50 protein-coding genes and 2 pseudogenes (2 of these 52 running past the window's edge) are annotated in these 55,936 nt (G+C 70.8%); 30 read left to right on the forward strand and 22 right to left on the reverse strand.

Translation table 11 applies throughout. The features are described from left to right. Positions 1-1,042, forward strand: the 3' portion of a protein-coding gene (locus tag OH768_RS02560; protein WP_406449548.1) for an FAD-dependent oxidoreductase. The gene continues 323 nt to the left of window position 1, outside the view; only the last 1,042 of its 1,365 coding nucleotides appear in the window; its start codon lies beyond the left edge, outside the window; its stop codon occupies positions 1,040-1,042. Between the two features lie 57 nt (positions 1,043-1,099). Here the strand turns inward: OH768_RS02560 and OH768_RS02565 are convergent, their stop codons facing one another. Together OH768_RS02565 and OH768_RS02570 are read right to left on the reverse strand one after the other, a co-directional pair. Next, positions 1,100-1,657 (reverse strand): dihydrofolate reductase family protein, encoded by a 558-nt coding sequence (locus tag OH768_RS02565; protein WP_406449550.1) that lies wholly within the window; start codon positions 1,655-1,657, stop codon positions 1,100-1,102. 56 nt (positions 1,658-1,713) lie between these two features. Then, positions 1,714-2,661: pseudogene (locus OH768_RS02570) on the reverse strand (sigma-70 family RNA polymerase sigma factor); the annotation flags it as partial. Positions 2,662-2,837: 176 nt separating this feature from the next. On the opposite strand from OH768_RS02570, the pseudogene OH768_RS02575 reads away from it, so the two are divergent. After that, positions 2,838-3,245: pseudogene (locus OH768_RS02575) on the forward strand (hypothetical protein); the annotation flags it as partial. 18 nt (positions 3,246-3,263) lie between these two features. Here the strand turns inward: OH768_RS02575 and OH768_RS02580 are convergent. Continuing rightward, positions 3,264-5,342: a SpoIIE family protein phosphatase gene (locus OH768_RS02580; RefSeq protein ID WP_406449552.1), complete on the reverse strand. Its 2,079-nt coding sequence runs from the start codon at positions 5,340-5,342 to the stop codon at positions 3,264-3,266. Between the two features lie 295 nt (positions 5,343-5,637). On the opposite strand from OH768_RS02580, the gene OH768_RS02585 reads away from it, so the two are divergent. Beyond that, positions 5,638-6,057 carry a hypothetical protein gene (locus OH768_RS02585; RefSeq protein ID WP_406449554.1) on the forward strand — a complete coding sequence of 140 codons (420 nt, stop codon included), beginning with the start codon at positions 5,638-5,640 and terminating at the stop codon, positions 6,055-6,057. Between the two features lie 264 nt (positions 6,058-6,321). Continuing rightward, positions 6,322-7,539: a hypothetical protein gene (locus tag OH768_RS02590; RefSeq protein WP_406449556.1), complete on the forward strand. Its 1,218-nt coding sequence runs from the start codon at positions 6,322-6,324 to the stop codon at positions 7,537-7,539. On the opposite strand, the gene OH768_RS02595 is transcribed toward OH768_RS02590, so the two are convergent. After that, positions 7,522-8,220, reverse strand: coding sequence for a maleylpyruvate isomerase N-terminal domain-containing protein (locus tag OH768_RS02595; protein ID WP_406449558.1), 699 nt, complete (start codon positions 8,218-8,220; stop codon positions 7,522-7,524). The two genes, OH768_RS02590 and OH768_RS02595, sit on opposite strands and share 18 nt — an antisense overlap. 97 nt (positions 8,221-8,317) lie before the next feature. Here OH768_RS02595 and OH768_RS02600 point away from each other — a divergent pair, with 97 nt between their 5' ends. After that, positions 8,318-9,589 (forward strand): alpha-L-fucosidase, encoded by a 1,272-nt coding sequence (locus OH768_RS02600; protein ID WP_406449560.1) that lies wholly within the window; start codon positions 8,318-8,320, stop codon positions 9,587-9,589. Between the two features lie 70 nt (positions 9,590-9,659). Here OH768_RS02600 and OH768_RS02605 read toward each other — a convergent pair whose 3' ends face one another. Further along, entirely contained in the window at positions 9,660-10,463 is an 804-nt protein-coding gene (locus OH768_RS02605; RefSeq protein WP_406449562.1) for a helix-turn-helix domain-containing protein, read from the reverse strand. Between the two features lie 155 nt (positions 10,464-10,618). Here OH768_RS02605 and OH768_RS02610 point away from each other — a divergent pair, with 155 nt between their 5' ends. The 3 genes from OH768_RS02610 to tgmB all read left to right on the forward strand — a co-directional run bounded on the left by OH768_RS02610 (position 10,619) and on the right by tgmB (position 12,274). Then, the gene (locus OH768_RS02610; protein ID WP_019070093.1) at positions 10,619-10,915 is read left to right on the forward strand and encodes a YkvA family protein; all 297 of its coding nucleotides are present in this window, start codon (positions 10,619-10,621) and stop codon (positions 10,913-10,915) included. 164 nt (positions 10,916-11,079) lie between these two features. Then, on the forward strand, positions 11,080-11,271 hold the full coding sequence (gene tgmA, locus OH768_RS02615) for a putative ATP-grasp-modified RiPP (RefSeq protein ID WP_019070092.1): 192 nt from the start codon (positions 11,080-11,082) through the stop codon (positions 11,269-11,271). A 16-nt stretch (positions 11,272-11,287) separates the two neighbouring features. Next, entirely contained in the window at positions 11,288-12,274 is a 987-nt protein-coding gene (gene tgmB / locus OH768_RS02620) for an ATP-grasp ribosomal peptide maturase (RefSeq protein ID WP_406449565.1), read from the forward strand. Positions 12,275-12,298: 24 nt separating this feature from the next. Here tgmB and OH768_RS02625 read toward each other — a convergent pair whose 3' ends face one another. Next, positions 12,299-12,850 carry a toll/interleukin-1 receptor domain-containing protein gene (locus OH768_RS02625; protein ID WP_406449567.1) on the reverse strand — a complete coding sequence of 184 codons (552 nt, stop codon included), beginning with the start codon at positions 12,848-12,850 and terminating at the stop codon, positions 12,299-12,301. A 46-nt stretch (positions 12,851-12,896) separates the two neighbouring features. Further along, entirely contained in the window at positions 12,897-14,042 is a 1,146-nt protein-coding gene (locus tag OH768_RS02630; RefSeq protein ID WP_406449569.1) for a serine hydrolase domain-containing protein, read from the reverse strand. A 203-nt stretch (positions 14,043-14,245) separates the two neighbouring features. On the opposite strand from OH768_RS02630, the gene OH768_RS02635 reads away from it, so the two are divergent. Next, entirely contained in the window at positions 14,246-16,282 is a 2,037-nt protein-coding gene (locus OH768_RS02635; RefSeq protein WP_406449571.1) for a SpoIIE family protein phosphatase, read from the forward strand. Positions 16,283-16,286: 4 nt separating this feature from the next. Here OH768_RS02635 and OH768_RS02640 read toward each other — a convergent pair whose 3' ends face one another. Then, positions 16,287-16,754 carry a hypothetical protein gene (locus OH768_RS02640; protein ID WP_406449573.1) on the reverse strand — a complete coding sequence of 156 codons (468 nt, stop codon included), beginning with the start codon at positions 16,752-16,754 and terminating at the stop codon, positions 16,287-16,289. Positions 16,755-16,898: 144 nt separating this feature from the next. On the opposite strand from OH768_RS02640, the gene OH768_RS02645 reads away from it, so the two are divergent. After that, positions 16,899-17,867, forward strand: a complete 969-nt coding sequence (locus OH768_RS02645) for a GlxA family transcriptional regulator (protein WP_406449575.1) — start codon at positions 16,899-16,901, stop codon at positions 17,865-17,867. A 5-nt stretch (positions 17,868-17,872) separates the two neighbouring features. On the opposite strand, the gene OH768_RS02650 is transcribed toward OH768_RS02645, so the two are convergent. The 3 genes from OH768_RS02650 to OH768_RS02660 form a co-directional block, all read right to left on the reverse strand. Beyond that, positions 17,873-18,103, reverse strand: a complete 231-nt coding sequence (locus OH768_RS02650) for a DUF5133 domain-containing protein (protein WP_406449577.1) — start codon at positions 18,101-18,103, stop codon at positions 17,873-17,875. Positions 18,104-18,177: 74 nt separating this feature from the next. Then, on the reverse strand, positions 18,178-19,950 hold the full coding sequence (locus OH768_RS02655) for an ABC transporter ATP-binding protein (RefSeq protein WP_406449579.1): 1,773 nt from the start codon (positions 19,948-19,950) through the stop codon (positions 18,178-18,180). 89 nt (positions 19,951-20,039) lie between these two features. Then, positions 20,040-20,897: an aldo/keto reductase gene (locus OH768_RS02660; protein ID WP_406449581.1), complete on the reverse strand. Its 858-nt coding sequence runs from the start codon at positions 20,895-20,897 to the stop codon at positions 20,040-20,042. Positions 20,898-21,311: 414 nt separating this feature from the next. Here OH768_RS02660 and OH768_RS02665 point away from each other — a divergent pair, with 414 nt between their 5' ends. Both OH768_RS02665 and OH768_RS02670 read left to right on the forward strand, forming a co-directional pair. Beyond that, positions 21,312-21,974, forward strand: a complete 663-nt coding sequence (locus OH768_RS02665; protein WP_406449583.1) for a hypothetical protein — start codon at positions 21,312-21,314, stop codon at positions 21,972-21,974. Positions 21,975-22,111: 137 nt separating this feature from the next. Then, positions 22,112-22,999 carry a Gfo/Idh/MocA family protein gene (locus OH768_RS02670; RefSeq protein ID WP_406449585.1) on the forward strand — a complete coding sequence of 296 codons (888 nt, stop codon included), beginning with the start codon at positions 22,112-22,114 and terminating at the stop codon, positions 22,997-22,999. Here OH768_RS02670 and OH768_RS02675 read toward each other — a convergent pair whose 3' ends face one another. Both OH768_RS02675 and OH768_RS02680 read right to left on the reverse strand, forming a co-directional pair. Then, a complete protein-coding gene (locus OH768_RS02675) occupies positions 23,000-23,356 on the reverse strand; it encodes a hypothetical protein (RefSeq protein WP_406449587.1) in 357 nt (118 codons plus the stop codon). Positions 23,357-23,490: 134 nt separating this feature from the next. Beyond that, complete coding sequence (locus OH768_RS02680; RefSeq protein ID WP_406449589.1) at positions 23,491-24,381, reverse strand: GNAT family N-acetyltransferase; 891 nt, start codon at positions 24,379-24,381, stop codon at positions 23,491-23,493. A 357-nt stretch (positions 24,382-24,738) separates the two neighbouring features. Here OH768_RS02680 and OH768_RS02685 point away from each other — a divergent pair, with 357 nt between their 5' ends. Genes OH768_RS02685 through OH768_RS02700 form a run of 4 tightly spaced genes read left to right on the forward strand, consistent with a single transcriptional unit; the run spans position 24,739 to position 27,719 of the window. Continuing rightward, positions 24,739-26,085: a GH25 family lysozyme gene (locus tag OH768_RS02685; protein ID WP_406449591.1), complete on the forward strand. Its 1,347-nt coding sequence runs from the start codon at positions 24,739-24,741 to the stop codon at positions 26,083-26,085. 38 nt (positions 26,086-26,123) lie between these two features. Further along, on the forward strand, positions 26,124-26,504 hold the full coding sequence (locus OH768_RS02690; RefSeq protein WP_406449593.1) for a hypothetical protein: 381 nt from the start codon (positions 26,124-26,126) through the stop codon (positions 26,502-26,504). A gap of 26 nt (positions 26,505-26,530) precedes the next feature. Then, positions 26,531-26,950 carry a hypothetical protein gene (locus OH768_RS02695; protein ID WP_406449595.1) on the forward strand — a complete coding sequence of 140 codons (420 nt, stop codon included), beginning with the start codon at positions 26,531-26,533 and terminating at the stop codon, positions 26,948-26,950. A 19-nt stretch (positions 26,951-26,969) separates the two neighbouring features. Beyond that, positions 26,970-27,719 (forward strand): D-Ala-D-Ala carboxypeptidase family metallohydrolase, encoded by a 750-nt coding sequence (locus tag OH768_RS02700; protein ID WP_406449597.1) that lies wholly within the window; start codon positions 26,970-26,972, stop codon positions 27,717-27,719. Positions 27,720-27,784: 65 nt separating this feature from the next. Here the strand turns inward: OH768_RS02700 and OH768_RS02705 are convergent, their stop codons facing one another. The 3 genes from OH768_RS02705 to OH768_RS02715 form a co-directional block, all read right to left on the reverse strand. Next, the gene (locus tag OH768_RS02705; RefSeq protein ID WP_406449599.1) at positions 27,785-28,843 is read right to left on the reverse strand and encodes a helix-turn-helix domain-containing protein; all 1,059 of its coding nucleotides are present in this window, start codon (positions 28,841-28,843) and stop codon (positions 27,785-27,787) included. A 170-nt stretch (positions 28,844-29,013) separates the two neighbouring features. Continuing rightward, on the reverse strand, positions 29,014-29,322 hold the full coding sequence (locus OH768_RS02710) for a hypothetical protein (RefSeq protein WP_406449601.1): 309 nt from the start codon (positions 29,320-29,322) through the stop codon (positions 29,014-29,016). A gap of 74 nt (positions 29,323-29,396) precedes the next feature. Continuing rightward, the gene (locus OH768_RS02715; protein ID WP_406449603.1) at positions 29,397-31,817 is read right to left on the reverse strand and encodes a GH92 family glycosyl hydrolase; all 2,421 of its coding nucleotides are present in this window, start codon (positions 31,815-31,817) and stop codon (positions 29,397-29,399) included. Between the two features lie 360 nt (positions 31,818-32,177). On the opposite strand from OH768_RS02715, the gene OH768_RS02720 reads away from it, so the two are divergent. Continuing rightward, complete coding sequence (locus tag OH768_RS02720; RefSeq protein ID WP_406449605.1) at positions 32,178-33,389, forward strand: glycoside hydrolase family 64 protein; 1,212 nt, start codon at positions 32,178-32,180, stop codon at positions 33,387-33,389. Between the two features lie 50 nt (positions 33,390-33,439). Here OH768_RS02720 and OH768_RS02725 read toward each other — a convergent pair whose 3' ends face one another. Further along, the gene (locus tag OH768_RS02725) at positions 33,440-34,975 is read right to left on the reverse strand and encodes a DUF4331 family protein (protein ID WP_406449607.1); all 1,536 of its coding nucleotides are present in this window, start codon (positions 34,973-34,975) and stop codon (positions 33,440-33,442) included. 159 nt (positions 34,976-35,134) lie between these two features. On the opposite strand from OH768_RS02725, the gene OH768_RS02730 reads away from it, so the two are divergent. Next, positions 35,135-36,238: a PP2C family protein-serine/threonine phosphatase gene (locus OH768_RS02730; protein ID WP_406449609.1), complete on the forward strand. Its 1,104-nt coding sequence runs from the start codon at positions 35,135-35,137 to the stop codon at positions 36,236-36,238. Position 36,239: 1 nt separating this feature from the next. Here the strand turns inward: OH768_RS02730 and OH768_RS02735 are convergent, their stop codons facing one another. The 3 genes from OH768_RS02735 to OH768_RS02745 form a co-directional block, all read right to left on the reverse strand. Next, on the reverse strand, positions 36,240-38,486 hold the full coding sequence (locus tag OH768_RS02735) for an MMPL family transporter (protein WP_406449611.1): 2,247 nt from the start codon (positions 38,484-38,486) through the stop codon (positions 36,240-36,242). A gap of 82 nt (positions 38,487-38,568) precedes the next feature. Beyond that, entirely contained in the window at positions 38,569-39,009 is a 441-nt protein-coding gene (locus tag OH768_RS02740; protein ID WP_406449613.1) for an Lrp/AsnC family transcriptional regulator, read from the reverse strand. A 24-nt stretch (positions 39,010-39,033) separates the two neighbouring features. Continuing rightward, positions 39,034-40,383 carry a transaminase gene (locus tag OH768_RS02745; RefSeq protein ID WP_406449615.1) on the reverse strand — a complete coding sequence of 450 codons (1,350 nt, stop codon included), beginning with the start codon at positions 40,381-40,383 and terminating at the stop codon, positions 39,034-39,036. A gap of 421 nt (positions 40,384-40,804) precedes the next feature. On the opposite strand from OH768_RS02745, the gene OH768_RS02750 reads away from it, so the two are divergent. The 9 genes from OH768_RS02750 (at position 40,805) to OH768_RS02790 (ending at position 49,146) form a co-directional block, all read left to right on the forward strand. After that, positions 40,805-42,274: an ATP-binding protein gene (locus OH768_RS02750; RefSeq protein WP_406449617.1), complete on the forward strand. Its 1,470-nt coding sequence runs from the start codon at positions 40,805-40,807 to the stop codon at positions 42,272-42,274. Continuing rightward, positions 42,271-42,693, forward strand: coding sequence for a roadblock/LC7 domain-containing protein (locus OH768_RS02755; protein WP_406449619.1), 423 nt, complete (start codon positions 42,271-42,273; stop codon positions 42,691-42,693). Before OH768_RS02750 ends, OH768_RS02755 begins: the two co-directional genes overlap by 4 nt. After that, entirely contained in the window at positions 42,690-43,052 is a 363-nt protein-coding gene (locus tag OH768_RS02760) for a DUF742 domain-containing protein (protein WP_406449621.1), read from the forward strand. The genes OH768_RS02755 and OH768_RS02760 overlap by 4 nt, the downstream gene beginning before the upstream one ends. Next, entirely contained in the window at positions 43,024-43,632 is a 609-nt protein-coding gene (locus tag OH768_RS02765) for a GTP-binding protein (protein ID WP_406449623.1), read from the forward strand. The genes OH768_RS02760 and OH768_RS02765 overlap by 29 nt, the downstream gene beginning before the upstream one ends. Further along, positions 43,629-44,846, forward strand: a complete 1,218-nt coding sequence (locus OH768_RS02770; protein WP_406449625.1) for a cytochrome P450 — start codon at positions 43,629-43,631, stop codon at positions 44,844-44,846. Before OH768_RS02765 ends, OH768_RS02770 begins: the two co-directional genes overlap by 4 nt. After that, a complete protein-coding gene (locus OH768_RS02775) occupies positions 44,843-46,069 on the forward strand; it encodes a cytochrome P450 (protein ID WP_406449627.1) in 1,227 nt (408 codons plus the stop codon). Before OH768_RS02770 ends, OH768_RS02775 begins: the two co-directional genes overlap by 4 nt. A 239-nt stretch (positions 46,070-46,308) precedes the next feature. After that, entirely contained in the window at positions 46,309-46,929 is a 621-nt protein-coding gene (locus OH768_RS02780; RefSeq protein WP_406449629.1) for an L-threonylcarbamoyladenylate synthase, read from the forward strand. A 102-nt stretch (positions 46,930-47,031) separates the two neighbouring features. Beyond that, a complete protein-coding gene (locus OH768_RS02785; protein WP_406449631.1) occupies positions 47,032-47,793 on the forward strand; it encodes a dienelactone hydrolase family protein in 762 nt (253 codons plus the stop codon). Positions 47,794-47,958: 165 nt separating this feature from the next. Then, complete coding sequence (locus OH768_RS02790) at positions 47,959-49,146, forward strand: glycoside hydrolase family 64 protein (protein WP_406449633.1); 1,188 nt, start codon at positions 47,959-47,961, stop codon at positions 49,144-49,146. A 61-nt stretch (positions 49,147-49,207) separates the two neighbouring features. Here the strand turns inward: OH768_RS02790 and OH768_RS02795 are convergent, their stop codons facing one another. After that, entirely contained in the window at positions 49,208-51,607 is a 2,400-nt protein-coding gene (locus tag OH768_RS02795; protein WP_406449635.1) for a M4 family metallopeptidase, read from the reverse strand. A 284-nt stretch (positions 51,608-51,891) separates the two neighbouring features. Between OH768_RS02795 and OH768_RS02800 the strand changes: the two genes are divergently transcribed. The 3 genes from OH768_RS02800 (at position 51,892) to OH768_RS02810 (ending at position 54,477) form a co-directional block, all read left to right on the forward strand. After that, positions 51,892-53,136 carry an MFS transporter gene (locus OH768_RS02800; protein WP_406449637.1) on the forward strand — a complete coding sequence of 415 codons (1,245 nt, stop codon included), beginning with the start codon at positions 51,892-51,894 and terminating at the stop codon, positions 53,134-53,136. Between the two features lie 97 nt (positions 53,137-53,233). Beyond that, positions 53,234-53,416, forward strand: a complete 183-nt coding sequence (locus OH768_RS02805) for an antitoxin (protein ID WP_406449639.1) — start codon at positions 53,234-53,236, stop codon at positions 53,414-53,416. Positions 53,417-53,577: 161 nt separating this feature from the next. After that, positions 53,578-54,477 (forward strand): MHYT domain-containing protein, encoded by a 900-nt coding sequence (locus OH768_RS02810; protein WP_406449641.1) that lies wholly within the window; start codon positions 53,578-53,580, stop codon positions 54,475-54,477. Between the two features lie 17 nt (positions 54,478-54,494). Here the strand turns inward: OH768_RS02810 and OH768_RS02815 are convergent, their stop codons facing one another. Then, a protein-coding gene (locus OH768_RS02815; protein ID WP_406449643.1) for a zinc-dependent metalloprotease crosses the window boundary here: on the reverse strand, positions 54,495-55,936 show its 3' portion. The gene runs 847 nt beyond the window's last position; 1,442 of the gene's 2,289 nt are visible here — the last part of the coding sequence; its start codon lies beyond the right edge, outside the window — the gene reads right to left on this strand; it ends in the stop codon at positions 54,495-54,497.

A 55,936-nucleotide genomic window follows, 5' to 3' on the forward strand; every position in this document is an offset into this window, starting at 1 on the left:
CGACCGCAACATGTCCATACCCGGCATCGACCTCGACGGCTCCTACGGCGCCGCCGACTTCGTCTCCTGGTACGACGGCCACCCGGACGTCCCGCGCACCTGGCCGCTGGAGGCCGAGAAGGTCGCCGTCCTCGGTGTCGGCAACGTGGCCCTCGACGTGGCCCGCGTTCTCGCCAAGACGGGCGACGAGCTGCTGCCGACCGAGATCCCGCCGAACGTCCACGAGGGCCTCAAGGCCAACAAGGCCCTGGAGGTCCACGTCTTCGGCCGCCGCGGCCCGGCGCAGGCGAAGTTCTCTCCGATGGAGCTGCGCGAGCTGGACCACTCCCCCAACATCGAGGTCATCGTCGACCCCGAGGACATCGACTACGACGAGGGCTCGATCACCACCCGTCGTGGCAACAAGCAGGCCGACATGGTCGCCAAGACGCTGGAGAACTGGGCGATCCGCGATGTCGGCGACCGCCCCCACAAGCTGTTCCTGCACTTCTTCGAGTCGCCGTCCGAGATCCTCGGCGAGGACGGCAAGGTCGTCGGCCTGCGCACCGAGCGCACCGCCCTCGACGGCACCGGCAACGCCAAGGGCACCGGCGAGTTCAAGGACTGGGACGTCACCGCGGTCTACCGCGCGGTCGGCTACCTCTCCGACAAGCTCCCCAAGCTGCCCTGGGACATCGACTCGGGCACGGTCCCGGACGAGGGCGGCCGGGTCATCCAGGAGACCGGCGAGCACCTCCAGTCGACGTACGTCACCGGCTGGATCCGGCGCGGTCCGGTCGGGCTGATCGGCCACACCAAGGGCGATGCCAACGAGACGGTCGCGAACCTGCTCGACGACCACGCCAACGGCCGTTTGCACACACCTGTTTCGCCCGACCCGGAGGCCGTGGAGGCGTTCCTCGCCGAGCGGAACGTCCGCTTCACCACCTGGGACGGCTGGTACAGGCTGGACGCGGCCGAGAAGGCGCTGGGCGAGCCGCAGGGCCGCGAGCGCGTGAAGATCGTCGAGCGCGAGGACATGCTCCGGGCGAGCGGCGCGTAAGCCTCGGCCGGTTGACGTCGAAGGGCCCGGCGGCCGTATCGCCGGGCCCTTCGCACATCAGCGCACGGCCCTCCCGTACCGGGCGAACACGGTGGACCCCGTCTTCTCCACCGCCAGGCACTCCAGGTACGCGGACGGACCGTCCGCGCAGAAGAGCCGCTCGCCGGCGCCGACGACGGTGGGGAAGGTGATGAGCCGGTACTCGTCGACCAGATCCTCAGCCATCAGCGTGTGGACGACGCTCAGGCTGCCCATGACGACCACCTCCCGCTCCTCGCGCTTCACGGCGTCCACGAGATCGCCGTCGAGGACGGTCGAGTTCGCCCACGCCGACACGTCGGTCAGGGTGCGGGAGGCGACCAGTTTCGACGCGGCGTTCATGCGGGCGGCGAACGGGTCGTCGCGGCCCGGCCACAGCCGCGCGAACGCCTCCCACGTGCCACGGCCGAGCAGCACCACCCCGGCGTCCAGGGTGTCGGCCAGCCGGAACCTGTCGCCCTCGATCTCCTCGCGGCCGTAGCGGAAGAGCCAGCCGCCGTGCGGGGTGCCGTCGGACCCGTCGGGGTCGGAGACGACCCCGTCCAGGGTGGTGAACTGAATGACGGTGACGCTCATGATCCATGTCCTTTCGGTCGATGCTCACCGGTACGTACCGGCGGCAGCGACCGAACTCATCGCGGCGGGTGCGGTCGATCCGAGGAAATCCGCTTCGGCAGGCCGAAGGCGGCCAGCACCTGCGGCTCGGTGAACACGACGTTGTGGGTGACACGGCCGCCGGTGACCGTGAACACCTGGACGCTGTGCAGCCACCGGCCTCCGTCGGGGTCCGTCGCGTACGCGGCGAGCGCGGGCTGCGAGTTGGCCGTGATCGGCCTCAACGCCCAGTCCGTACCCCGGAGTTCGAAGACCCTGCGCATGAACGCGCCGTAGTGCTCGGTACCCCGGAACCAGAGCGGGACCGGCGGCATCTCCAGGACGACCTCGGCGGCCAGGAGCCGTACGAGGGCGGGGACGTCCGCCGCCTCGAAGGCCCGCAGGTAGCGGTCGATCACCTCGCGCGCCGCCCGGTCGTCCGGTTCGGCGACCGTGTGACCGTCGCCGATGTCCGTGAGGGCGGCGCGGGCCCGCTGGAGTGTGCTGTTGACGGCAGGGACGGTGGTGTCGAGCTGGTCGGCGACCTCGGCGGCGCTGAACTGGAGCACCTCGCGGAGCACGAGCACGGCCCGCTGTCGCGCCGGGAGCCGCTGCAGGGCCACGACCAGCGCGAGCCGCATGTCGGTCCGCGCCTCCATGTCGTAGCGCGCGTCCGGGAAGGGCTGGAGCCAGGGGATGTCGGTCGCCGGGGTGAGCGGGGTCCCGGGGTCCTCGCCCGGCGCGCCGAGGCCGGACGGGAGGGGGCGGCGGGCCCGTCCTTCGAGGGCGGTGAGGCAGACGTTGGTGGCGATGCGGTACAGCCAGGTCCGGACGGACGCGCGGCTCGGGTCGTAGCGCTCGCGGGCCTTCCACGCGCGCAGCATCGTCTCCTGCACCAGGTCCTCGGCCTCGTGGAACGAGCCCAGCATGCGGTAGCAGTACGCCACCAACTCGCCCCGGTACGGCTCGAAGTCCACGCGTCCATCATGGCGTACGGGGCTGTTGACGTCCTCCGGTGTTCTCCCTTCTCGAACCCCCGTTCTTCTCCCGTCTGCGCGACGCGCGCCGGATACTCGTCGTCGGGGCGGCGGCGGCTTCGACATTTACGCCGGGCTGCCCCTCGCCCTCGCGCTGCACTCGGCCGGCAAGGAGGTGGGACTACTACGCGCTGGTGCTGGAGAATCTGGCCGCCCTGGAGCGCGAGGGTGCCTGCCTCGGCGCGTTCTCCCTCCCGCGCGCGAGCCGCGAGGGGCAGCTGTACCTCGACGCGGTGGCCCATGCCCAGGAGTGCACGCCGGACCACCCGAGCATCGTCAACGGTTCCGTCGCCGCCGCCGTACGCGGGGACTTCGGCGACGTCCGCTTCACCGAACGCACGCGCGGCAGCGAGCTGTTCATCAATCCGCTGATGTCGCTGTACTTCTGTGTGGACGCTCCGGGGCTCGCGCGCCGCAACCTCTACCTCGACCGGCTGGCGCGGACCGCACTGATCCGGCAGGTCAGCTCCCGCATCGAGGAGTTCCGCGACGAACTGCCCCGGCAGCGACCACCGCGCGCCTATCCCCACTGACCGTGCGCCCCGGCGTGGTCAAGTCGTCCGTGTCAGCGCCTGTTCGGCCCAGATGGTCTTGCCGGTCACGGCGTGCCGGGTGCCCCAGTCCGCGGTGAGCTGGGCGACCAGGAGGAGGCCCCGGCCGCCCTCGTCGTAGATCCGGGCCCGGCGCAGATGGGGCGAGGTGGAGTTGCCGTCGGAGACCTCGCAGATGAGCGTACGGTCGTGGATCAGGCGGAGCTGGATCGGTTCGGCGCCGTAGCGGATCGCGTTGGTGACGAGTTCGCTGACGACCAGTTCGGTGACGAAGGCCTCCTCCGTCAGTCCCCAGGCGTCGAGTTGGGCGGTGGCGAGCCTGCGGGCCTCGGAGACGCCCGCGAAGTCGGCGGCCAGGTCCCAGACTTGGACGTGGTCGGCGTCCAGGGCCTTGGTGCGGGCGAGCACCAGGGCCACGTCGTCGCCCGGGTGCTTCGGCAGCAGCGCGGAGAGCACTTGGTCGCAGCGGTCCTCCAGGGTGGACCGCGATCCGGCCAGGGCCTGTCGCAGCCGGGAGATGCCGAGGTCCGGGTCCCGGTCGGCGGCCTCCAGCAGCCCGTCCGTGTACAGGGCGACGAGGGTGCCTTCCGGCAGTTCGAGCTCGGTGGTCTCGAAGGGCAGGCCGCCCACGCCCAGTACCGGGCCGACGCCAATGTCGACCAGCTTCGTGGTGCCGTCCGGCAGGACGAGGACGGGCGGGGGATGCCCGGCGCTGGCGGCGCTCAGCACCCGCGACACCGGGTCGTAGACGGCGTACAGACAGGTCGCCCCGGTGCCGCCGACGCCGGCCCGCCCGCCGTTCTCGTCGTCGCCGCCGAGGCGCAGGACCAGGTCGTCGAGGTGGGCCAGGAGTTCGTCGGGCGGCAGGTCGACGTCGGCGAGCGTCTGGACCGCGGTGCGCAGCCGCCCCATGGTGGCGGAGGCCTGGATGCCGTGGCCGACCACGTCACCGACCACCAGGCCCACCCGCGCGCCGGAGAGCGGGATGATGTCGAACCAGTCGCCGCCGACACCGGCCCGCGAGTCGGTGGGCAGATAGCGGCAGGCGACGTCGACCGCCGACTGCGGGGACGTCCCGCTCGGCAGCAGGCTCTCCTGGAGGGTGAGCGCGGTGGAGCGCTCCCGGGTGTAGCGGCGGGCGTTGTCGACGCAGAGGGCGGCCCGGCCGGCGATCTCCCGCGCCAGGGCGAAGTCGTCCTGCGTGAAGGCGTCGGGCCGGGTGCGCAGCAGAACGGCGACGCCCAGCGTGGTACCGCGCGCGATCAACGGCACCGCCAGCAGTGAGGTGACGAGGAATCCCCGCATCCTGGCGGCCCGCGCCGGGACGCCCGCGATCCACCGGTCGAAGTCCGGGTCGCCGCTCCAGCTGAGCACCGGACGGCCGGTGTGCAGGGCGCGGGCGGGCGGCGAGAACGGCGGGTAGGCGTCGCTTGTGCCCAGGCCGATCACGGCCTCCGGGGTCCCCGGCTCGGTGGACAGATGCGCGGCCCGGCGCAGCACGACGTCCGCGTCCGGGCCGCCGTCCTCGGGCTCCTCGCCGCGCATCACCGCCTCCAGCAGGTCCACGCTCGCGAAGTCGGCGAACCGTGGCACGACCAGTTCGGCGAGTTCCCGCGCGGTGCGGTCGAGGTCGAGGGTCGTACCGACGGAGACGGCGGCCTCGTCGAGCACCGCGAGCCGCTGCCGCGCCCAGTGCTGCTCGCTGCTGTCGAATCCGGCCATGCCTACGGCGCAGACCTCGCCCCGGTCGTCCCGGACCGGCCACAGCTCCAGGTTCCAGGCGTGCTCGCGGATTCCGGACGGGGCGCGGGTGTAGCTCTCGTAGTGCGCCGGTTTGCCCGTGGCCGCCACGTCGCGCAGTGCCTGGAGGGTGCCCAGCTGGTCGACGTCCGCCGGCAGGCCGTAGGGGAAGGCGTGGCCGCGCAGGGCCTCCTCGCCGAGCCCCATGACCTCGCAGGCCACCGCGTTGAGCCGCAGATACCGCTGCGCGGCGTCGAACACCGACATCGAGAACGACGCCTGCCGGAACGCGCGCTCGATCAGCGCGCGCTCGTCGTCGTCCCCGCGGGCGGGATCCATGGGATCAGTGTGCTCCCGCACCCGGACGCCAACAACCGGGCGCCGGAGCAGCCGTCCGGGGTCCGCGGGATCGAACGAATACTTGAGGTCCGTAAATGCTGTGAAGTGCCCCACGACGGGTAGTTCTTAACTCAGCGCCTCTTCCGCGTGAACACCTCCGCTCAAAGGAACTGTGGTCTTGGCTCTCGCGTACCCTGACGCCCCGTCAGCCCGTCGACCCGGGCGTACCTGGACTATTCGCATCACAGGTCACCGCGACCGTACCGCCTCGGTCAGCTGCTCCTCCGGGTGCGGCATGCCCGCCCGGTCGCGTGACCTCCCGGCCCTGCGCCGCTTCGCCGAAGCCCATGCGGCGGCCCATGTCAGAGCGGCGACCGTACGCCCCGACGCGGCCTGCGGCTGCCGTCGGCAGCGGTGTGCGGCGCACGAGGGGACCCGGGTCGACTGCTCGGGCTCGGTGCTGCTCGTGCTGCGGCACGATCCGGCGGTCGGCCAGGTGTGGACCCTGTCCGAGGTCTGCGCGGCCTGTGCCGCGCTGATGACGCACACCCGGATCGTCGGCAAGCCCGTGCCGCGCACCCGGCCGCCGCGCCAGGAGACGGTCGCACCCCTGGAAGCACCGTCCCCGGGGGGCGCGCGTTCGGTACCGGCCGGATTCAGCCCGCCGCCGGTCGAGGCGGGTGTGCCGTCCCGGCCGGACCGCCGACGAAGGTGAGGTGCCCCGGGGTACACGGAAGGGACCCACCCCGAGCGGATGGTGGGCGGGTCCCGTCCGCGCCACCATTCTGCGGACCGGGCCATGTCAAAGGCACGTGTGAAACCCCGCCGCCCGGAGTGGACCGATCACACCCCGCGCGTATGCTCATGCGGGATCGCAGGAATTCCGGGCATACGAGACTCTACGACCCCCGCTTGACCCGCCAAGATCTCCAACGGTGATACTGGTGGGTCAGCCCCGCTCCCGCCCGCAGATTGGCCTATGTCGAACTCCTTCACAGCTCCGCCCACGATCCCCCACACGGTGTGGCTGGCTCGTGGCCGCCACGTCGGGTCCGAGGACGCGGCGGATGTCGTACGGCGACAGTTGCAGCGCCTCAAGGACCGCGAGGTCATCGACGACCATCTGGAACCGGACGAGGATCAGGGTCATGATCCCCGGGAGCTGGTCTTCGAGGCCCGTTGGCGGGTCGAGGGGACGGTGACCGTGCGGGCGCGGCTGACGTTTCCGGCGCTTCCGGCACCGGGCTCGCCCGCCGCCGCCCCCGCTTCGCCCGACGGGCGGGAATGGATCCTGGTCGCGGAGGCCGAGCGGACGTGGGACCCCCGCTGGCCCTCCCCCGCGACCCTCTTCTGGCCCGAGGACGCGGACGCCGGCTGGGACCACGCGCCGGTCCCCGGTCTGCGCTTCCGGGAGGTCAATCCGCTGCCGTCCGACGAGAAGGACCTGCGTCGGCTGTTCCGGAGTTGCGCGCAGGACGGCTGGAGCGTGCACGTCGTCGTGCACGAGGCGATGACCCCGGACGCGCGCGGCCGGCTACCCCTGGCCCGGCTGCTGCCGGAGAGCCTGCGGCACTGCGTGGTGGAGCACCGGGCCACACCCGACCAACTACGGTCCGTCAACTGGGCGTTGCTGCGCGAGTTCGACTTCCAGGTGCCGCGCGGCGGCGCCGTCGTGCTGCCCACCAACCCGGCCTCCCCCGGCTACGACGTCCGGGACTTCTCCGTGCGCAGCGTCTTCCTCGACGGCTCCGAGCCCACCGAACTGGTGGACGTGCTCTGCCGCTACGCCGCCTCCGCGCGCCCCCTGCCGGAGGGCGGCGCCGAGGCCGTCACCGCGCTGCGCGAGCAGTGGAGCCTGATGACGCTGGAGGAAGAACTGGCCCGGGAGCGCAGGCTCGTGGCCATGTACGCCGAAGCGCTCGAAGCGATGACGAAGTCCCGCGATCTGTACCGGGAGGCCGCCGACCGCGCCAACGAGGCGCTGGCCGCGCTCCGCGAGTCCGGCGGCGCTGTCGTGCCGGGCGAGACTCCCTCGTCGGCCGGGTCCCCGTTCCAGCGGACCTTCGGCCGCTTGCGGGACGCGACGAAGGCGCTGCGCCCGGCGCCGCCGGCCGACGGGGACCGTGTATCGCCGCCGGCTGACGGAGACCGCGTCGATCAGTCGCGGGACGGCGGCGGATCAGCTGAAGAGCGGTAGGCGTTCGGCGTCCGCGCCGAGGGAGCGTCGTTCGGTCCCGGTGAGCGGTGTGCGGCCCGTGGCGGCGCGCGCGTAGTGCTCGTCCGTCCAGTCCAGAGGGACGGGACGGCCCAGCAGTCCGTCCAGGGTGGTGCGCACCACGGCCAGTCCGTCCGCTGACGGGCCCGGCGCGCCGGGCAGCTCCCGGACGAGGTCGAGGTGGTGAATGCTCGCCTCAACCGCGAGGGTGGTCATCAGTTCTGCGGCGGTCAGGACATGGCCCTGGGTCGACACCAGGAGATCGGGGTCCGTCGCCGCGGCGGCCGTCACCGTGGCCGTCGTGGTCTCCAGGTACAGCGCGCGCAGCTGCCGGAAGTCGAGAAACATGCTCGCCCCGATCCTGCTCCAGCGCCGTCCGTTGGCCGCGCCGACCGGGTCGGGCCGCCAGTCCTGCCAGTAGGTGACGGCATCACGGTCGGCCGGGCCGGGGGCGGGGGTGTGCAGCGCCACCAGAGCGCGCTGGGCGTCCGAGAGGCAGTGGAAGATCAGGTCGCGCACGGCCCAGCCGGTACAGGCGGTCGGCAGCCAGGACTCCTCGTCCCCGAGCGGTGCGACGACGGACCCCAACGCCTCGTAGGAATCGCGCAGCACCTGGACCGGGCGACTCCGGTGACGCGAGTGGCTTCCGGGAACCTCAGTCATGCGACCAGCCTACGCAGACTGTCACTGCGGTGAAAATCGACCACCAGTGGTGATCACCGCCCACGCGCCCCGCCGTCCCGCGGCCTAGCTTGGCGGTATGCCGATGCAACCCTGGTTCCGCGATGCCAAGTTGGGCATCTTCGTCCACTACGGGATCTACGCCGTCGACGGCGTGCCGGAGTCCTGGTCGTTCTACACGGGCCAGGTCCCGCACGACCAATACATGCGCCAGCTGGACGGGTTCACCGCCGCGCGCTACGAACCACGGAATTGGGCGCGGCTGTTCGCGCGGGCGGGTGCCCGGTACGCGGTGCTGACCGCCCGGCACCACGACGGTGTGGCCCTGTGGGACTCGGCCCACGGCGACCTGGACGTGGTCCGCCGCACCCCGGCCGGCCGCGATCTGATCGGGCCCTATGCCGACGCGCTGCGCGAGGAGGGCCTCAAGGTCGGCCTCTACTACTCCCATTCCGACTGGAACCACCCCGACTACGCCAGCACGGTGCACCCGCGCCCGCCGGACGAGGAGCTGCGCGCCAACCCGTACGCCTCCGCCCGGCCCGGCGAGGAGGATCCGGCCGCCTGGGCGCGTTACCTCGCCTACCGCGACGGCCAGGTAGGCGAGTTGGTGGCCCGATTCCGGCCCGACCTGCTGTGGTTCGACGGCGAGTGGGAGCGCGCCGAAGAGCAGTGGGGCATGCGGGAGTTGGCGGAGCTGATCCTCGCCGGGAACCCCGACACCGTCCTCAACGCCCGCATGCTGAGCCACGGCGACTACGCGACGCCCGAACAGGGGGTGCCGCTGCAAGCCCCGGACGGGCCTTGGGAGTTGTGTCTGACGGTCAACGACTCGTGGGGATTCCAGCACGGGGACCACCATCACAAGTCGGTGCGGCAGCTGGTGCGTTACTTCACGGAGACCATCGGGATGGGCGGCAATCTGCTGCTCGACGTGGGGCCGGAGGAGGACGGGACGATCCCGCCCGAGCAGGTGGAGCGCCTTGAGGGGCTCGGCGCGTGGATCGCCCGGCACTCCGAGGCGGTGTACGGCACGCTGGCCGGCCTGCCCGCCGGGCACCACTACGGGCCGAGCACCCTGTCCGCCGACCGCCGCACGCTGTACCTGGTGTGCTTCGACCCGCCGCGCGAGTCGGTGTCGGTGCGCGGCCTGCGTACGCCCGTGAAGCGGGTCACGGTGCTCGGTTCCGGCGCCGGACTCGGCCACGACGTGATCGGCGGGCTCGGCGAGGTGCCGGGCGTGACGTGGATCGACGCACCGCGGGCGGCCGATGTGGACGAGCTGGCGACGGTCCTGGCGGTGGAGCTGGACGGGGAGTTGGACCTGTACCGGGGTGCGGGCCGGGACTGACCGCGCGGCGAGGACCGGCGCCGACCTGCACGATGCGCGCCAGGACTTACCCGCACAGCGCGGGTCGGATTCACCCGGTGCCGGCGCGAACAGCCCTTGGCGAGGCGCCCAGTTCGCGTCGGCACGCCTTGTTGAAGGCCTGCAGATCGCCGATGCCGACGGCCGCCGCGATCGCCGGGACGGAGAGCGTCGACTCACGGAGCAGATGCCGTGCGTGTTCCAGGCGGCGGTGCCGGATGTAGGCGACGACCGTGCTGCCGATCTCGGCGCGGAACAGGCGGATGAGGTGGTTGTGCGAGACCCCGGCCGCGCGCGCCACCTCGGGCACCGTCAGCGGTGCCGCCAGGTGCGCTTCGATGTGTGCGACGGCGAGGGCGAGCGCGGGGTGGGGTCCGGCGGTGTCACCGGCGGCCGGGGTGGCGAGGTCGGCCACCCGCCACAGCACGGTCCACAACTCGGCAGCCGCACGGGCGGAGTTGCGCGGCGCCGCCGCGACGGCCCGCAGCATCAGGTCGGTGAGCACGGGCGTCTGCGTACCGGCGTCCTGCATCACGGGAACGGTCAACCGCTCACCGGCGGAAGGAAGTTCCAGGTGGGCGAAGAGATGCTCGGAGCGTCCCCGGTAGTGGAAGCGCACCAGCGCGCCGGGCGGCACCAGGCTCACCTGGCCGGGCCTGATCCCGTACGGCACCCCGTCGACGGTCAACTCCGCCTCGTACCGGTAGAGATGGAACTGCCAGAGGTCGGGCAGCCGGAACACGTCACGTGGGCTCACCGTGCCGTGCACACCGACGCCGAGGCTCGCGACGCGCGGTGGGGCGTCGAGGCAGATCCGTACGTGGGTTCCCGTTCCCGTCCCGCTGGTCGCGCTCACGGTGAAAACGTACCAGTGCCCGACGTGGGGCCGGTGACTGTCAAGACTCTTCCGGGCGTTCGGGTGTGATGTTCCCCTCTTCGGCAATACCGGGGCCTCAACCGGGCATCCGGATAGGGCACATGTCGTGCGGCAGGACCGGAAAAGGGGAGCCCGTGGATTCGACCACAACCGTGATCGTCGTCGCCGTGGTGCTCGCGGTGGCGCTGCTCGCCGTGGCCGTCGGAGTGCTGGTGCGGCTCGTCCGCATGCGGCGCGGACTGCGGCGCGCAGGGCTTCCGACCGGCCCCAAATGGGTTTTCTGGGGTGCCGTCCTCTACTTCGTACTGCCGACCGACCTGATGCCGGATCCCGTGTACTTGGACGACATCGCCGTACTTCTCCTCGCCCTGCGCTCGATGCGTAAGTCCCTCGGCGAGCAGGAGGAGGGGCGGCCGGGCGACCTCGGCTGAACCCGGGGAGCGTCTTACCTTCCTTACTGTGACTACGCAGAGTAAGGAAACCATTCACTCGTTCGATTCGTATAAGTCTCTGGAAGCAGACGGAAGTCAGCGGGCCAAGCGACCTCGCAGGGTGGCCACCGCTTGCACGAGGCAGTACCGACGAGGGAGAGACGATGCAACCGTTCGCGCTCAACTATGCTCGCCCGGCAGCACAGTTGGAGCTCACCACTCCGTACAGCTACGACTCCGGACTGCAGTTGAACGTGCTCGCCGACGGACGGGTCGCCGCCCATGATCTCGCTCTGCTGAGAGAACTGGGGACCACGACGTCCACCGCGGGATCGAAGACTCACTTCGACGACTGAACGCGGAACAACGAAAATGACCGTGTTGGTCCTTACCTGCGAAGAGGACGTCACCGCGGACCTGGTGATGGTGCACCTGCACGCGTCCGGCGTCCCCGTGGTCCGGATCGATCCCGCCGATCTCACCGGCGGGGTCGCGCTCTCCGGCGAGTACGTCCACGGAGCCTTCCGCGGCCATCTCGCGGCCGGCGGACGGCTGGTGAGCGTGAGCGGACTGCGTTCCATCTGGGTGCGCAGACCCGGCGCCCCGGCGACCCGCGCACCCCAGCCCTCCGCGTGGCTCACCGAGGAAGCGTCGCAGGCGCTCTACGGCATGCTGCGCGGCTCCGGCGCCCGCTGGATGAACCACCCCGACGCGGCACGCCGCGCCCGGCACAAGCCCTGGCAGCTGCGGCTGGCCCAGCGCAGCGGACTGCCGGTGCCCGCCACGCTGATCACCACGTTCCCGCAGGCCGCCCGCGAGTTCTCGCGGCGCTTCCCGGACCTGGTGGTCAAGCCCGTCTCCGGCGCCCACCCGCAGGATCCGCCCCGGGCGGTGCCGACCAGCCGGGTCGCGCCGGACACCGACTTCGCCGCCGTGGCCTTCGGTCCCACGCTGCTGCAGCGCCGGATCGCCAAGCGCGCCGACATCCGGCTCACCGTGGTGGGCGACCGGATGCTGGCCGCCCGCATGGCGACCGCCCCGGACGCGGACCCCGTCGAGGTCGACTTCCGCTTCGCCGCACCCGCGCAGCCCTGGCACCCCGCCGAGGTCCCGCCGCGCATCGCCGAGGCCGTCCGGACGTATCTGCGCGAGGCCGAACTGGCCTACGGCGCCTTCGACTTCGCCGAGGACGGGGACGGGACCTGGTGGTTCCTCGAGTGCAACCAGTCGGGCCAGTTCGGCTTCGTCGAGGCGGACACCGGCCAGCCGATCGCACGGAGCATCGCGGAGTGGCTGTCCCTCCCGGCCTCCCCGGAGCAGGAGGGATGCGTCAACGGGTCGGACAGCACGGTCGCTTGAGGTAGCCGAAACGGTTCGCCGGAGTCACAGTTCGCAGCCGTCCTGCCAGTTGCACGCGCCACAGATGACCAGCCGCAGCGCCCGGCCGTAGTGATGGTCGACCGTGACGTACGGGCGCAGCCGTTCGCTGCTTCCGCCGCACCGTGGGCAGCTCGCGAACAGCCCCAGAGGACCGAAGTCGCTGATCGCCAAGGTGTTTTCGGTGGGGGTGCCCCGAACGGGAAGCGCCGGCACGAGGGCCGGGAAGCCGAGCCGCACGATCATCGCCGCCGCCTCGTCCGACACACGGCCCCAGCCCTGAGCGAGCCGCAGGTGGCGCAGCCCGGCCAGGGCGGGCGGCAGCGGCGTGTCGTCGAGCCGGACGGGCACGTGTGCGCCGAGCGGCGCGGGTCCCATCGGCGTCGGGTCCCACGCCGCCGACCACAGCAGGACGACGACGGTCTCAGGATCGGGGGCACCGTCCGCGGCTGTCGGCCACACGTCGAGCACGACGTCGGCCCCGGCGCGTCCCAGCGCGTCCGCGAGCGCGAACGCCACCCGCTCGTCCTGCCGTTGATAAGAGAGTCGCGTGCGCACGCACTCATGATGCGGTATGCCGGAGGCGCCCGGCACGCCTGTGGTGTTACGACCCGTATGTCCCCAGGAGGCTGCACACCGCGTCCTCCTCGACCGCGCGCACCTTGCTCAGCAGAGGGGCGTTCCCCGCCTGGTTCACCTGAGTTGTCAATGAGAAAGTGAGCGCGCGCCGGCCGTCGGGGGTGGCCGCGATCAACTGTGTGTAACCGAGGGTGTTCCCGGTATGTCCGAGAACGACCCCGCAGCGGGTGTCGTAGCGGAAGAGGGCGAGTCCGGCGCTGTTGCGGCCTGGTCCCGCCGGTTCGGAGGCGCCGGGGATCCAGTGCCGCTGTTCCCGCAGAGCCGCCTTGGAGGTGAGGGCTCCTGCCGCGTAGCCGCCGATGAACGCGGCCAGGTCGCGGGGCGAGGAGGTGATGCCGCCGGACGCCCACACCCCCGACATGCCGATCGCCTCGCTGACGTCCTCGGGTCCCGACGGTCCGCCGACCGCGTAGCCGTGCATGTACGGCTCCGGCATCCGGTACCCCTGCGGCAGGCTCGTGTCACGCAGGCCCAGCGGCCGGTACACGTCGTGGCGCAGCAGGTCCTCGTAGCGCGCGCCGGTCGCGGCCTCCGCCATCAGCGCCACGGCGATGTTGTCGGAGTTGGAGTACTGGTACTGCGAGCCGGGCGCGAACCGCAGCGGCTCTCCCGCCACGAAGTCGAGCAGGCGCCGCGAGTCGAAGTGGCGGCGCGGGTCGGCCGCGATGAGGCTCCGGAACCGTGTGCTCTGGCTGAAGTCCGGGAGCCCGCTGGTGTGCTGGAGCAGCTGACGCAGGGTCACTGCCCGCCACGCCTTGGGCAGTTGGGGCAGCCGGGCGCCGATCGTGTCGTCGAGGGCGAGCCGGTGCTGTCGTACGAGACTCAGGGCCACCGCCCCGCTGAACGCCTTGCTGGTGCTCGCGGTCCGGGTGTGGTCGTCCGGTTCGAGCGGGCGGCCGGTGGTGAGGTCGGCGGTGCCGGCCCGCAGGACGCGCTGCCGGTCGCCGTCGCGCAGCACGACGATCACGCCGGGCGGGCCGCCCGGGGCGGCGACCAGTTCGTCGAGGCCGCGCTGGAGGGAGTGGTCGTCGGCCGCGGCGGGCGACGCGGGCACGAGGGCGCCGACGCAGCCGGCGACCAGGAGGGAGACGAGACGGAGCGGGAAGGGCATCGGGTGTCCTGGGGGAAGTGGGGGGGGCAGGGCACGACCAGAATCCGGGGCCTCGTCGGCGCCCGCACGGGTATGTGCTCCATACGGCCGCGTCCGCTCCCCCTGTCCTCACGGTGTTGCCGGGTGGAGCGGGCTGTGCCGTAATCGGATGACCGGCGGTGCGGATCTTGGTGGTGTCGTGCCGCGCCGGAAGGAGCGGCTGGATGGACGCGTACGGTGCCGGGGACGGTGTCACGGCCGCCTCGGGAGGACTGCTGGACCTGTTGCAGGTCGCGGCGGTGGTCCTGGACGCCGGCGGGTACATCGCGCTGTGGAGTCCCGAGGCGGAGCAGCTGCTCGGCTACTCCGCCGAGGAGGCGCTGACGCAGCTCGCCGACCGGCTGCTGGTGTCGCCCGACGACCGGGGCCGGGCGCGTGAGCTGTTCGCCCAGGTGGGCTCGGGTGCCCGCTGGGCGGGGGTCTTCCCGCTGCTGCACCGGGACGGCACGGAGCGGCCCGTGGAGTTCCGTACCATGCGGCTGCGCGACAGCCACGGCCAGGCACATCTGCTGGGACTGGCGGCGGACGCCAGGACGGTACGGGGCGTGGAACGGGACCTGGCGCTGTCCCACAGCCTGGTGCGCCAGACACCGGTGGGCATCGCCGTGTTCGACACCGATCTGCGGTGGGTCACGGTGAACCCGGCCCTGGAACGCATCAACGGCGTACCGGAGGCGGACGTCGTCGGGCGCCGGGTCGGCGAGGTGCTGCCGGGTCTCGACGTGGCGGCCATCGAGTCACGGATGCGGCATGTGCTGATCACCGGCAAGCCACTGCTCGACCAGCAGAGCGTGGGCCGTACGGCGGCCGATGCCGTGGAGCGGGCGTACTCGGAGTCGTACCACCGCATCGAGGACGCGCAGGGCCGGGTGCTCGGGCTCGCGATGGCCGTCCTGGACGTCACCGAGCGGGAGCAGGCGGCGGCCGAGGTCGCGCAGGCGCGCCAGCACCTGTCCGTGGTGGCGGAGGCCGGGGTACGGATCGGGACGACGCTGGACCTCCAGCAGACCGCGCGGGAGCTGGCCGACGTGGCGGTACCGCATGTGGCCGACCTGGCCGCCGTCGACGTCCTGGAGTCGGTCGTGGCGCACGGCGGGATCACTCCGGTGGCCGGAGACGCGCGGGTCGAGTTCCGGGCGCTGGCCGTCGCGGCCGGATACCTCACCGACGCGATCCACGCGGCGGACCCGGTCGGCGAACTGGCCACCTACGGCCCCCACCGCATCATCACCCAGTGCGTCCGCGAGGCCGGGCCGATCCTGGTGGAGCGGGTGGACCGGCCGATGATGCGGCGCATCGCCAGGGACGGGCGCGCCGCCCAGACCCTGCGCGCGGCGGGCGTCCACTCCTACCTTGCCGTCCCGCTGATGGCCCGCGGCGAGGTGCTCGGCACGCTGAGCCTCTACCGCACCGTCAACGAGCGCCCCTTCGACGAACAGGACCGCGTCCTCGCCTCGGAACTCGCCGCGCGCGCCGCGATCTGCATCGACAACGCCCGCCTCTACGGCCGTGAGCGCACCACCGCGCTGACCCTGCAGCGCAGCCTGCTGCCCTCGGCCCCGGTCCGGCAGGAGGGGCTCGACATCGCCGCCCGCTATCTGCCGGCGCTGAGCGAGGTCGGGGGCGACTGGTACGACGTGCTGCCGCTGGGCCCCGGCCGGACCGGGCTCGTCGTGGGCGACGTGATGGGCAAGGGTGTCCAGGCCGCCGCCATCATGGGGCAGTTGAGCACCGCGACCCGAGCACTGGCCCGACTCGACCTGCCGCCCGCCGAGTTGCTGCACCACCTCGACGACCTCACCGGCTCCCTCGACACGATCGCGACCTGCGCGTACGGCGTGGTCGACCTCGGCCGGGGCACCTGCGCGCTGTCCAGCGCCGGGCATCTGCCGCCCGTCCTGATCCATCCCGACGGCGCGGCGGAACTCCTCGACATCCCTGGCGGAGTCCCGCTCGGCGTCGGCGGGGTGGACTTCGGGACCACCGAAGTCGACTTCACCACGGGCGCGTTGCTCGCCCTGTACACCGACGGGCTGGTGGAGAACCGCAGTGAGTCGATCGACGTGGGACTGCACACGCTGACTCGGTTGTTGCAGAGCTCGCGGCGCCCCCTGGAGCAGACGAGCGACATGCTCCTCAACGCGCTGCGCCCGGAGCCTGACGACGATGTCGCGCTCCTCCTGGTCCGCGCCACGGGCTGACCGGTCAGGCGCCCGTGGTCGAGCCGGGCCGGATGATCATCAGGACCGTGACGGTGGCCCACAGCAGGTTGAAGATGCCGGTGAGCATGGCGAGTTGAACGGTCCCGGCCCGCTCCACCGGCCGCCGCGCGTCCAGTTCCTCCAGGAGTTCGTCCTGACGAGGCAGGACGAAGGCGATCAGGATGCCGGCGGCCACCGCCGTGAGGGTGATGGAGGCGATGAGCCAGCCGCTGCCCAGGACGCCCATCGCGGCGGCGGTGGCGAAGCCGAAGAGGGGCACCGCGAGGCCGACCGCGCCGTAGAGGCGGCAGATGCGGTGCAGCAGTCGTACGGTCGTCACCCACGCGTCGGGACCGTCCGTACCGGTGAGAGCGCGGCGGGCCGCCGGTGGGAACATGCTGGCGGCTACGGTCACGGGGCCGACCGCGACGATGGCGGCCAGCACGTGCAGTGCGAGAAGGATCTTGGTCACCGGCCCAGGCTAGGGACGTCCCGTCCGGCCGCACAGGGGCTGGAACGACAGCTTCCAACGGATTCCCGCCAACATCTGTGGTCAGGCTTCAAGCACATAAGGCGGTGTCACCGGGCTGGCGGGAATCTGCCTATCGTGGTGTTCATGCATACCGTCGCGATCCTCGTTCTCGATCATGTGGTGCCGTTCGACATGGCGACCCCGATGGAGGTGTTCGGCCGTACCCGGCTGCCCGACGGCCGGAACGCCTACCGGATCCGGGTGTGCGGCGAGACGCCGGAGGTGCGCACGGACGGATTCGCGCTGCGGGTCGGCCACAGGCTGGAGGCGCTGGCGGACGCCGACACCGTCATCGTCCCCGGCTGCTCGGAGCAGGCCGGGCCTCCCTCCGCGCGGGTGCTGGCGGCGCTGCGGGAGGCAGCGGCGGCGGGTACCCGGATCGTGTCGATCTGCGCCGGTGCCTTCGTGCTCGCCGAGGCCGGACTGCTGGACGGGCTGCGCGCCACCACCCACTGGATCGCCGCGGATCTGCTGGCCCGCGAGTATCCGCTGGTCGAGGTGGAACCGGACGTGCTGTACGTCGACAACGGGCAGATCCTCACCTCGGCAGGGGCCGCCGCCGGGCTCGACCTGTGTCTGCACCTCATCCGCCGGGACTTCGGCTCGGCGGTCGCCGCGGACGCTGCCCGTCTCTCGGTCATGCCGCTCGAACGCGAGGGCGGGCAGGCCCAGTTCATCGTGCACCGGCACCCGCCGGTCCCGCAGGGTTCGACCCTCGAACCGCTCCTTCAGTGGATCGAGGACAACCTCGCCCACGAGGTCACCTTGGCGACGCTGGCGACGCGATCGGGCATGAGCGAGCGGACGTTCAGCCGGCGCTTCCGCGAACAGACGGGCAGCACACCGCTCCAGTGGCTGCTGCGCGCCCGGGTCCGACGCGCCCAGTACCTGTTGGAGAACAGCGACCACCCGATCGAACGGGTCGCCCAGCAGGCCGGGTTCGGCTCCCCCACCGCGTTCCGCGAACGCTTCCGCAAGGTGGTCGGCACGAGCCCGCAGGCGTACCGCTCGGCGTTCCACGGCAGAACGGCGCGCGAAGTGGCGCTCTCCTGAAGGCTCTACGCGAGGGCGCGGTCGTCGGCGGCCGCGCCACGCGCCGCCGCCAACAGGGCGTCCGCCTTGACGATGGCTTCCCGGATGTCCGTGGTGCCCGTCATCACGCACAGGGTGTAGCTGACGTCGTTCAACTCGGCGGCCGTCTGCGGGCGTTGCCTCTCCGCCTGGGCGATGCGGAGCACCGCGTACCGGGTGAGCAGTTTCCTGACGGCCTTCGGGTCCGGCACGAGCACGGAGCGCCCCTCTCTCGTTGTGCGCTTCGTGTGCCCCGCCGAAGCCGGATCAAGCACACCGCCAAGAGCTCCGTTCAGGCGACCTGCCCGCTGTGCAGCGCCGTGTACGCCCCGCCCCGGCGCAGGAGTTCGTCGTGCGTGCCGACCTCCAGGATCTCCCCGTCGCCCATCACCACGATGCGGTCGGCGCCCCGGACGGTGGACAGCCGGTGCGCGACGACGAATGTCGTACGGCCGCGCAGGAGTCGGGCGAGCGCCTGTTGGACGAGCGCCTCCGAGCGGGTGTCCAGGGCCGAGGTCGCCTCGTCCAGGACGAGCACCTTGGGGTCCCGGATCAACGCCCGTGCGATGGCGAGGCGTTGACGCTGCCCGCCGGACAGCCGGGCCCCGCGCTCGCCCACCAGGGTCTCCAGTCCCTGCGGCAACTTCTCCACGAACTCAAGGGCGTTGGCGTCCCGCAGCGCCGCGCGCACCGACTCCTCGTCGGCGTCGTCCATGCCGTAGGCCACGTTGTCGCGGATCGTGCCGTCGAAGAGGATCGACTCCTGGGGGACGACCGAGACGAAGCGGCGGTAGGTGCGCAGGTCGAGGGTGTTCATGTCGGTGCCGTCGAGCAGGAGTTGGCCGCTCGTGGGACGGATGAAGCCGATGACGAGGTTGAGGACGGTGGACTTGCCGGCGCCGGACGCGCCGACGAGGGCGACGGTCTCGCCGGGTGCGACGGTGAGGGTGAAGTCGTGGACGGCGGGGCGGAGTTGGCCGCCGTCGTAGGTGTGGCCGACGCTCCGGAAGGTGACGGCTCCGCGTACCGCGGTGACCATCTCCTTGCCCTCGTTGTCCTCCAGCTCGGGTGCCTGGAGCACCTCGCCGACCGAACGGACCGATTCCAGGCCCTTGGTGATGACCGGGGCCAGGCCCATGAGGGTCGTGGTGGAGTTGGTGAGGGTGGTCAGGAAGGCGCTGAGCATGACGACGTCGCCCGCGGTGACGCCCCAGACGCCGTAGTACGACACCAGGGCGGCGCCGGCGAGGACCAGGACGCCGACCACGTTCAGCACCACCCAGGCCAGCGAGCCGAAGCGGCCGTTGAGCAGGTCGAGGCGGTTTCCGGTGGTGAGGAGTCGGTGCAGGGTGCCGTCCATGCGGCGCAGGGCCTTGCCCTCCAGGCCGTGGGCGCGGGTGACCGGGATGAGGCGGGTCATCTCCGTCACGCGCGAGGAGAGGGTCTCGACCTCGTGACGGAAGTGCTCGTTGTGGGTGCGGAGGCGGGCCCGCAGCCGGGACACCAGCAGCGCGGCGACCGGCACGACGACCACGAAGACGGGCACGAACTCCGGTGTGCGGAAGGCGATGATGACCAGGCCGCCGGTGAGCACGGTGATCGCCCCGAGCCCGGTCTCGGCGGTCTGCTGGACCATCTGCTCGACGGTCTCCACGTCCCGTACGACCTTGGCCTGGAGCACTCCGGCGCTGATCCGGGAGTGGTAGCCGATGGAGAGCTGCTGCATCCGGGTGCACAGTGCCGAGCGCAGGTCGGTGCCCATGCGGCGGACGCTGCCGTAGAGGAGGCGGACGTAGAGGACGTGCAGGGGGTAGTTGATCAGCAGGATGAACAGGATGACACCGGTGCTGATCCAGAGTCTGCTGACCGGCTGGTGCTGGACGACCGTGTCGATGATGGACGCGGTGATCAGCGGGAGCAGCCAGATGGGACTGTGCTTGACCGTGAACACGGCGACGGCGAAGGCCAGGCGTCTGCGGTCTTCGTGGAACAGGTAGGCGAGGGTGCGGATCGGGTGTTCGTCGCGGTAGCGGTGGTCGAGCGGCTTGTCCGTGGACGACGCCATCGGTGGTGGTCCTCCCCCTGTGACCGGTTGGCGGGCAAGCGCTCTCTTCCCTTGCCCGCCACAACTACACCTCCAGCGTCACCGCCTTCTCACGCTGCGTCCAGCTCCGCGAACTCCTCGGCGGAGAGCGTCAGTTCGGGCGCGGCGGCCGAGTCGCGGATCGTCTCGGGGCGGCTGGCGCCCGGGATCGGTACGACGACCGGCGACTTGGCGAGCATCCAGGCCAGGCACACCCGCTGCGGGCTGACCCCGTGCTTCTCGGCGATCCGGGCGAACGGCGCGTAGGCGGAGCCGAGTTCACCGGCGCGGCTGATGCCGCCGAGGGGGCTCCAGGGCAGGAACGCGATGCCGAGTTCGTCGCACAGCTCCAGCTCCGGTTCGCTGGAGCGGAAGGCCGGGGAGAACTGGTTCTGCACGGAGACCAGCCGCCCTCCGAGGATCTCGTTCGCGAGCCGGATCTGTTCCGGGTTTGCGTTGGAGATCCCGGCGAGGCGGATCTTGCCCGCGTCGAGCAGGTCCCGGATCGCGCCGACGGAGTCCGCGTACGGGACCCTCGGGTCGGGGCGGTGGAACTGGTAGAGCGCGATGGCCTCCACGCCCAGTCGGCGCAGGGACGCCTCGCAGGCCTCCTTGAGGTATTCGGGGCTGCCGTTCAGGGTCCAACTGCCGTCCCCGGGGCGCAGATGGCCGCCCTTGGTGGCGACCAGGACGTCCGCGCCGCGGTCGTGCGAGGCGAGGGCCTTGGCGATCAGGGTCTCGTTGTGTCCGACCTCGTCGGCGTGCAGGTGGTAGGCGTCCGCGGTGTCGATCAGCGTCACGCCCGCGTCGAGGGCGGCCTGGATGGTGGCGAGGGAGCGTGCCTCGTCCGGCCGTCCCTCGATCGACATGGGCATACCGCCCAGGCCGATCGCACTGACCTCGACGTCACCGATACGGCGGGTGTCCATTGCTCGTGCTCCTCTTCCGGTCTTCCGGCTGTCGCGCAGAACCGTGCCGTCCCATTCCGCCGGACGACCGGTCGGGTCGCGGCGGGCAGGGCGCGTCCTCCAGCCTCTCCGGCCCGGGTCCGCAGGTCCAATAGAAGAAATCGAACGCATCCAGCAGCGGGACTGCTCAATCACCGAGCGGCCGCAACAGGCGACGCGTTTGTTAGGACTTCTTAAGGCGCGCATGAGCGTCTCCATATGTAGGGCGCCCAGGCTCGGAGTAGTTGCCCCAGCGAAGGGAACCCCACCATGGACGACCACGACCTGACACATGACTCTTCGCCCGAGCCCACCCAGCCCACCCCCACAGCCACGACCGGACGAGCCCCTCGGTCCGTCCCACGGCGGATGCTGTCCCGGAGAGGCGCGTGGGTCATGGCCGCCGGGCTGGCGTGCGCGGTGGCAGGAGCCGGGTTCGGCAGTACGTCCGCCGTCGCGGATTCGTCGTCTCCCGCACCCGCGGCGACGGCCTCGCCGGCTCCGACGCCGACCGGTCCGGAGGGCGACGGCCCCCAGGCCGACCCGTCCGACGGCGGTGCGACCGGCATCGTCGACACCACGTCACCGTCGGGCTTCACCATGACGACGGCGACGGGCGTGAAGGTGACCGTGACCGAATCCTCCGCCACGAAGACCACCGGAGCCCCCGCCAAGGCCGTGAAGAAGGGTGCGAGCGTCCTCGTCCTCGGAACGGTCGACAGCGCGACCGTCGCCGCGACCCGGGTCGTCGTCCAGCGCGGTGGCGACGGCGGAACGGCAGCCGCCGCAGCGGCGGGAGTGATCGCCTTCCAGCAGGGGACACCGTCACCGGACAAGTCGGTCGGCCGGATCCCGGACTACACCGAGGGCGAAGGCACGATCATCAACGGCACGAACGCCTACAAGGCGATCAAGGCGGCTCAGGCCGTCGTCCCCGGCGGCATCAACGACCGTGTCGTCGAACTGGGCGACGGCGAGTACGAGGTCCACAACATCAGCGTCAACTGGCCGCACCACGTCTTCGTCGACAAGAATTTCAAGGTTGTCGGCTGGGAGTAGGCGCCGACGGGGCTTGCGCACCAGCCCCGTTCGTATGGCACGCTCACCGGCGACCGGCCACTCGGATCGCATCCGGTGGTCACCAGGTTCGCCGCGCGGATGCACACCGTGCATCCGCCCCGTGGAGAGGCACCGCCATGCGCATCGGACTGCTCGGCACCGGCCCTTGGGCACAGATGGCACACGCCCCCGCCCTCGCCGGGCACGCGGAGTGGGACTTCGCGGGCGTGTGGGGCCGCCGCCCGGACGCGGCCAAGGAACTGGCCGACGAGTACGGCGTCCCGGCCTACGACGACGTCGACGCCCTCCTCGCGGACGTGGACGCCGTCGCCGTGGCCCTTCCGCCGTCCGTGCAGGCCGAGTTGGCGGTACGGGCCGCGCGGGCGGGCCGGCATCTGCTGCTGGACAAGCCCCTCGCCCCGACGGTGGAACAGGGGCGGGCCGTGGTCGACGCGGTGCGGGAGGCCGGGGTCGCGTCGGTCGTGTTCTTCACCACCCGCTTCCTGCCGGAGACCGAGGCATGGATCACCGAACAGGCCGCCGCCGAGGGCTGGTTCACCGCTCGGGCCCAGTGGCTGGGCTCGGTGTTCACCAGCGACAGCCCGTTCGCCGCCTCGCCCTGGCGGCAGGAGAAGGGCGCGCTGTGGGACGTCGGCCCGCACGCCCTGTCCGTGCTGCTCCCGGTGCTCGGTGACGTCCGCCGGGTGGCGGCGGCCGTGCGGGGTCCCGGAGACACGGCCGTGCTGGTCCTCGACCATGTGGACGGTGCGTCGAGCACGCTCACCCTGAGCCTCACCGCACCGCCCGCGGCGGCGGGGGTCGCGGTCGAACTCCGGGGCGCGGCCGGGGTGACCAGCCTTCCGGACAGCTCGGGCAGCGCGGTGTCCGCCCTGGTCCGGGCCGCCGACGCGCTGGGCGAGGCCGTCCGCACGGGCCGTCCGCACCCGTGCGACGCCGCTTTCGGGCAGCGGGTCACCGAGATCCTGGCGCGGGCCGAGGCGATGGTGGCCGGCGAAGCCGACTGATCACTCGCCGCCGGGCGCCTCCTCGTCCCCGTCCTCGTCGTCGTCGAACGGCTCGTCACTCCATCGGAACCAGGCCCTCTCTCCCTCGATGTGCAGGAGGAACTCGGGCACGGGCCCGTCCGGCGAGGTGAGCGTGACCTGCCGCCGGATCTCGTCGTAGGCCTCCTCCCATCGCGTCCACTCGTCGTCCGCCTGCGCCAGGGCGAGTTCCCGCGCGAACAGCTCCCGTACGGCGGCGAAAGCCGGACCCGCGGTGAACTTGCCCGACAGCCAAGGGAAATCGGCGTCGCCGATCAGGATCTCCCCGACCGATTCCTCATCCCTGTGCACCTGCCAGACCTCGCCGACGAACCCCATGCCCGCCTCCATCCCGCCGTAGAGCCATGTGCCGTGGATCGACCTGCCGCCAGCATGGCACCCGGCACTGACAGTCGGCCCGGCACGGATCACGGACCGGGCCGACTGTCCCGCAGGTCTACCGACCGGTGCGGTTACTCGACGAACTGGAAGTTGGCGCGCTCCCGGATCACCGGATAGCCGACCTCGGCGAAGTGCGCGGCCATCGGGAAGTTGCCCTGGTCCGTGGCGGCGGCGATGAACTCGGCGCCGTGCTCGGCGAGGTAGTGGGTGCACTCGGCCAGCAGGTCGCGGGCGTAGCCGCGGCCGCGCTGTTCCGGTACGACTCCGATGAAGCCGATGCAGGGGCCCGACGGGTTGCGGGCCGGGATGTGGATGCCCACGAGGTCGCCCTCGGGAGTGCGGGCGACCTGCCACCACTCGCGCGGGGACGGGCACCAGCGGAAGAAGTCGATCTCCTCCTGTGCGGCCATTTCGACTCCCCCTTGGCTGATGGCCCGTCGGGCGTGGGCGTCGAGGGTGACGGAGTGGATGCGGCGCAGTGCGTCGAAGAACACGGCGTCGTCGGGTTCGGGGGCGAAGTCGAGGCGTCCGGGGCGCTCGGGCAGGCCGCACTCCGGGGTCCAGCGGTAGATGAACCGCTCGACGAGGAGCTCGTATCCGGCCGAGCGCAGGGCGGTGAAGCGGGCTTCGGCGGCGGCGCGGGTCTCGGGGCTGTCACGCCAGCCGGCGGGAATGTTCAGGTCCACGTCGACTCGCCAGGGCACGCTGCGCAGGAGTTCGGCCCCCGCCTCCTCCTCTCCCTCGATCAGGTCGAAGCAGTCGACGGCGAGGGGTTCGCTGTCGTCCGGGCCACCCCACCAGGCGGCGCGCGCGACGACCGTGCCGTCGCGCAGGGCCACCCGCTGCCAGTCGGGCCGCCAGATCGTCAGCCGGTGCGCGGCTCGGGCGCCGAGCGGGTCGGGAAGTGCGTCGAAAAGGTGCGCGTCGTTCTCGTCGAGCGCGCGAATGACCAGATCGGTCATCGATTCCTCCGGGAGGATTGCTGCGTGGAGCGCTCCCGGTCAGGTCAGTCGAGGCACACCGGGCCTACGGGGAGGGAGCGCTGGGGTGATGTGAAACGCATGGCGCTCGCCTCCTTCCGCTGGTCTCAGGGCGTGCACGCAGACTCTAGGGGGTTGGTCTCCCAGCCGTCCACCGCATTCGGGCCTGCCCCCTGCCCGTATCCCGTGTTCATCCCAGCAGCGATCCGTTCCCGCAGGTCACAGGCGTGTGACTGTCCCGGCGTCCCAACGCGGGCAAAGGGATCCGGCCAACGCGGCAGCCGCTGCCAGCATGAGCCTGCCGGGGCTCCCGGCAACTCATCAGAGGGGAAACATCACATGGGACGAAGGACGCTTCTGCGGGGTCTGACCCTCGCCGTGGCAGCGGTCCTGCCCCTGTACGGGCCTACGGCGGTGCAGGCGGCGGAGTCCGCGGTCACCGCGGTCGCGGTCTGCGGGCACACCAGCACACAGCCCACGCTGCAGCAGGGATCGACGGGGGACGCGGCGGTCGAGGCGCAGTGCGAGCTCAACCTGGCGACGAAGCCCAGCAAGTACACGCCGATCGCGGCGGACGGCTCGTTCGGGCCGGCGACGGCGACGCGGTTGAAGGAGTTCCAGCGGTGCGCCGGTCTGGGCGTGGACGGCGTGCTGGGCCCGCAGACCTGGACGGCGCTGAACATCTGGGCCGCTCAACCCCACACCTGCGCGACCCAGGGCACATCGGCCACCGCGCAGACGACCGTATGCGGCCACACCGACACGCGCCCGACGCTGCAACAGGGCGCGAAGGGCACGGAGGTCAAGGAACTGCAGTGCCGGCTGAACCTGGCCATGGAGCCCTTCCACTATCAACCGCTGGCGATCGACGGCGACTTCGGGGGCGGGACCCAGTCCCGTGTCATCGAGCTCCAGCACTGCGCCAACCTCAGTGCGGACGGCGTCGTGGGCCCCAACACCTGGGCGAAGCTGGTGGATTGGTCCAGCCGTAACACGTACTGCACGCCACCGCGCCCCGCCGGCTACCCGGTCGACGGCCTGGACACGGCCAAGTACCAGCACCCCGGCGGCGCGCCGATCGACTGGAAGGCCGTGAAGGCCTCGGGTGTCGAGTTCGCGACGGTCAAGGCCACCCGGGGGCTGAACGTCACCGACGAATACCTCGCCACCGACCTGGAGGCGGCCAGGACGGCGGGGCTGGCCGTCGCGCCGTACCACTTCTACACGGGCACGGCGCCCGACACGGGTGCCGCGCAGGCCGACCTGTTCATCGCCGCCGTGCGGGCGACCGGCTACACCGGGCAGCGTGCGGGCGACCTGCCGCCGGTGTTCGACCTGGAACGCATGGACGACGGCAGCGGACGCTGTCCCACCTACGGCACGGTGGCCGACGCCAAGGCCTGGCTCGACCAGGTGGAGGCCGCCTTCGGCCGCACGCCGGTCATCTACACCCAGAAGTCCTTCCTGGACGACTGTCTGGGTTCGACCACCGCCTTCGCCCGGTATCCGCTCCAACTCGCGGACTACCGCACGTCGATCACCCAGCCGCCGCTGCCGGCCGGTTCGACGACCTGGGCGATGTGGCAGTACACCGATGCCGCGCTCTTCCCTGGCATCCAGGCACCGGCGACCGGGGACGTGTTCAACGGCACCCAGGCCGATCTGGACCGGCTGGCCAACCGGTGATCCCGGCCGCCCCTCTCGTCGTACCGAGGAGAATCGCCATGACCGCCCGGTTCGCCCACGCGTCCCTCGTCACCCTGGGCTTCACCGTCCCGGCGCCCGCCTCGGCCGCCACCGCCACTGCCGCCGCCACGAGCTGTTACGGCGGAGCAGTCACGGTGCACTACGGGGACGTGCTCGACTTCGGCCCGTACTGGACCACGAGCCGCTGCAACGACATCAACATGCGCGTCGTCGGCGGCGACGCGGAGTACGTCGTCGCCTGCGTGAAGTTCGCGAAGACCGGCGTCTGCAACCGCTGGACCAGGGTCGGCTGGGCCTGGACGACCGTCGCGACCGACGTCCTGGACGGGACCAAGTTCACCGTGCCCAATGGGGTGGATCTGGAGGGCAGTTCCGCCACCATCCAGATCGCCTTCTGACCCCCCACACCCGAACGGAGACCACCATGACCAGAAACAGGGCGTTCGCCTCGGCTCTGTGCACCGCGGCCGCGCTGCTGGGCGTGGGCGTCGCACCCGCCTCCGCGCAGTCCTCGGCCACCGCCACCAGCTGCTACGGCGGCGCCAAGACCCTGACGTACCACTACTCCACGTCGCCCGTGTCCTACGGCACCTATACGACGTCCTCGCGGTGCAACGACATCAACATGAGGCTCGTCACGGACACCCCGGCGGGGGTGTTCCTGTACGCCTGCGTGGTGTTCGTCGACCACACGAGCAAGTGCAACAACGACGACACCTACTCCCTCCACGGTACCGAATGGGCGACCGTCGCCACCGACGTCAAGGACGGCACCCACTTCGTCCTGCGCGTGGGCCCCTACGACACCGACGCGCAGAACGTGACGTTCCAGATCGCCTACTGACCTCCTTGAAAGGACGACCATGACCTCCTCCTTCCGTCCCATCGACCGCCGCACCATGCTGCGCGGCACGCTGGCCGCCGGTGCCGGCGTCGCCTTCGGCCAGCTGCTGTTCTCGGGCACCGCGCAGGCCTATTCCTGGTCGCGCACCCTGGAACAGGGCGCCACCGGCGCCGACGTGACCGAACTGCAGATCCGGATAGCGGGCTGGGCGGCGGACAGCGCCAGCCACAGCCGGGTCGGCATCGACGGGGACTTCGGCCCCGGTACGGCGGCGGCCGTGAAGCGGTTCCAGACGGCGTACGGTCTCACCGCCGACGCCAGTGTCGGCCCCAATACCCAGGCGAAGCTCAACGCGCTGGAGCAGTCGGACGGCTCCACGCTCCACTTCAACTGGAGCGAGTTCTACAACCAGACGGACGGCACCTTCAACGGCGGCAAGCTGAGCGCGTCGCAGGTGAAGGAGAACGTCCGCCGCTGCATGTACAAGCTGGAGGCGCTGCGCAAGAAGCTGGGCGACAAGCCGATCACGGTCAACTCCGGCTTCCGCAGCATCGCGCACAACGCCGACATCGGCGGGGCCAGCGACAGCATGCACCTGTACGGCACGGCGGCCGACCTCGACGTGTCGGGGGTGGCCACGAAGACCGTCTACCAGAAGGCGGAGACCTGCGGGTTCTCCGGGCTGGAGACGTACACCGTCGACCACCAGCACGTCGACAGCAGGGCCGACCTCGGCCGTGACTGGTGGTGGGAGGACGGCACGGTCTGACGCCGCTCTCGGGGGAGCGGAGTTCCGGGTGCCGCGGCGGCGGTGCCCGGAACTCCGGGCGGGCTTCAGCTCTTCGGTGTGCTCTTCAAGGCCGCCTCGCAGGAGGGCCAGTCGTGGAAGTCGTGCTCGGCGCTCCACAGCCGGTGGGCCGCCTTGATGTTCCACTCCGGGTCGAACGCCCGCAATGGTGTGCCGCCCAGCTCCTGCAGACGGCGGTCGGAGATCTGGAACACGCCCCAGTTGCGGCTGCCGTTGGTGTTGGGCAGTACGTACAGCGGGTCGAGGAACGACGCACAGCGGGCGACGGCCACGGCGGTGTCGGGATCCTCGACGAACACCTCGCGGATCAGCTTCGCCACCTTCGCCGGGGGCCAGGTCGTCATGCTCACCTTCTGGGCGTAGAGCGCCTTCTTGGTGGCGTCGTCGACCACGTTCGTGGCGGGCAGACCCGCCAGCACCTGGAACGCGGTCACTCTGCGCAGGGTCTCCGGCCCGAAGTCCCCGTCGACGGCGAGCTTGCCCTTGGCCCGCGCCAGCAGGGTCTGTACCTCGCGCACGCAGTCGTCGTGCTGCCCCATGCTCACCGTCTTGCACGCAGGGGAGAACAGCAACTCACCGTCGGCCGTGGACGAGTCGTCGGTGGAGCTCCCGGGCAGCCACATGAAGCCTGCCAGCAGCACCACCGCGATCACGGCGGCGATTATCGCGAAACGGGAGGACAGCTTCTCGGGCACCCGGGAGCGTCGCGGCTTCCCGGTCCCGTACGGGGTGATCTCCGGCAGGGTGATCTCGGGTGGGGTGACGTCGTCCGGTCCGGGGTCCTCTCCCCCGGGGCTCGCCTGCGCGGGCCCGGGGGATTCGTCCGGTTCCCGTTCCGACTCCGGTTCCGGGTTCTCCTTGGCGGTCGCGGCCGGTGCGTCCCGGTCGGTGTCCGCCAGCGCCCACAGCCGGTGGAGTTCGCGGAGCTCCTCCGGGCTGGCGCCGCACACCTTGGCGAAGGCGTGCACCACCCGGTAGTCCGTCGGGACGCCGAGGCCGGAGCAGTACCGATGCAGACTGGACCCACTGACGCCCGCCTCCTTGCCGAGGCGGTCGTAACCCCGGCCACTGCGGTCCTTCAGCATCCGAAGATGGGCGGCGAACTTTTCGGTATGCGGAGAGGCAGCCACACGTCCCCCATTGCTCAAGCCTCTACTGACGGGTAGAAGCTACACCGCGAGTAGGAGTGCGGGCGCCCTTTCGTCGCCGCGACACGGCGTCAACCTTCTTTCCCGCGACGGTATTTGACGGTGTGTCAATGAGCGGCCGGAGCCGATCGTGAGCCGACGCCGGTTGTCCGCCGTCCACACGCACCGAGGGCGACGACCGCACCCAGCACGATCACGGTGCGCAGTGTGACCCGCAGGAAGTGCAGGAGATGGTCGAAGACGGCTGCCGCGGCTGCCTCCGACTCCCCCTGCGGGGGCAGATGGTCCAGGTAGTAGTGGCGGGCGACGACCAGGGCAGCCCCGGCAGCACCCAGGGCGGTCTTCGCCAGGGCGACCACCGTCAGCACCGGCATCCAGGTAGCGACCACGTCGAGGGCGTGCGCGGCGCCCTGCATGCCCCCGGCCTCCTCCGATCGTCCGGGCGAGCCTCCTGCGGCCGGCGGACGACGAGTCCGCCGGCCGGTGCGGGTCAGTTCGGGAGGCCCTCCGGATCGGTCGCCCAGGTGGTGTTCTGCTCGGTGGCCAGCCGGAAGTCGAGACTGCCGCCCTTCAGGGTCAGGGCAGGGCCGGTCCATGAGCGGGTGAGGTCACGGCCGTCGAGGCGTACGGCGTCGACGTACGCGTGGGTGTCGTCGGCGTCGGGCGCGGTGATGACGATGTCCGTGCGGCCCGGCCGGTCCAGGACCGCCTTCGGGAAGAGCGGTGCGCCGAGCAGCAGGTCGGCGCTGCCCGGGGTGCGCGGATAGAGGCCGAGGGCGGAGAGGACGTACCAGGCGGACATGGTGCCTAGGTCGTCGTTGCCGGGCAGGCCTTTGGGTCCGGTGCCGTACGCGGTGTCGAGGATCTGGCGGACCGTCGCCTGGGTCTTCCAGGGCTGGCCGAGGGAGTTGTACAACCACGGCGCGTGGATGTCGGGTTCGTTCGTCGGGTCGTAGCGCAGCGCGTCGCCGCCCCGGACCGACCATGCCCCGTCGGCCGTGTGGAAGAAGGCGTCGAGCCGGGTGGCGGCCGTCTCGCGTCCGCCCATCGCCCCGGCGAGGCCCTGCACGTCCTGCGGGACCATCCACACGTAGGCGGCGGCCGAGCCCTGTGCGAAGCCGAGGTCGCTCGCCGGGTTGAACGGGGTCACCCAGGAGCCGTCGAGGTTGCGGGCCTGGATGTAGCCCGTGGCGAGGTTGAAGACGTTGCGCCAGTAGGCGCCTCGCGCTTCGAAGTCCTTCGCCTCCTCCGCCCGCCCCAGCAGTTTCGCCCACTGCGCGAGGGCGGAGTCGGCGACCGCGTCCTCCAGGGTCTCGGCGGCGCCGCCCCAGCAGTGGCACACGTCCTGGGCGGCGTAGTGGGAGGTCATGTACTGGGCCAGGTTGGGGCGTTGGCCCACGCACTGGCCAGGGCAGCCGGCGTCCGAGAGTTCGTCGGGGTTGGGCACGGTGGCCTGGTGGACGAGGGAGTCGAAGGCGCCCTGGTAGTCGAAGTTGCGTACGCCCATGGCGTAGAAGGTGGCCAGGGTCGCGGCGGACGGGTCACCGGTCATGACGTGGGTGGCGCCGCTGATGTGCACCCAGCGGTCCCAGACGCCGCCGTTCTGCTGGGCGAAGTTGTAGAGCGACTGGGCGAAGTCGCCCGCGACGGTGGGCTCCAGGAGAGCGAGCAGCTGGATCTGGGCGCGGTACTGGTCCCAGCCGGAGAAGTTGCTGTACTGCGCCCGCTGACCGCGCGCCAGCCGGTGGACGGCCTGGTCCATGCCCCAGTAGCGGCCGTCGGTGTCGCTGATCAGGTTGGGCTGCATGAGGGCGTGATAGAGGGCCGTGTAGAAGGTCTGGCGGCGGCCGGGGGTGCTGCCGTCGACGCGTACGGTGCTCAACTCGCGGTCCCACGCGCGGGCGCCCGTCTTGGCGACGTCGGCCACGCGCGCGTGCGGGGCGATTTCCTGGCGGAGGTTGGTCTCGGCTCCGGAGAGGCTGACGTACGAGATGCCGAGCCGCATGTGGACATCGTTGTCAGCCGCCGTGTCGAAGCCGACCCAGCCGCCGGAACCACGGCCCGCTCGGTCGGCGCCGGTGGCGTATCCCTCGCCTCCGGAGGCGGTCGTCGAGCCGGGTGAGACCGTGCTGTCGTGCCAGGTGCCGACCGAGGAGAAGGCGCGGTCGAAAGAGGCGCTGAAGTAGAGCCGGTAGTAGCTCTTGCGGTTGTTGACACCGCCGTTGGCGCGGCGCCCGCAGAACGCGCCGGTGAGGACCCAGCCGGTCACCTTGCGGTGGGCGGTGTCGATGTCGACGTGGGCGTCCGCGCTGCCGTTGAGGGAGTTGGAGACGCGGAAGAGCAGGCTCGCCGGGCGGTCGGCGGGGAAGGTGAAGTCGGCGACTCCGGCGCGCTTGCTGACGGCCAGGTCGGCGGTGGCACCGGAGGCGAGGCCGAGGGTGTAGCGGCCGGGGGCGGCCTTCTCGTCGGCGTGCGAGAAGTTCGACGCGTAGACGGCGTCCTTGGTGTCCGCCGACGGTGACGAGGTGACGTCACCCACGAACGGCATGATCGGTACGTCGCCAGCCGCGCCCGGGTTGCAGCCGGCGCCGTTGACGTGGGTGAGGCTCAGGCCGCGGATGCGGGTGGCGCCGTACTCGTAGCCGTTGGCGGCGCCCGTGCTGGTCTGGTCGCCGGTGGTGCTGGTCGGGGACCAGGCGATCATGCCGCCAGGGAGGGTGGCGCCGGGGTAGGTGTTGCCGCCGTTGGAGGAACCGATCAGCGGGTCGACGAGGGAGGACAACTCGCCGGAGGTACCGGTCGCCGCGGCGAGGGCGGGGAACGGGGCGGCTGCGGCGAGCGCGGTCGTGACCGCCGCGGCCGCGACTCCGACGCCGAACCGCCTTGCCGTGCCCAGTAGTTGGTGATGCATGCGTCAAGTCGCCTTTCGGGGAAGGGACATGGGGCCGAAGAAACCGGCCGAAGAGACAGGGGGCGTCGCGAGGCTAGGAGGCCGCGCGATGGGAGGGAAGAGGCACCCGGTAACGGGTGATGAAGTGCGGGTGAACGCTTCGCCATGCGCTTAAGTGGTCCTTAAGCAGGGATTAAGCGACCCATCTCCTCGCGTTGTCGCAGGTCAGCGCGGTGACGACTTCTCCCCGACCCGTTGGCCGAGGCAGCGGTCGTGCGTAACATCGGGCCCGGCGGCGGTGCCGACGCACGCTGTGAGAGCGCTCTCAAAGCGTCGGCACCGTCCGCTCCGCACAGCCCGACTCGCTCGGAGGCCCCCCACATGACTCCCCCGATCCCCCGCCATCAGCGCACGCTCGGCCGCCGCAAGCTGCTCTTCGCGCTCGGTGGCGCCGCGGTGGCCGCTCCCGCACTCGCCGCCCTGGCACCGAACGCCCTCGCGGACACCAAGTCCATGGAGACGAACGCCGATCAGGCGGGCGGACTCCCGTTGACGCTGGTCAACAACAGCGGTTCGTTCGACAACGCGAACGTGCACGTCTACATCGTCGGCAATGTCGACGGCACACAAGTACGGGTCACCCCCGACGGGACACTCGCGCCGATAGCGCTCTCGGACAACGGTGCCGACGGCTTCACGGACTACGCGATCAGTCTCGGCTCCGGCGCGGAGACGACGATTTCACTCCCGTACCTGTCGGGCCGCATCTACGTCTCCCTCGGCGCGAAACTCAGGTTCAAGGCCGTGGCGGACGGCAACGGCAACCCGGCGCTCCAGTACCCGGCCGGCTGGGTCACCTCCGACCCCAACTACGAAGTCCTGCACGACTGCGCCGAGTTCACGCACAACGCGTCGGGGATGTTCTGCAACACGACGATGGTCGACATGTTCAGTGTGCCGTTGAGCATCCGGCTGACCGGCGCGCAGGACCAGACGACGGGCACGCTGCGCGACGGCGGGCGGGCGTCGGTGTTCGCCGCGGTGCGGCAGGTCGACGCGTTCGCCCCGCTGGTCGTGGACGACACGCGGGTCATCGCGCCGGGGCACGGGCTGGACGCGGGCCTGTTCGCGGCGGACTACTTCGCGCCGTACATCGACGAGGTGTGGAGCACCTACACCGGCAAGGACCTCACCGTCACCACCAACGCCGGCGCCTTCACCGGGCGGGTGCGCGCCGACCGGTTCGCCTTCACCGGACCCGCCTCGGTCTCCTTCGCGAAGCCGTCGACCAGGGACGTGCTGTTCTGCGACGGCAACCTGGCCGCCCCGAACGACGGCACCACCGGCCCGGTCGCGGCCGTCCTCGGCGCGGGCTTCAACCGCTCCACGCTCCTGTCGGACCCCGCCCAACCGACCACCGCCGCCTCGGCGTTCTACCGCACCGACCTCACGAACCACTACGCGAAGGCGGTGCACGCGGCCACCGCCGACGGCCGGGCCTACGGCTTCGCCTTCGACGACGTGGCGGACTTCGCGTCGTACGTCCAGGACACGGCACCGACGGGGATACGGCTCACGCTCACGCCGTTCTGAAGCCGGAGAGGGCGGGAGCGCGGCCCCCGCCCTCTCTCGTTCCGTGCCGCTCAGTTGGGCCGCTGCATGCGCCGACGCCACCACGCCAGACCCGCGCCGATCAGCAGGATGCCCGCCGCGCCCGAGCCCACCGACGCGGCGATCAGGCCGGTGTTGCTCGTGCCGTCGGCGGAGTCGGCAGGCTGCAGGGCGTTGCCCACCTGGTCGCGGACGCTGTTGCCACCTGCCGTGCCCTTTGCGAGCGGGCCCCGCGAACCGGCGACCGGCTCGGCCAGGTAGGGGAAGGAGGCGCCGAACCTCTGGTCGTTGGCGTCGACCGCGTCGCCCAAGTCGTTCTTGGAACCGACCAGTTCACCCTCGACCGCCTGCAGCGAGATGTCCACCACGTCATCGGTGAGCCGGCGCCCGTTCGGGAAGCCCGCGTTGTCGCCGTCGAGCACACCGAGTCGCTTCGGGTCGGCGGTCGGCTTGACCGAGGTGTTCAGGCGCAGCATCTCCGCCGGTCGCACGTTCGGCGGCCGGTTGAGGCCCTTGACGCCCTTCAGGTAGACATCGACGAGATCGGTGCGCGGTTCTGCGGGCGCCTTGATCTTGTAGATGGCCTGCAGGAGCTTCGGCAGTTCGGGATTGGTCACGTTCTTCAGGAACTGGCTGTCGTTCCACGGCGAGGACGCGTTGAACCTGTCCTTGTCCTTCAGCGGGTTGACGACCTCGTTGACCAGCGGGTTGCCCAGCCGTGAGACCTGCTCGTAGTTCCCCTGGGCGTTCTTTCGCTGGGTGGTCGACCAGATGCCGACGACCGGCTGCTGCTTCGACTCGGTGATCATGTCGGTGGGCAGTTGCACGGCGATCGAGTTGACGTCGTAGCCCTTGAGGGTGTCGTTGCCGACCTCGGAGAGGTCTCCGCCGTACAGCAGGTCGAAGACGCGCAGGTCCAGGAAGAACGGGTCGTCCGCCTGGCCGGCGAACGTCCGCCCTCCGTGGGCGAGTTGACGGACCGCCTGTTGGCGCAGCGTGCCGTAGTCCGGCATCGACGCCTTGCCGACGTTCGACGGGGCCACGGGTACGTCGTCGGCGAGCTTCGTCTTCGACACGAGACTCTGGTTGTGCAGCTTGAGCAGGTCGATGTCGTAGGTCTGCGTGATGTTCAGGTCCGGGTCGTCCAGGCTGGTGACCGAGCCGGTGTTGTACAGGAACGTCTTCTTGTTCTTCGTGTGCGTCTTGAAGGTGTAGCGCAGCAGCAATTCGCCTTGCGCGTCACCGTTGTTGTCGATGTGGATGTCGTACTGGGCGTCGTCCGCGAACGTGTAGAAGTTCGGGCCGCCCGCCGGGTCCTCGAACGGGATCCAGTTCGCGATGATCGTCGTCGTCTCCGGATCGTCCGGACTGACGAAGGCGTACACGTCCGTGTTGTCGTACTTGGGGTGCCCCGAGATCAGCGGGGCCTCCCGGTGGCTGGAGGCGGAAGCCGCCCCCGGTTCCAGCGTGGTCATGCCGGCGGCTGCGAGTCCCCCGGCGGTCAGCGCACCTGCTACGAGGGTCGCGAGGCTCCTGCGCCTCGCACCGCTCCTGGAGATAGGTGTCATACCGTCCGTCCTCCATGCCAACTTCCCTGACGCTCGAGGATTCGGAACGGCCACCCTTTGCGGATTGGTCAATATTGACCGATCTGACGGATCTTTCAGTTGATCTATCGATTTGGCGCTCGGCGTGCGGGGCCGGTCCCGTCGTAGGAGCGTGGTGGTGTGGGAAAGGTGCGGGGTCTGGTGGCGCGCCGGAACCGGGAGCCGGCCCGGCGCGGCTGGCTGCGGGGCGCGCCGGCTCCCATGTGGGTGCGGGTGCTGCCAGGTGTGCTGGTGGTCGGTGTGGGCGTGGCGACGCTGGTGAGTCCGAACCGGCTGGACATCGGTTTTGTGCTGGGTGCCATTCCGCCGCTGGCCGGTCTGTCGTACGGTCCGGTGGCGACCGTGCTCTTCGGCGGTCTCAGCGTCGCGCTGCTGACGGTTCCGGCCTTCCACCTCAACGATCCGGGCAGTACGGACCTGTTGACCATCTGCTTCGTCGCGCTGCTGAGTGTGTTCGTCTCGTTCGTACGGAGTCGGCGGGACGCCCAACTCGATCTGGAGCGTACGGTCGCCGAGGCCGCGCAGCGGGCCGTGGCGCCGCCGTTGCCGGAGCGGGTGGGGCGGGTGCGGTGTGCGGGGCTGTACCGGGCTGCGCAGCGCGGGACGCTGGTCGGGGGTGACTTCTTCGACGTGCGGGACGGGCCGTTCGGGGTGCGGGCGGTGATGGGGGATGTGCAGGGGCACGGGCTGTCGGCCGTGGCGACGGTGGCTTCGCTGCTCGGCGCGTTCCGGGAGGCGGTGCTCGACCGGCCGGACCTCGAATCGGTCGCCGCGCGGCTCGACCGCAGGCTCGTGGTGGACTCCGCGCGGTCGCCGCACGCGGAGTTGTTCGCCACGGCCGTACTGCTGGAGTTCTCGGCGGACGCGCGGGTGGTACGGATCGTGGCCTGCGGGCATCCGGCTCCGGTGGTGCTGCGCGAGGGGCGTGTCGCGGAGATCGACATCCTGCCGTGGACGCCGCTGGGTCTCGGTCTGGCCGACTCGGGCCCGCTCGGCGCCGTCACCGTGCCGCTGCGGCCCGGGGACCGGCTGTTCCTGGCGTCCGACGGGGTGTGGGAGGCACGGGACGCCTGCGGTGCCTTCTATCCGTTCACGGGCCGGCTGGCGGCGCTCGCCGACGGCGACTCGGCCGACCTGGCGGAGCGGGTGTGGGCCGATGTGCTGCGGTACTCGGAGGAGATCCGGGACGACGTCACCATGCTGGTCCTGACGCCCGACGACTGAGTCACCGCGCCTCCTGCTCACCCTCCGCGTCGATGTGGGGCAGGATCCGGTCCAGGAACCGGGGTGTCCACCAGGCGTACCGGCCCAGCAGGGTCATGACGGCGGGCACCATCAGCAGGCGTACGACCGTTGCGTCGATGAGCACGCTGACGGCCAGGCCGAGGCCGAGCATCTTGACCACGATGCTGTCGCTGAGGACGAAGGCCGCGAAGACACTGACCATGATCAGCGCGGCGCAGGTGATGACCCGCGCGGTGATCTCCAGGGCGTGGGCGACGGACGCCTCGGCGTCGCCGGTGCGCAGCCAGGCCTCGTGGACGCGGGAGAGCAGGAAGATCTCGTAGTCCATGCTCAGGCCGAAGATGATCGCGAACATCATCATCGGGACGTAGCTCTCGATGGGGACCTTGCCGGAGACGCCCAGCGCGGGTCCGCCCCAGCCCCACTGGAAGACGGCGACGACGACGCCGTAGGACGCCGCGATGGAGAGCACGTTGAGGACGGCGGCCTTGAGGGCGACGAGGAGGCCGCGGAACACGGCGAGGATGATCAGGAAGGCCAGGGCGACGACGACGCCGATGATCAGGGGCAGCCGACTCGACACGATGTCGCGGAAGTCGACCTGCGCTGCCGTGGTGCCAGTGACGTAGCCCTTGGCGGAGGTGCCGGAGACCGCGTCCGGGAGGGTGTCGTGGACCAGCCGGTTGGTGAGGTCCGTGGTGGAGGCGCTCTGCGGGGACTGCTTGGAGTAGACGGTGCCGACCAGGACGTCCCCGTCCTTTGTGGTCGTCAGCGGGGTGACCTTGGCGGCGCCCTGCACTCCGTCGAGGGTCTTCTGCGCCTGGGTGGTGAGGTCCTGGCGCTGGGAGGACGGGACGGACGTCTGGTCGATGACGATGGTGAGCGGGCCGTTGGAGCCCGGCCCGAAGGCGTCGGTCATCAGGTCGTAGGCCCGCCGGTCGGTGAACGAGGTGGGGTCCGCGCCGTCGCCGATGTGCCCGAGTTGGATCGAGAAGACCGGGATCGCGAGGACGACCACGGCGGCGACGCCCGCCGCGAGGAAGGTCCACGGCCGGTGTTGCACGCGCTGCGCGTAGCGGTGCCAGGTGCCCGTGGGTTCGGTGCCCGGCTCGGCGTCGGTCTCGGCGACCGGTCGGCGCACCCGGTAGCGGTCGATCCGCCTGCCGAGGAGCCCGAGCAGGGCGGGCACGAGGGTGAGCGCGCCGATGACCGCCGACACGACCGTCACGGCGGCGGCGAGCCCGAGTTTGCCGATGAAGGGCACTCCGGACACGAAGAGTCCGGCGAGCGCGATGATCACGGTGCAGCCCGAGACGAGGACGGCCCGGCCGCTGGTGGCCGTGGCCTGTCCGGCGGCGGGCACGGGATCGCTGCCGTTCATGAGGTTCTGCCGGTGACGGGTGACCAGAAACAGGGCGTAGTCGATGCCGACACCGAGTCCGATCATCGTCGCCAGGGTGGGTGACACCGTCGCGAAGGTGAAGGCCGCAGCCAGCAGACCGAGGCAGGCGAGTCCTCCGATCACGCTGATCAGCGCGGTCACCAGGGGCATCGCGGCGGCGATCACACTGCCGAAGCCGATCAGCAGGACGACGATCGCCACGGCGAACCCGATGATTTCGCTCACCCGGTCGTCGGCGGCGGGCCGGGCCAGTTCGCCGAGCGGTCCGCCGTACTCGACCTGCGCTCCGGCGGCGCGCAGCGGCTTCACGGAGTTGTCCACGCCGTGGAGGTAGCCGTCACCGAGAGTGGACGGCTGCACGTCGAAACGGATCGTGATATAGCCGGTCTTCGCGTCGGACGACAAGGGCCCCACGTTCTGACCTGACGATGTCGGCGCCTGCGTTCCGGGCTGGGGCAGCGGGTTCTGCACCGACAGGACGTGCGGGAGCTTCTGCAGGTCGCCGATCGTCTCGGACATCTGCGAGCCCAGCGAGGTGAGCTGTTTGTCCTTGTCGTGGAGGACGATCTGGCTGCTGTAGCCCCCGGCCGCCGGATCGTGGTCCTTGAGGACCTGAAGACCGTGCTGGGACTGTACGCCGGACAGCGAGAAGTCGTCCGAATAGTCGCCTCCGAAGGACCTGTTGAGGACCTGGAGCGCGGCCAGCGCCACGAGCCAGGCCACGATGACGATCACGAAGTGCCGGGCGCACCACTCCCCCAGCCTCCTCAGCACCCCCTTGGCTGCGGCCCCGCTGCCTCCTGCGCTGGAATCCGTGGGCGTCATGAACTAGGCCTTTTCCGCCGGGTGACACTTCCGACGTCCCCATTAGACGCCGGTTTGATCACTCCGGCATCTCGGGCAGGGGTCAGCCCACGTCCCACATGAACCGGTGCGTGTGGATGCCGAAGTACGGGAACGACTGGACGCTCCTGACCCCTTCGATCGGCCGCACGACGTCGTTGACGAAGTCCAGCAGGTCTCGCGGTCCCGGGGTGACCACTTCCGCGAACAGGTCGAAGCCGCCGGAGGTGAGCACGGAGTACACCACCTCGTCGCGCAGGGCGAGTTCGTCGGCGACCGTGCGCGGGTCGCCGTCCACCTCGATGCCGAGCATGGCCATGGCCTGGCCGCCCATGGCCATCGGGTCGGTCACCCCGACGACCTGAACGGCCTTGGAATCCAAGAGGCGTTGGAGCCGCTGCCGGGCGGCCGACGCCGACAGACCGACCTTCGGTCCGAGATCGGCGTAGGCGATACGTCCGTCGGTCTGCAGCTCGCGCAGGATGGCCCGGTCGATGTCGTCCACGTGCTCGTTCTCCAACTCCCTGGGTCAGACGGCAAGTTCGGCGAGGGCTTCGGCGAAGATCCGGGTGTGGGTGTCGACGTCCTGCTCGGTGGTGTCGGGGCACATCAGCGCCATGCTGTGGAACGGCGTGAGGAGGATGCCCCGGTTGGCGAGGTAGAGGTGCAGGAAGTCCTCCAGCTCCGGGTCGCCCGCGGCCTCGGACTCGGTGCCGGTGCGCGGGGCCGGGGACGCGAAGCGGTACTCGCTGCGGGCGCCGAGGCGGCTCACCGTCCAGGGCAGCGCGTGGGCGTCGATGCCCTCCTGGACACCGGCGGCGAAGCGTTCGGACACCTTCGCCATGTGGGCGAACGCCTCGTCGGTCAGGACGTGTTCGAGGGTGGCGCGCATCGCGGCGACGGAGAGCGCGTTGCCCGCCAGGGTGCCGCCGACCCCGCCCATGTCGACCAGGTCGAGGTCGGCGCGGCCGAGCAGCCGGTCGGCGAGTTCGGCGGAGAGGCCGTAGGCGCCGGCCGGGATGCCGCCGCCGATCGCCTTGCCGATGGTGAGCAGATCGGGTTCGAGGTCCCAGGCGGCGGTGCAGCCGCCCGGTCCCGCGGAGAAGGTGTGGGTCTCGTCGATGATGAGCAACGTGCCGTATTTCCTGGTCAGTTCGCGTACGGCGGCCAGGTAGCCGGGCTCGGGCAGCACGATGCCGATGTTGGTGAGCGCGGGTTCCATGAGGACGGCGGCGACGTCGCCGTGCGCCAACTCCCGTACCAGCTGGGCGGGATCGTTGAACTCGGCGACGCGGCTGGTGAGCGTGACATCGCAGGGGGCGCCGACGTTCCCGGGGCGGGCGACGCCCCGGCCGTCCGGTCCGACGACGATGAGCGACTCGTCGACGCTGCCGTGGTAGCTGTAGCTGTTCACCAGGATCTTGGGGCGGTCGGTGACGGCCCGGGCGAGCCGGATCGCCCAGCGGTTGGCGTCGGTCGCGGTGAGCGAGAAGCTCCAACGGGCGAGCCCGAAGCGGCGGGTGAGTTCCGCGCCGACCCACTCGGCGTCCTCCGTGGGCAGCATCGCCGTGGCACCGCCCTGCTCGGCGAACCGGCGCTGCACCGCCTCCGCGACCACGGCGGGCGAGTGGCCTGCCATGGCCCCGGTGTCACCGAGGCTGAAGTCGATGTACTCGTGCCCGTCGATGTCGGTGACGCGGGCGCCGCGAGCGGTGTCGAGGTAGCGGGGGAAGGCTCCGGCGGTCTTGTTCATCCAGGTCATCGGCACCCGCCCGAAGAGATGCTCGGCACGGGCGTAGGCGGCCTTGGAGCGCGGATTGAGCCGCTCGGCCTCGGCGCTCTCCCGGGCGAGCAGGTCCTGGAGTCGAGTGCGGTCCATGGGATACCCCGATGGTGTCGGCGACGGAATGTCCGGACGATACGACTGAAAGCGCCGCACTGGCAAGGGATGGCTGCGGAATCGGCTGTCGGAACGATCGATTCGTGCCCGTGCCCCATCGCACGGCCCGCGAGGTTCAGGGGGCGTGCGGTGAGCCTGCCGAACCGCCGATCCCGGCCGGCGGGTGGAGCAGGTCCCGCCCGATCGCCGTGCCTGGTCCACCGACCCCGGCGACTCAACTCCCTTTCCCCACACGCCATTTCAGACACTTGACGCAGAAGTGAACAGAGAGCTGTCAGTTTCGAAGGGAACTCCTGTTACACCGTGCGAGAGCGGTCGATGACGGTGTGTACTGTGCTCCGGGCGCCCCGCCTCAGGGGCTCGAACCCAGCCCTGCCCGACTTCGCTTGGACTCGATTCGATGACCGAATTACCGGACCTGGTGACCGGTGCGCTCGCCGCCGGCACGCTGTCCGCGCTGGCGCTCGGCGCCGGTCTGCTGCGGTCGCGGCGTCAACGTGCCCTGCAGCGCGCGGAGATCGCGGATCTGCGGGACCGACTGGCCGGTGTTCAGACGGCGTTGGTGGCCGAGGTCGAGCATCTCGCCGTCCAGCGGATCCCGGCCGTCGCCCGGCAGTTGACGCATCCGCGGGTGGCCGTGCCGGGACCGGCGCAGCCGCAGTTCATCGGTTCGCCTCTCGGGATCGCCCTCGAGAACGTGCTCACCACCCTGCGTTCGGAACTCACCGCGCAGCGCACCCGTGTCGACGCCGCCGCGCAGGCCGGGATGCGCGGGGCCACCCGGGAGATCCAGGCCGCGCTGTACCGCTTGCAGGACGCTCTGCGCGCGCTCCAACAGCGGTATGACGACCCGGAGTTGACGCAGACCCTGTTCATGCTGGACCACGAGAACGAGCAGTCGCTGCGCCGGGCGCAGGTCACGGCGGTCGTGTGCGGAGCCTGGGTCGGGCTCGCCCGTGAGGACTCGCACCTCGTCGAGGCGGTGACCGGCGGGCAGGCCCGGCTCGTCGGATACCACCGGGTGCGGGTGAACAACCACCTCGAAGCCGGTACCGCGCTGGTCTCGCACGCCGTCGAACCGGTCGCGATCATCGTCGCCGAGCTCCTCGACAACGCGCTGCGGCACTCCGCCCCGGACACCGAGGTCGTGGTCAACCTGGAGCACGTCCATCACGGCGTCTGCGTCACCGTCGACGACGCGGGCGTGGGCATGACCCCGGACGAACGCGAGCACGCCCGGCGGACGGTGGCCGGTACCGACCCGGTCCTGCTCACCGACCTGGGCGACCCGCCGCGCATGGGGTTCGCCGCGATCGGCCGCCTCACCCGGCAGTTCGACCTCGGTGTCGACGTGTCCTCGCCCTCCCCGTACGGCGGTGTCCGCGCGGTCCTGCGGATCGACAGCCACCTCCTCAGCAGGATCGACCCCGAGCGGCAGCCGCCCGCGGCGGGCGCCCCGCGCTCCACCCGCCCGGCCCCCGCTCCCACCCGCGCGCCCGCGCCCGCCCCGGCCCACTCCTACGGCGCCGAACACGACGAACGGGCCGCGGCCGACGTGCCCGGACACCAGGCCCTGCCCGACGCCGGCGGACTCCCTCGACGGCGCCGCCGTGCGGCGGTCGCCACCGCGAACGCGCGGAACGCCCGTCCCGCCCAGGACACTCGGGCCGCCCCGGCGCGGCCGGAGTGGCGCCCGGAGCAGGCCGCCGCCGCGCTCGGCGCGCTCCAGTCCGGCACGGCCGCCGCGCGCGCCGCGAGTGACGGCGCCGGAACCGTCGTAGACGAAGAGTCCGCGGGACCGCGACCGGCGGTGCGCGACCTCGATCAGAAGAACCACGGGAACGACTACAAGGGGGGAGCGGCTAGATGATCAGCCGCGATGGGGGCGACACGGCGTGGGTGCTCGATCCGATCCTGGAGGTGCCGCATGTGGTGGCCGCGGTGCTGCTGACCCGGGACGGGCTGGTGCGGGGGTACACCGACGCGCTGTCCCAGGCCTCGGGCGAGCGGGTGGCCGCGATCACCAGCACGGTGCAGGGGGCGTGCCGTACCGCCGCGGCGGCGTTCGCCGACCGGGAGGGCGCCGAGATCCGGCAGGTGGTGATCGAGTCGGACCACGGGTATGTGCTCATCGTCCCTACGGATCACGGGACTTGTGTGGCGGCCTACGGCGACACCGAGGTGCGTCTCGATCTGCTCGCGCACCGGGTGCACTCGCAGGTGGCACGGCTGGGCGAGAAGGCGATGGCCGCCGCTCCGCGGGGAGTTGACGGCGGCGCGTCGGCATGACGGGCCGCCGCGGCGGCCGTCCCCTGGTTCCCGCGTATCTCTCGACCGGCGGGGTGGCCCGGCCGAGCCGCCCGCAGCTGGAGCGGCTGACGGTGCTCTCCGGCAGCGGCGAGCCCGTCCCGGCCGGACTGCCCGCGGCTCAACTCGCCCTGCTGGACGCCCTGCTCGGCGGTTCGCTGACGGTACTGGAGGCGGCGGCCCTGCTGGAGCTGCCGGTCTCCGCGGTACGGGTCCTGGCCGCCGGTCTCCTCGACCGGGGCCTGGTCCTCGCCCGCGCCCCGATCCCGCCCGCCGAACGCTTCGACCCCGACCTGCTGAAGAGAGTGGCCGATGGCCTACGCGCCCTCAAGCACGACTAGCGGCATCCATCTGCCGGACACCGCACAGGAGTTGGTCAAGATCCTGATCGCGGGCCCGTTCGGGGTGGGCAAGACGACCCTGATCGACTCGGTGTCGGAGATCCGGCCGCTGCACACCGAGGAGCGGCTGACCGAGGCGTCCGTCCACGTGGACGATCTCGACGGGGTGCGGGAGAAGTCGACGACGACCGTCGCCATCGACTTCGGGCGGCTCAGCCTGCCGGGCGGGATCGTGCTGTACCTCTTCGGCACGCCCGGGCAGGAGCGGTTCCGGGCTCTGTGGGAGGACATCGCCCACGGCGCGCTCGGGGCGCTGGTCCTGGTCGACAGCCGCCGTATCGACGCCTCCTTCGACATGCTCGGTCTCGTGGAGGAGAGCGGGCTGCCGTACGCCGTCGCCTTCAACACCTTCCCGGACGCGCCCCGGCACCACACCGACGAACAGCTGCGCGCCGCCCTGGACCTCGCGCCCGGCACCCCGCTGGTCACCTGCGACGCCCGGGACGCGAACTCCTCGATCGACGCCCTGCTCGCCCTGGTCCAGCACCTGATCGACCGCGACCCCCCGGAGCACCGGTGACCACTTCATCCCCCACCCGCCCCGTCCGGCTGTGGGAGGACGGCTTCGCGCTGGATCCCTACGGCTACTACGCCGCCCTGCGCGCCCAGGGCCCGGTCGGCTGGGCCGAACTGGCCCCGGGCGTACCGGCGTACGTCGTCACCGAGCGGCGGGCCGCGCTGGAGCTGCTGCGCGACACCGTCACGTTCTCGCACGATCCCCGGCCGTGGGAGTCGACGGTCGCGGAGGACTCGCCGGTCCTCGGGATGATGCGCTGGCGGCCCAACTCCCTGTTCGCGGACGGCGCCGCGCACGTCCGCTACCGTGCCTCGCTGATCGACGCCTTCGACCGGATCGAACCGCACGACCTGCGGGCCCGGGTGCACCGGGCGGTCCATGTCCTGGTGAGCCGGATCGGGCCGCGCGGACAGGCCGATCTGGTGGGCGAGTTCGCCCGGCCGCTGATGGCGCTGGTCTTCAACAGCCTGTTCGGACTGCCCGACAGCCAGAGCGAGCGGCTGGACCGGGCGCTGGGCATGATGATGGAGGGCGGTGCCCAAGCGGCCGAGGGCGAGGCCGAGTTCGGCGGTTACGTCCTCGAACTCATCGCCTCGAAGGCCGAGTTACGGGGCGACGACCTGCCGAGCTGGCTCCTGGACCACCCGGCCGGGCTGAGTCCGGAGGAGGTCGCCTGGCAGGTGTTCCTCACCCTGGGCGCGGGTCACGAGCCGACCGCGAACCTGGTGTCCAACGCCCTGTCCCGCATCCTCGGCACCTCGGTCTACTACTCCACGCTGACCAGCGGCGCCCGCCCGGTCATGGACGCCGTGGTGGAGGTCCTGCACCACGAGACCCCGCTCGCCAACTACGGGATCCACTACGCCCGTTCGCCCGTCACCTTCCACGGCGTGTGGATCAGGCCGGCCATACCGGTCGTCGTCTCGTACGGCGCGCTCGCGCACTTCGCCGAGCGGGAGGTCGTCAGCGGCCGGCATCCCAAGGACGCCTCGCACCTGTCGTGGTCGGCGGGCCCGCACGCCTGCCCGGTCAAGCGGCACACGCTGCTCATCGCGACGGAGGCGATCGAACGCCTCACCCTGTGGCTGCCCGACCTCGAACCCGTCGTACCGCGCGCGGAGTTGACCTGGCGTCCCGGACCCTTCCACCGCTCGCTCACATCGCTGCCCGTGCGGTTCAGCCCCCGCTCCCCCGACCAGCCAGGAGACCCGTCGTGACCGTGTCCGACCGCATCGCCCTCGACCCGTTCGGCGCCGACATGGCCGCCGAGAGCGCCAAGCTGCGTGCCCTCGGCCCGATCGTGCCCGTCGAACTGCCCGGCGGCATCCCCGCCTGGGCGCCCACCGGCTACGACACCCTGAAGGAACTGATCCTGGACCCGCAGGTCAGCAGGGACCCCCGGCTGCACTGGCGCCTGTGGCCCGAGATCGGCGAACACCCCTCCTGGGGCTGGGTGTTGGGCTGGATCGGCGTCATCAACATGCTCTCCACGTACGGCGCCGACCACGCCCGACTGCGCAAACTCGTGGCGCCGAGCTTCACGCACCGGCGCACCGAGGCGATGCGGGCCCGGGTGGAGACGATCACGGCGGAGCTGCTGGACGCGGTGACGGCCGACGACGCCGAGACGGTCGACATCAGGGCCGCGCTCGCCCATCCCCTGCCGATGCGGATCATCTGTGAACTCTTCGGCGTACCGGACGAGTTGGTGGGCGACACCGGGCGGCTGATCGCGGCCATCATGGACACTTCCGATCCTTCTCCGGAGCACGCGGCGTTCGTGCAGCAGCAGATCGGCACCGTGCTGCCCGCGCTGATCGCCCACCGCAGCGAGCACCCCGGCGACGACCTGACCACGGAGCTGATCCGGGTGCGGGACGAGGACGGCGACCGGCTCAGCGACGAGGAACTGCTGTACACACTGCTGCTGGTGATCGGCGCGGGCTTCGAGACGACCGTCAACCTCATCGGCAACGCGATCGTCGCCCTGCTCAAGCGCCCCGAGCAGCTCGCGGACGTACGCTCCGGGGAGATCGGCTGGGACGCGGTCGTCGACGAGACCCTGCGCGTCCACCCGTCCATCGCCTCGCTGCCGCTCCGGTTCGCGGTCAGTGACCTCACCGTCGGCGACATCACCGTCCCGGCCGGGGACGCCATCATCACCACGTACGCGGCGGCCGGGCTCGACCCCGCGCACTACGGCCCCGACGCTGACGTCTTCGACGCGGCCCGCGGCGCCGACGACCACTTGTCCTTCGGCATCGGCGTGCACCGCTGCATCGGCGCGCCGCTGGCCCGGGTGGAGGCCCTGACCGCGCTGCCCGCGTTCTTCGACCGCTTCCCGGACGCCCGCCTCGCCGTCGACGCGGCCACCCTGCGCCAGGTGCCGTCCTTCATCGCCTTCGGCTGGCAGGAGATCCCGGTACGGCTGCGCGGCTGAGCGGGGACGGCGTGGCGCGGCCGACGACCGACCCGTACGGCCGCTCGCGCACCCGGCGCCGGAACGGCTCCGCCGCGGCCTCGGAGGGGAGCCGCCGGCGGAGCCGTCCTGCCCGGGTTCGGGGGAGAGCCCCGAGCGCACTGGTCGGCTTCCCCGGTTTCGCCGGGGTACGCCCGCGCGAATCGGGCGGTGTGAGGGCCGGCGCGGCGACCCGTGGCCGTACGGCATAAGCTCGGCGGGTGGCCAAGTACTTCGACGTGCACCCGGACAACCCGCAGCCGCGCACCATCTCGCAGGTCGCGGACAGTGTGCGGACGGGCGCGCTGATCGCGTATCCGACCGACTCCTGCTACGCGCTGGGCTGCCAGCTCGGCAACCGTGAGGGCATGGAGCGGATCCGTACGATCCGGCATCTGAACGACCGGCACCACTTCACGCTGGTGTGCCAGAACTTCGCCCAGCTGGGCCAGTTCGTGCACATCGACAACGACGTGTTCCGCGCCATCAAGGCGTCCACGCCCGGCAGTTACACGTTCATCCTCCCGGCGACGAGGGAGGTGCCGCGCCAGTTGCTGAACGCGAAGAAGAAGACCGTGGGCGTGCGCATCCCCGACCATGTCGTCACCCAGGCGCTGCTGGCCGAGCTGGGCGAGCCGCTGCTGTCCAGCACCCTGCTCCTGCCCGACGAGGAAGAGCCGATGACCCAGGGCTGGGAGATCAAGGACCGGCTCGACCACGTGGTGGACGCGGTGGTCGACTCCGGGGACTGCGGCACGGAACCGACGACGGTCATCGACTTCTCCAGCGGCGAGGCCGAGATCGTCCGCAAGGGCGCGGGGGACGTCTCCCGCTTCGAGTGACCCCGGCGCCGGGGCCGTGGGCGGGCGTGCCACGATGATCGGAACACGCCGCTCCGGGCCGGCAGCGGGCCCGGCGCCGAACCGCTGGGAGGCACCCCCGCCATGACCGCCGTGCAGGGCACAGCCGTGGACATCCCCACCGAGGACGGCATCGCCGACGCCTATCTGGTGCATCCCGGTGACGAGCGCCCCCGTCCGGCCGTGCTGCTCTACCAGGACGCCTTCGGACTGCGTCCCCACCTCAAGTCGATGGCCGACCGGCTGGCCGAGGCCGGCTACACGGTCCTGGTGCCGAACGTGTTCTATCGGCAGGGGCGCGCGCCGGTGGTGGAACTGCCCGAGTTCATCGATCACGACGGGCGCCCGGAGATCTTCGAGAAGGTGGGCCCGTTGATCATGGGGCTTGCCCGGCACCCCGAACTGATCGAGCGGGACGCCGGCGCCTATCTGCGCTGGCTGGCCGAGTCCCCGCTGGTCGTGGACGGGCCGATCGCGATCACCGGATACTGCATGGGCGCCCGCCTCGCGCTCTACACCGCCGGTGCCTACCCGGACCGGGTGGCGGCGGTGGGCGGTTTCCACGGCGGGCGGCTGGCCACCGACGACCCGAACAGCCCGCACCTGGCCGCCGAACACCTCACCGCCGAGCTGTACTTCGGCCACGCCGACCAGGACCCCTCGCTGCCCGAGGACCAGATCAAGCGGTTCGACGACGCGCTCACCGCGGCGGGTGTCCGGCACCGTTGCGAGGTCTACCCGGGCGCGCAGCACGGCTACACGCAGGCCGACACCTCCTCGTACAACGCGGAGGCCGACGAGCGTCACTGGGTCGCGCTCCTGGATCTGCTGGACCGTACGTTCTGATCGACAGACGGCCTTCACTGATTCAATCCAGGTGCCCACGACGCGAGTTGCCGTGGGCACCTTTCGTTCAACTCATTGACATGCTCGCGGCTCGGCGCGACTCTGAGAGCGCTCTCACACAGGTACGGACCAATTTTTCGTACACCCCCCACACGGAGGTGAGTAGTGCTCGGCAGAATCCTGCGCCGACTGGGCGCCGCGACCGCGGTGGCCACGATGCTCGCGCTGGCCACACCGCTGACGGCGGACGCGGCGGTACCCGCCACGATCCCGCTGAAGATCACCAACAACTCGGGCCGCGGTGACGCGGTCTACATCTACGACCTCGGCACCAACCTCGCGACCGGCCAACAGGGTTGGGCCGACGCGGCCGGCACGTTCCACGCCTGGCCGGCCGGCGGCAACCCGCCCACCCCGGCACCCGACGCGTCGATCGCGGGACCGGCGGCCGGACAGTCCACCACCATCCGGATCCCCAAGTTCTCGGGCCGCATCTACTTCTCGTACGGCCAGAAGCTGGTGTTCAAGCTGACCACCGGCGGCCTGGTGCAGCCGGCCGTGCAGAACCCGACCGACCCGAACCGCAACATCCTCTTCAACTGGTCCGAGTACACGCTGAACGACTCCGGGCTGTGGATCAACAGCACCCAGGTGGACATGTTCTCGGCGCCGTACGCGGTCGGGGTGCAGCGGTCCGACGGGAGCACGGCCAGCACCGGACACCTCAAGTCGGGTGGCTACACCGGGTTCTTCAACGCGCTGCGCGGACAGCCGGGCGGCTGGGCCAACCTGATCCAGACCCGGTCCGACGGCACCGTTCTGCGAGCGCTCTCACCGGGGTACGGCATTGAGACAGGCGCCCTGCCCAGCACCGTGATGGACGACTACATCAACCGCGTCTGGTCGAAGTACTCGTCGTCGACCCTGACCGTGACACCGTTCGCCGACCAGCCGAACACCAAGTACTACGGCCGGGTCTCGGGCAACGTCATGAACTTCACCAACAGCTCCGGTGCGGTCGTCACCACCTTCCAGAAGCCGGACGCGGCCAGCATCTTCGGCTGCTACAAGTACCTCGACGCGCCCAACGACCTGGTGCGCGGGCCGATTTCGCGCACCCTGTGCGCGGGCTTCAACCGCTCCACGCTCCTGGTCAACCCCAACCAGCCCGACACCACCACGGCGAACTTCTACGTGGACACGGTGACCAACCACTACGCGCGCAAGATCCACGCGCAGATGGCGGACGGCAAGGCGTACGCCTTCGCGTTCGACGACGTCGGCGCCCAGGAGTCCCTGGTCAACGACGGCAACCCGCAGCAGGCCTATCTCACGCTGGACCCGCTGAGCTGACCGGAACACCCCGCACGCCTGGGGGCGCGTGCGGGGTGCCGGACGGAACAGGTGAAGCCGATCAGCTGGTCGTGACGGCGGTGTCGTCGATCACGAAGCTGGTCTGGAGCGAGGAGTCCTCGACCCCGCTGAACTTCAGAGCGACCGTGGTACCCGCGAAGGCCGACAGGCTGAAGGACTTCGCCACGTAGCCGCTGGCCGCGTTGAGGTTGGAGTAGGTGGCCAGGGTGGTCGATCCGGCGGTGACCGTGAGCTTGTCGTAAGCCGTACTGGTGGTGGTCTCAGCCGTGTCGATGTGGATGTAGAAGGTGAACGTCGTACCCGTGCAGCCGCTCGGGATCGTCACCGACTGGGACAGCGTGTCCGTGTGGGTCGAACCGTAGCCGTCGAGCCAGGCCTTGTACGAACCGGTGCGGGCCGCCTGGCTGCTGGAGTTGGTGATGACCCCGCTGGTCGCGGTCCAGGTCGTGCTGCCCGACTCGAAGCCCGCGTTGCCGAGCAACTGCGTCGAGGTGCAACTGCCGCCCCCGCCGCTGGAACTGACGGTCCAGGTGAAGGATGCGGTGCCGGTCGCCCCGGTGCTGTCGGTGACGGTCACCGTGGTGCTGTACGTGCCCGCCGTCGTCGGGGTGCCGGTGATGGCGCCCGTGGAGCTGCTGATCGAGAGGCCGGTCGGCAGTCCGGTCGCCGCGTACGTCAGCGAACCGCTGTTGGTGGAGCTGGCCGCGACCTGCAGGCTCACCGCCGTACCCACGGTGGAGGACTGGCTGCCCGGGTTGGTGACCGTGACACCGCTGGTCGGCACGGTGATGTGGCTGCCGACGTTGATGCCGGCGAAGGCGTTGCCGACTCCCGCGTACTGGGCGGACGTTGTGCCGTACAGCGCCCCGGCGGCGCTGAGCGCGGCCGTGCGGGCCGAGGCGTAGTTGGTGGTGGACGTCATGTACGTCGTCAGCGCCTTGTACCAGATCTGCAGGGCCGCGGCCCTGCCGATCCCGGCGACGGCGACACCGTCGGAGGTGGTGCTGGTGTAGGTGGTGCCGTTGATGACCTTGGTGCCGCTGCCCTCGGAGAGCAGGTAGAACATGTGGTTCGCCGGACCCGACGAGTAGTGGACGTCGAGGTTGCCGACACCCGAGTACCAACTGTCCGCGGAGCCGCCGTCCTTGCTCGGCTTGTCCATGTAACGCAGCGGCGTGCCGTCGCCGTTGATGTCGATCTTCTCGCCGATGAGGTAGTCGCCCACATCACTGCTGTTGTTGGCGTAGAACTCGACACCCGTGCCGAAGATGTCGGAGGTCGCCTCGTTCAACCCACCTGATTCACCGGTGTAGTTGAGCCCGGCGGTGTTGGAGGTGACACCGTGGCTCATCTCGTGGCCCGCCACGTCCAGCGAGGTCAGCGCGTGCGTGGAGCCCGAGCCGTCGCCGTACGTCATGCAGAAGCAGCTGTCGTCCCAGAAGGCGTTGACGTACGCCGTGCTGTAGTGGACGCGCGAGTAGGCGGCGACGCCGTCGTTCTTGATGCCGCTGCGGCCGAAGGTGTTCTTGTAGAAGTCCCAGGTCGTCTGGGCGCCGTAGGCCGCGTCGGCGCCCGCGGTCTGGGTGTTGGAGCCCGCGCCGGTGCCCCACACGTCGTCGGCGTCCGTCATCAGGGTGCCGGTACCGGACGTGGCGTTGTTCAGGCTGTACGTCTTGTGACCGCCGCGCGTGGTGTCGTACAGCTGGTACGTCGAACCCGACAGCGTGGTGCTCAGCGAGACCGTGCCGCTGTACTGGGTGTTGCCGGTGCCGGTCTCGATGCCCTGGAAGCGGGAGAGTTCCTTGCCGGTGGTGGCGTCGGTGATGACGTGCAGCTGGCTCGGGGTGCCGTCGTCCTGGAAGCCGCCGATCACCGTCTCCCAGGCGAGCTTCGGGGCGCCGTCGCCGGCCCAGATCACCTTCCGGGCGCTGTCGGTGCTCGGCGCCTTGGCGTCGAGGGCCTTCGCGGTGGTGAGGGCCTTGGTCTCGGCGGCCGACTTGGCGAAGGACGCGGTGGTGGAGGGGACGGTGAGGGTGTGCTTGTTGTTGAAGGTCGCGCTCACCGTGCCGGTCGCCTGCGCGGCGGGCGGGGTGTGTACGACGAGGTCGCCGCCGAGGACGGGCAGACCGGCGTAGGTGCGCTCGTAGCGCGTGTGGAGGGTGCCGTCGTTGTCCTTGACGACGTCCTTGACGACCAGCTTCTCCTTGGCACCGAGGCCGAGGGTGCGGGCGGTCTTCGTGCTGTTCGCGGAGGCGCTCTTCACCAGGGCGGTGCGCTGTGCCGGGGTGAGCTTCGCCTCCAGGCTGCCGGTACGCAGCGGGCTGGGGTGGGGGGACGCGGGCTTCGCGCTCGCCGGAACCGACTGGATGCCGACGGCGAGGAGCGCGGCGGTGGAGATCAGGGCTCCAACCGCGGTCCGCTTGCGGGGGATGCGTCTCACTCGTACTCCTCCTGCGACGGCCGCGGACGCGGCCGGTGACAGACCGGACAGCCGGGTCTGCTGTCCGGGAGAGCTGAGCTGTGCGGGGCCGACCGAACTTTGACCGATCCATGGAGGATCCGTGGGGTAACTGCGTGGAGAATGACAGTGTTGACCCGTCCATGTCACGCAAGGCAGGGGCACTCAAGGGTTTTCCCTCTGTCCCCGCGTCCAACTGGCGTCGCGGACAAGCCACTTGTGATCCCCGAAGGTGACGCGCGGGTCCCGCCGGGTACGGTCCGATCATGCCTCGTCTGGTGGACGTTCCCGGGTACACGCGCTTCTGGACCGCCTCCGCGGTCTCGGCGTTCGGTTCACAGGTGTCCGGGCTCGCCCTCCAGATCCTCACCGCCGTCACGCTGAGCGCGTCCGCGACCGAGGTGGGCCTGGTCAACGCGGCCCGCTGGGCGCCCTATCTGCTCTTCGGCCTCATGGCCGGGGTCCTGGTGGACCGTTGTCGGCGCAAGCCGGTGATGGTGGCCATGGATCTCGGCAGGGCCGCTCTGCTCGGCGCGATTCCGCTGCTGTACGCACTGGACCGGCTCGACATCGCCACCCTGTGCGCGTGCGTCTTCGCCTTCGGGGTGCTCTGTCTGTTCTTCGACGCGGCCAACCACTCCTACGTGCCACAGCTGGTCCCCAGGGAACTCCTCAATGCGGGATACGCCCGGGTGGGACAGGCCGACGCGGCGGCCGGGTCGACGGGGCCCCTGATCGCCGGCGTGCTGATCAAGCTGCTGGGCGCACCGCTCGCCGTTCTCGTGGACGCGGCCGGCTATCTGGCCTCCGGTCTGCTGCTCAGCTCGGTGCGGGCCCCCGATCCGGTGCCCGACCGGGGCGCGCGGCGCGGTCTCGTCAGTGAGCTGCGGGAGGGGGTGGCCTGGGTCTACCGTCACCGGGCCCTGGCGTCCATCGCGCTGACCTCGCATCTGATGCTCCTCTTCAACACCGTGGTCAGTACGGTCTTCGTCGTCTTCGCGCTGCGTGACCTGAGGATCGGGGACTTCGGCCTGGGCGTGACCTACGCCTGCGCGGGACTCGGCGGAGTGCTCGGCGGCGCGTTCTCGGCGCGGGTGGCGAAAAAGCTCGACGTCGGCGCCACCCTGATCGCGGGCCGTCTCCTCGCCGCCGTCGGCTGGCTGCCGCTGGTGCTCGCCCACCGCGGGCCGTGGGCCCTGGTCTGCGTGTCCGCGGCCTTCTTCGTGGTGTCCGCGGCGATCTCGCTCGAGAGCCCGGTGGAGATGAGCTATCGCCAGGCGGTCACGCCCGACCGGCTGCGGGGCCGGATGAACGCCACGATCCGCTCGTTCAACTGGGGAATGGTGGCGATCGGGGCGCCGCTGGGCGGGCTCCTCGCCGACCACGTCGGTTACCGGTTCGCCCTGTCAGTGGGGCTGACCGGAGCGGTCCTCCAGGCGCTCGCGCTCACGGTGTCCCCCATCCGCGGGGCCCGCGCCACCGACGAACACGAACCGCTCGTGCCCGCCTGATGCCGGGTGGCGGCCGGCCCCGCCCGGCACCGAAATGCGGCTCGCGCGAACGCGGGGGATGCTGGGAGGGCCAACGCACGTCCGAAGGAGGACACCCATGTCGTTCATGGAAAAGGTCAAGGGAATGCTCGGCCAGAACCCCGACAAGGCCAAGCAGGGCGTGGACAAGGCGGGAGACATGATCGACGAACGCACCAGCGGCAAGCACGCCAAGCAGGTCGACATGGCGCAGGACAAGACAAAGGACTTCATCGACCGCGAGAAGCCGCAACAGCCCTGACCGCCTGACCGCATCTGTCCGCGTATCGCCCCCGATGCGCCCCAAGTGGTCCCTGAAAGTGGAGACTTCGTCAACTACAGATGTGAAAGCGGTGCGCGGCCCGGCCCCGGCTCGTACATACTCCCCCCACAAGAAGCCAGGACTCTGGGGGGAGTTGGCTCATGCAAGGCACGATCGACGGGTTCCGCTACGGTGCGGTGACTCCGGTGGCGGCCTATCTGATGGCCTGCCTGGGAGGTGCTCTGGGACTGCGTTGCGTGGTGCGGTCCCTGCACAACGAACGTTCCTGGAAGGCGGGTTGGCTCGCGCTGGGCGCGACCTCGATCGGCAGCGGCATCTGGACGATGCACTTCGTCGCGATGCTCGGCTTCCAGGTCGAGGAGACCCGCATCGGCTACGACGTCGGCCTCACGGTGCTGAGTCTGGCCGTGGCGATCGTCATGGTCGCCGTCGGGGTGTTCGCCGTGGGGTATCGCGGCGCCACCACCGGCACGCTCACCGCGGCGGGGGTGATCACCGGCCTCGGGGTCGCCGCGATGCACTATCTGGGCATGTCCGCCCTGCAGTTGAACGGCAGCATCGAGTACCGGACCAGCACGGTCGCGCTCTCCATCGCGATCGCGATCGTCGCCGCGACGGCGGCCCTGTGGGCGGCCGTCTCCATCCGGGGCTTCCTCGCGAGTCTGGGCGCCAGCCTGGTGATGGGCGTGGCCGTGTCCGGGATGCACTACACGGCCATGGCCGCCGTGAGCGTCCATCTGCACGGCACCGGCGGGGCGTGGACGGGCGACTCGGCCACTTCGCTGCTGCTGCCCATGCTGCTGGGACCGATCATCTTCCTGCTGCTGGCCGGGGTCGTCGTGATGTTCGACCCACTGCTGGTGATGGGCGAGGGCAACTGGGACCGTTCCATCGCCCGGCATCCCATCACCCCGCAGCCCGGTGACGGGCAACCGGATTCGGCCTTCACCGGACGGGACGCCGCAACACCCCGGCGGGTGGTGACCAACAGCGGTGGCCACGGCCCGAGTCCGACCACCGGCCGCCGTAGACCCCGATAAGGACGCGTACGGCGACCTCAGTTGGGCGCGCCCGGCGGCACCCGGGGCAGCGGATCGAGCCGCACCGAGCCGGGGTCGGCGAGGAAGGCGCGGATCAACTCCCCTGCCTCACCGGCCTGTTCGTCGCCCTGGCAGCGCAGCTCTGTCGCCAGCCGCCGTGCGGCGCCGCGCAACGACATGCGTACCGGCATGTGCAGCGCGGTGTCGTCGAGCAGGGTCAGCAGGTGGTTCAGGAGGGTCCAGTCCGCCGCGTGCTGCCCGGCGGTCCCGCCGGGCAGCTCCCCGGGCACTGGGTCGCTCCGGCGCCAAGTCGTGGCGAGGAGCGCGTCGACGATTTCCACGACGCCGGGCACGGCGGGGTCGGCCGCGTGCTGCCAGGCCACCCGGTTGAGCCGGGCCGGGTCCAGCAACTGCTGGGTCACCAGGGCGGTCGCGGCCCGTACGGCTTCGAAGGGGTCGAAGATCCGTCCGGCACCCGTGTCGAGGTACTGGTCCGTCCGGCCGTAGCGGATCGCGGGCGGGGTGAGCGTGTCCAACACCGCGCGCGGCAGGGTGAGTTGTTCGGCACGCAGCAGTCCGGCGAGTCGGGTCAGTGCCGTGTGCTGAGTGGCCGCGTCGACGGCCTCCGTGCCCCGGCCGGCCTCGCCCGCGAGCCCGTACGCATAGCGCACCCCGCCCACCAGCCGGGCCACGGCCGCCAGCTCGTGCCGGTGCAGGAGGTGCAACAGCGCGGCGCGTTCCTCCAGTTCGCCGGTCTGCCGGTCGGGCGGCAGCACCCCGGCGGAGAATCCGTCCAGGGCGATACGGCGGACCCGCAGCATCGTCTCCAGCGCCCGGAGGGCGCCCGCTCCGCCGACCCAGGGCACGGCGTCGGCGTGCGCGGCGTGCGGGCCCTGGGCGTCCTCGTCGGAGACGTAGGTGAGACCGGCCTCGGCGGCTTCGCGGCGCAGTGCGGCGAGCGCGGTGTCCTCCTCGCCCTCGCCGAACCGTCCGTAGGCGTGCGCGACCAAGTAGTGGTCCCACGGCCCGAGTTCGGTGCCGTACGCGGCGGAGAGATCGAGATCGCCCTCCTCGGTGACGTGGATGCGGGCGTGCGGGTAGTCCATGACGGACGGCTCGGGGTGCGCGGTACCGGCGAAGTTGTGCATGAAGCCGAGTGCGTGGCCGATCTCGTGCGCGGCCAGCTGGCGCAGCCGGGCGAGCACCAACTCCTCGACGGCGGCCAGCCGTTCGGCCTCGTCCGGGCGGCCGTAGGGGGCGAGGAGGGCCTCGCCGAGCGCGCGGACCTGCTCGACGCGCTGGGAGCCGAGGCGTACCCGGGCGTGCAGGATCTCGCCGGTGCGCGGGTCGGTCAGCCCCTGCCCGAGGGACCAGCCGCGGCCGGTCCGGTGCACCCAGACCACGCCGTTGACGCCGGGCTCGTACGGGTCGAAGCCGGCGCCGCCGGTCTCGACCCGGT

This window comes from Streptomyces sp. NBC_01622, assembly GCF_045209635.1.
Lineage (GTDB): Bacteria > Actinomycetota > Actinomycetes > Streptomycetales > Streptomycetaceae > Streptomyces.

What these genes read in the sequence shown, in the direction of transcription:
- OH768_RS02565 (WP_406449550.1), bottom strand. Translation starts at nt 1,657, where the DNA reads ATGAGCGTCACCGTCATTCAGTTCACCACCCTGGACGGGGTCGTCTCC.
- OH768_RS02580 (WP_406449552.1), bottom strand. Translation starts at nt 5,342, where the DNA reads ATGGATCCCGCCCGCGGGGACGACGACGAGCGCGCGCTGATCGAGCGC.
- OH768_RS02585 (WP_406449554.1), top strand. Translation starts at nt 5,638, where the DNA reads ATGCCCGCCCGGTCGCGTGACCTCCCGGCCCTGCGCCGCTTCGCCGAA.
- OH768_RS02590 (WP_406449556.1), top strand. Translation starts at nt 6,322, where the DNA reads ATGTCGAACTCCTTCACAGCTCCGCCCACGATCCCCCACACGGTGTGG.
- OH768_RS02595 (WP_406449558.1), bottom strand. Translation starts at nt 8,220, where the DNA reads ATGACTGAGGTTCCCGGAAGCCACTCGCGTCACCGGAGTCGCCCGGTC.
- OH768_RS02600 (WP_406449560.1), top strand. Translation starts at nt 8,318, where the DNA reads ATGCCGATGCAACCCTGGTTCCGCGATGCCAAGTTGGGCATCTTCGTC.
- tgmA (WP_019070092.1), top strand. Translation starts at nt 11,080, where the DNA reads ATGCAACCGTTCGCGCTCAACTATGCTCGCCCGGCAGCACAGTTGGAG.
- tgmB (WP_406449565.1), top strand. Translation starts at nt 11,288, where the DNA reads ATGACCGTGTTGGTCCTTACCTGCGAAGAGGACGTCACCGCGGACCTG.
- OH768_RS02630 (WP_406449569.1), bottom strand. Translation starts at nt 14,042, where the DNA reads ATGCCCTTCCCGCTCCGTCTCGTCTCCCTCCTGGTCGCCGGCTGCGTC.
- OH768_RS02635 (WP_406449571.1), top strand. Translation starts at nt 14,246, where the DNA reads ATGGACGCGTACGGTGCCGGGGACGGTGTCACGGCCGCCTCGGGAGGA.
- OH768_RS02645 (WP_406449575.1), top strand. Translation starts at nt 16,899, where the DNA reads ATGCATACCGTCGCGATCCTCGTTCTCGATCATGTGGTGCCGTTCGAC.
- OH768_RS02655 (WP_406449579.1), bottom strand. Translation starts at nt 19,950, where the DNA reads ATGGCGTCGTCCACGGACAAGCCGCTCGACCACCGCTACCGCGACGAA.
- OH768_RS02660 (WP_406449581.1), bottom strand. Translation starts at nt 20,897, where the DNA reads ATGGACACCCGCCGTATCGGTGACGTCGAGGTCAGTGCGATCGGCCTG.
- OH768_RS02665 (WP_406449583.1), top strand. Translation starts at nt 21,312, where the DNA reads ATGGCCGCCGGGCTGGCGTGCGCGGTGGCAGGAGCCGGGTTCGGCAGT.
- OH768_RS02670 (WP_406449585.1), top strand. Translation starts at nt 22,112, where the DNA reads ATGCGCATCGGACTGCTCGGCACCGGCCCTTGGGCACAGATGGCACAC.
- OH768_RS02675 (WP_406449587.1), bottom strand. Translation starts at nt 23,356, where the DNA reads ATGGGGTTCGTCGGCGAGGTCTGGCAGGTGCACAGGGATGAGGAATCG.
- OH768_RS02680 (WP_406449589.1), bottom strand. Translation starts at nt 24,381, where the DNA reads ATGACCGATCTGGTCATTCGCGCGCTCGACGAGAACGACGCGCACCTT.
- OH768_RS02685 (WP_406449591.1), top strand. Translation starts at nt 24,739, where the DNA reads ATGGGACGAAGGACGCTTCTGCGGGGTCTGACCCTCGCCGTGGCAGCG.
- OH768_RS02690 (WP_406449593.1), top strand. Translation starts at nt 26,124, where the DNA reads ATGACCGCCCGGTTCGCCCACGCGTCCCTCGTCACCCTGGGCTTCACC.
- OH768_RS02695 (WP_406449595.1), top strand. Translation starts at nt 26,531, where the DNA reads ATGACCAGAAACAGGGCGTTCGCCTCGGCTCTGTGCACCGCGGCCGCG.
- OH768_RS02700 (WP_406449597.1), top strand. Translation starts at nt 26,970, where the DNA reads ATGACCTCCTCCTTCCGTCCCATCGACCGCCGCACCATGCTGCGCGGC.
- OH768_RS02705 (WP_406449599.1), bottom strand. Translation starts at nt 28,843, where the DNA reads ATGCTGAAGGACCGCAGTGGCCGGGGTTACGACCGCCTCGGCAAGGAG.
- OH768_RS02710 (WP_406449601.1), bottom strand. Translation starts at nt 29,322, where the DNA reads ATGCAGGGCGCCGCGCACGCCCTCGACGTGGTCGCTACCTGGATGCCG.
- OH768_RS02715 (WP_406449603.1), bottom strand. Translation starts at nt 31,817, where the DNA reads ATGCATCACCAACTACTGGGCACGGCAAGGCGGTTCGGCGTCGGAGTC.
- OH768_RS02720 (WP_406449605.1), top strand. Translation starts at nt 32,178, where the DNA reads ATGACTCCCCCGATCCCCCGCCATCAGCGCACGCTCGGCCGCCGCAAG.
- OH768_RS02725 (WP_406449607.1), bottom strand. Translation starts at nt 34,975, where the DNA reads ATGACACCTATCTCCAGGAGCGGTGCGAGGCGCAGGAGCCTCGCGACC.
- OH768_RS02735 (WP_406449611.1), bottom strand. Translation starts at nt 38,486, where the DNA reads ATGACGCCCACGGATTCCAGCGCAGGAGGCAGCGGGGCCGCAGCCAAG.
- OH768_RS02745 (WP_406449615.1), bottom strand. Translation starts at nt 40,383, where the DNA reads ATGGACCGCACTCGACTCCAGGACCTGCTCGCCCGGGAGAGCGCCGAG.
- OH768_RS02750 (WP_406449617.1), top strand. Translation starts at nt 40,805, where the DNA reads ATGACCGAATTACCGGACCTGGTGACCGGTGCGCTCGCCGCCGGCACG.
- OH768_RS02755 (WP_406449619.1), top strand. Translation starts at nt 42,271, where the DNA reads ATGATCAGCCGCGATGGGGGCGACACGGCGTGGGTGCTCGATCCGATC.
- OH768_RS02760 (WP_406449621.1), top strand. Translation starts at nt 42,690, where the DNA reads ATGACGGGCCGCCGCGGCGGCCGTCCCCTGGTTCCCGCGTATCTCTCG.
- OH768_RS02765 (WP_406449623.1), top strand. Translation starts at nt 43,024, where the DNA reads ATGGCCTACGCGCCCTCAAGCACGACTAGCGGCATCCATCTGCCGGAC.
- OH768_RS02785 (WP_406449631.1), top strand. Translation starts at nt 47,032, where the DNA reads ATGACCGCCGTGCAGGGCACAGCCGTGGACATCCCCACCGAGGACGGC.
- OH768_RS02800 (WP_406449637.1), top strand. Translation starts at nt 51,892, where the DNA reads ATGCCTCGTCTGGTGGACGTTCCCGGGTACACGCGCTTCTGGACCGCC.
- OH768_RS02805 (WP_406449639.1), top strand. Translation starts at nt 53,234, where the DNA reads ATGTCGTTCATGGAAAAGGTCAAGGGAATGCTCGGCCAGAACCCCGAC.
- OH768_RS02810 (WP_406449641.1), top strand. Translation starts at nt 53,578, where the DNA reads ATGCAAGGCACGATCGACGGGTTCCGCTACGGTGCGGTGACTCCGGTG.